Source organism: Marinilabilia salmonicolor JCM 21150, assembly GCF_000259075.1.
GTDB classification, from domain to species: domain Bacteria; phylum Bacteroidota; class Bacteroidia; order Bacteroidales; family Marinilabiliaceae; genus Marinilabilia; species Marinilabilia salmonicolor.
This window is the reverse complement of the sequence record NZ_AJKI01000002.1, coordinates 576714-634384: the sequence shown is the minus strand read 5'-3', so window position 1 is coordinate 634384 and position 57671 is coordinate 576714. Positions and strand designations below refer to the sequence as shown.

At 44.1% G+C, this 57671-nt stretch carries 39 protein-coding genes (2 of these 39 cut by a window edge); 21 read left to right on the top strand and 18 right to left on the bottom strand.

Annotated features, from left to right (window positions below; all coding sequences use genetic code 11):
* Both W7W_RS0103395 and trpS read left to right on the top strand, forming a co-directional pair.
* Nucleotides 1-76, top strand: the end of a protein-coding gene (locus W7W_RS0103395; protein WP_010662440.1) for an adenosine kinase. 905 nt of this gene lie to the left of the window's left edge; 76 of the gene's 981 nt are visible here — the last part of the coding sequence; its start codon lies off the left edge, out of view; the stop codon is at nucleotides 74-76.
* Between the two features lie 71 nt (nucleotides 77-147).
* The gene (gene trpS, locus W7W_RS0103390) at nucleotides 148-1137 is read left to right on the top strand and encodes a tryptophan--tRNA ligase (RefSeq protein ID WP_010662439.1); all 990 of its coding nucleotides are present in this window, start codon (nucleotides 148-150) and stop codon (nucleotides 1135-1137) included.
* Nucleotides 1138-1179: 42 nt separating this feature from the next.
* Here the strand turns inward: trpS and W7W_RS0103385 are convergent, their stop codons facing one another.
* Nucleotides 1180-1932, bottom strand: a complete 753-nt coding sequence (locus W7W_RS0103385) for a LytR/AlgR family response regulator transcription factor (RefSeq protein WP_234408300.1) — start codon at nucleotides 1930-1932, stop codon at nucleotides 1180-1182.
* 88 nt (nucleotides 1933-2020) lie between these two features.
* A complete protein-coding gene (locus tag W7W_RS0103380; RefSeq protein ID WP_010662437.1) occupies nucleotides 2021-4030 on the bottom strand; it encodes a tetratricopeptide repeat protein in 2010 nt (669 codons plus the stop codon).
* Nucleotides 4031-4296: 266 nt separating this feature from the next.
* On the opposite strand from W7W_RS0103380, the gene dusB reads away from it, so the two are divergent.
* Nucleotides 4297-5295, top strand: a complete 999-nt coding sequence (dusB, locus tag W7W_RS0103375) for a tRNA dihydrouridine synthase DusB (RefSeq protein WP_025006637.1) — start codon at nucleotides 4297-4299, stop codon at nucleotides 5293-5295.
* Here the strand turns inward: dusB and W7W_RS0103370 are convergent.
* From W7W_RS0103370 to W7W_RS0103355, 4 genes are all read right to left on the bottom strand, one after another.
* Nucleotides 5271-6509 carry an ABC transporter permease gene (locus W7W_RS0103370; RefSeq protein ID WP_010662435.1) on the bottom strand — a complete coding sequence of 413 codons (1239 nt, stop codon included), beginning with the start codon at nucleotides 6507-6509 and terminating at the stop codon, nucleotides 5271-5273. The two genes, dusB and W7W_RS0103370, sit on opposite strands and share 25 nt — an antisense overlap.
* Before the next feature lie 212 nt (nucleotides 6510-6721).
* Nucleotides 6722-7552, bottom strand: coding sequence for a class I SAM-dependent methyltransferase (locus tag W7W_RS0103365; RefSeq protein ID WP_010662434.1), 831 nt, complete (start codon nucleotides 7550-7552; stop codon nucleotides 6722-6724).
* Nucleotides 7553-7587: 35 nt separating this feature from the next.
* Entirely contained in the window at nucleotides 7588-7926 is a 339-nt protein-coding gene (gene rbfA, locus W7W_RS0103360) for a 30S ribosome-binding factor RbfA (RefSeq protein WP_010662433.1), read from the bottom strand.
* 26 nt (nucleotides 7927-7952) lie between these two features.
* Complete coding sequence (locus W7W_RS0103355) at nucleotides 7953-9002, bottom strand: glycosyltransferase (RefSeq protein ID WP_010662432.1); 1050 nt, start codon at nucleotides 9000-9002, stop codon at nucleotides 7953-7955.
* A gap of 55 nt (nucleotides 9003-9057) precedes the next feature.
* Between W7W_RS0103355 and W7W_RS0103350 the strand changes: the two genes are divergently transcribed.
* Complete coding sequence (locus W7W_RS0103350) at nucleotides 9058-9864, top strand: hypothetical protein (protein WP_025006638.1); 807 nt, start codon at nucleotides 9058-9060, stop codon at nucleotides 9862-9864.
* Between the two features lie 33 nt (nucleotides 9865-9897).
* Here W7W_RS0103350 and W7W_RS0103345 read toward each other — a convergent pair whose 3' ends face one another.
* The 3 genes from W7W_RS0103345 to W7W_RS0103335 form a co-directional block, all read right to left on the bottom strand.
* Nucleotides 9898-10614, bottom strand: coding sequence for a DUF6261 family protein (locus tag W7W_RS0103345; protein WP_010662430.1), 717 nt, complete (start codon nucleotides 10612-10614; stop codon nucleotides 9898-9900).
* 165 nt (nucleotides 10615-10779) lie between these two features.
* A complete protein-coding gene (dgt, locus tag W7W_RS0103340; protein ID WP_010662429.1) occupies nucleotides 10780-12108 on the bottom strand; it encodes a dGTP triphosphohydrolase in 1329 nt (442 codons plus the stop codon).
* Nucleotides 12109-12120: 12 nt separating this feature from the next.
* Nucleotides 12121-12849: a M48 family metallopeptidase gene (locus W7W_RS0103335; RefSeq protein ID WP_010662428.1), complete on the bottom strand. Its 729-nt coding sequence runs from the start codon at nucleotides 12847-12849 to the stop codon at nucleotides 12121-12123.
* A 359-nt stretch (nucleotides 12850-13208) separates the two neighbouring features.
* Here W7W_RS0103335 and W7W_RS0103325 point away from each other — a divergent pair, with 359 nt between their 5' ends.
* From W7W_RS0103325 to W7W_RS0103305, 5 genes are all read left to right on the top strand, one after another.
* The gene (locus W7W_RS0103325) at nucleotides 13209-13940 is read left to right on the top strand and encodes an ABC transporter ATP-binding protein (protein ID WP_010662427.1); all 732 of its coding nucleotides are present in this window, start codon (nucleotides 13209-13211) and stop codon (nucleotides 13938-13940) included.
* A 53-nt stretch (nucleotides 13941-13993) separates the two neighbouring features.
* Nucleotides 13994-15244, top strand: coding sequence for an ABC transporter permease (locus tag W7W_RS0103320; RefSeq protein ID WP_010662426.1), 1251 nt, complete (start codon nucleotides 13994-13996; stop codon nucleotides 15242-15244).
* Between the two features lie 59 nt (nucleotides 15245-15303).
* The gene (locus W7W_RS0103315) at nucleotides 15304-16584 is read left to right on the top strand and encodes an ABC transporter permease (RefSeq protein WP_010662425.1); all 1281 of its coding nucleotides are present in this window, start codon (nucleotides 15304-15306) and stop codon (nucleotides 16582-16584) included.
* 111 nt (nucleotides 16585-16695) lie between these two features.
* Nucleotides 16696-17778 carry an efflux RND transporter periplasmic adaptor subunit gene (locus W7W_RS0103310; RefSeq protein WP_010662424.1) on the top strand — a complete coding sequence of 361 codons (1083 nt, stop codon included), beginning with the start codon at nucleotides 16696-16698 and terminating at the stop codon, nucleotides 17776-17778.
* 223 nt (nucleotides 17779-18001) lie between these two features.
* The gene (locus W7W_RS0103305) at nucleotides 18002-19336 is read left to right on the top strand and encodes a TolC family protein (protein WP_010662423.1); all 1335 of its coding nucleotides are present in this window, start codon (nucleotides 18002-18004) and stop codon (nucleotides 19334-19336) included.
* 308 nt (nucleotides 19337-19644) lie between these two features.
* Here W7W_RS0103305 and W7W_RS0103300 read toward each other — a convergent pair whose 3' ends face one another.
* Both W7W_RS0103300 and kbl read right to left on the bottom strand, forming a co-directional pair.
* On the bottom strand, nucleotides 19645-20217 hold the full coding sequence (locus W7W_RS0103300) for a YceI family protein (RefSeq protein ID WP_010662422.1): 573 nt from the start codon (nucleotides 20215-20217) through the stop codon (nucleotides 19645-19647).
* 225 nt (nucleotides 20218-20442) lie between these two features.
* Complete coding sequence (gene kbl, locus W7W_RS0103295) at nucleotides 20443-21630, bottom strand: glycine C-acetyltransferase (protein ID WP_010662421.1); 1188 nt, start codon at nucleotides 21628-21630, stop codon at nucleotides 20443-20445.
* Nucleotides 21631-22123: 493 nt separating this feature from the next.
* On the opposite strand from kbl, the gene W7W_RS0103290 reads away from it, so the two are divergent.
* From W7W_RS0103290 to W7W_RS0103270, 5 genes are all read left to right on the top strand, one after another.
* Nucleotides 22124-24784, top strand: coding sequence for a PAS domain-containing sensor histidine kinase (locus tag W7W_RS0103290; protein ID WP_010662420.1), 2661 nt, complete (start codon nucleotides 22124-22126; stop codon nucleotides 24782-24784).
* 111 nt (nucleotides 24785-24895) lie between these two features.
* Complete coding sequence (locus W7W_RS0103285; RefSeq protein ID WP_010662419.1) at nucleotides 24896-25702, top strand: metallophosphoesterase family protein; 807 nt, start codon at nucleotides 24896-24898, stop codon at nucleotides 25700-25702.
* A gap of 74 nt (nucleotides 25703-25776) precedes the next feature.
* Complete coding sequence (locus tag W7W_RS0103280; protein ID WP_010662418.1) at nucleotides 25777-26442, top strand: hypothetical protein; 666 nt, start codon at nucleotides 25777-25779, stop codon at nucleotides 26440-26442.
* Between the two features lie 256 nt (nucleotides 26443-26698).
* Nucleotides 26699-27406 carry a tRNA (adenosine(37)-N6)-threonylcarbamoyltransferase complex dimerization subunit type 1 TsaB gene (gene tsaB / locus W7W_RS0103275; RefSeq protein WP_010662417.1) on the top strand — a complete coding sequence of 236 codons (708 nt, stop codon included), beginning with the start codon at nucleotides 26699-26701 and terminating at the stop codon, nucleotides 27404-27406.
* Between the two features lie 55 nt (nucleotides 27407-27461).
* Nucleotides 27462-28178 carry a response regulator transcription factor gene (locus W7W_RS0103270; RefSeq protein ID WP_025006640.1) on the top strand — a complete coding sequence of 239 codons (717 nt, stop codon included), beginning with the start codon at nucleotides 27462-27464 and terminating at the stop codon, nucleotides 28176-28178.
* Between the two features lie 391 nt (nucleotides 28179-28569).
* On the opposite strand, the gene W7W_RS0103265 is transcribed toward W7W_RS0103270, so the two are convergent.
* Nucleotides 28570-29580 carry an aspartate-semialdehyde dehydrogenase gene (locus W7W_RS0103265; protein ID WP_010662415.1) on the bottom strand — a complete coding sequence of 337 codons (1011 nt, stop codon included), beginning with the start codon at nucleotides 29578-29580 and terminating at the stop codon, nucleotides 28570-28572.
* Nucleotides 29581-29742: 162 nt separating this feature from the next.
* Between W7W_RS0103265 and W7W_RS0103260 the strand changes: the two genes are divergently transcribed.
* Entirely contained in the window at nucleotides 29743-32586 is a 2844-nt protein-coding gene (locus W7W_RS0103260) for a lamin tail domain-containing protein (protein WP_010662414.1), read from the top strand.
* On the opposite strand, the gene amrS is transcribed toward W7W_RS0103260, so the two are convergent.
* The 3 genes from amrS to W7W_RS0103240 form a co-directional block, all read right to left on the bottom strand.
* Nucleotides 32583-33593, bottom strand: coding sequence for an AmmeMemoRadiSam system radical SAM enzyme (amrS, locus tag W7W_RS0103255; protein ID WP_010662413.1), 1011 nt, complete (start codon nucleotides 33591-33593; stop codon nucleotides 32583-32585). The genes W7W_RS0103260 and amrS overlap by 4 nt on opposite strands.
* A 341-nt stretch (nucleotides 33594-33934) precedes the next feature.
* Nucleotides 33935-38200 (bottom strand): hypothetical protein, encoded by a 4266-nt coding sequence (locus tag W7W_RS0103245; RefSeq protein ID WP_010662412.1) that lies wholly within the window; start codon nucleotides 38198-38200, stop codon nucleotides 33935-33937.
* Between the two features lie 223 nt (nucleotides 38201-38423).
* Complete coding sequence (locus W7W_RS0103240) at nucleotides 38424-43805, bottom strand: hypothetical protein (RefSeq protein WP_010662411.1); 5382 nt, start codon at nucleotides 43803-43805, stop codon at nucleotides 38424-38426.
* 499 nt (nucleotides 43806-44304) lie between these two features.
* Here W7W_RS0103240 and W7W_RS0103230 point away from each other — a divergent pair, with 499 nt between their 5' ends.
* Complete coding sequence (locus W7W_RS0103230) at nucleotides 44305-45825, top strand: TolB family protein (protein WP_010662410.1); 1521 nt, start codon at nucleotides 44305-44307, stop codon at nucleotides 45823-45825.
* Nucleotides 45826-46063: 238 nt separating this feature from the next.
* Here the strand turns inward: W7W_RS0103230 and ccsB are convergent, their stop codons facing one another.
* Both ccsB and W7W_RS0103220 read right to left on the bottom strand, forming a co-directional pair.
* Nucleotides 46064-49132: a c-type cytochrome biogenesis protein CcsB gene (gene ccsB / locus W7W_RS0103225; RefSeq protein ID WP_010662409.1), complete on the bottom strand. Its 3069-nt coding sequence runs from the start codon at nucleotides 49130-49132 to the stop codon at nucleotides 46064-46066.
* Between the two features lie 301 nt (nucleotides 49133-49433).
* Complete coding sequence (locus W7W_RS0103220) at nucleotides 49434-49802, bottom strand: YccF domain-containing protein (RefSeq protein ID WP_010662408.1); 369 nt, start codon at nucleotides 49800-49802, stop codon at nucleotides 49434-49436.
* Between the two features lie 273 nt (nucleotides 49803-50075).
* Between W7W_RS0103220 and W7W_RS23640 the strand changes: the two genes are divergently transcribed.
* The 5 genes from W7W_RS23640 to W7W_RS23965 all read left to right on the top strand — a co-directional run bounded on the left by W7W_RS23640 (nucleotide 50076) and on the right by W7W_RS23965 (nucleotide 56470).
* Entirely contained in the window at nucleotides 50076-50438 is a 363-nt protein-coding gene (locus tag W7W_RS23640) for a hypothetical protein (protein ID WP_148660789.1), read from the top strand.
* Complete coding sequence (locus tag W7W_RS0103210; protein WP_010662407.1) at nucleotides 50399-51220, top strand: hypothetical protein; 822 nt, start codon at nucleotides 50399-50401, stop codon at nucleotides 51218-51220. Before W7W_RS23640 ends, W7W_RS0103210 begins: the two co-directional genes overlap by 40 nt.
* A gap of 527 nt (nucleotides 51221-51747) precedes the next feature.
* Complete coding sequence (locus tag W7W_RS0103200; protein WP_010662406.1) at nucleotides 51748-53328, top strand: amidohydrolase family protein; 1581 nt, start codon at nucleotides 51748-51750, stop codon at nucleotides 53326-53328.
* Entirely contained in the window at nucleotides 53325-53831 is a 507-nt protein-coding gene (locus W7W_RS0103195; protein ID WP_010662405.1) for a YfiR family protein, read from the top strand. Before W7W_RS0103200 ends, W7W_RS0103195 begins: the two co-directional genes overlap by 4 nt.
* A 224-nt stretch (nucleotides 53832-54055) precedes the next feature.
* The gene (locus W7W_RS23965) at nucleotides 54056-56470 is read left to right on the top strand and encodes a TonB-dependent receptor plug domain-containing protein (protein ID WP_010662404.1); all 2415 of its coding nucleotides are present in this window, start codon (nucleotides 54056-54058) and stop codon (nucleotides 56468-56470) included.
* Between the two features lie 273 nt (nucleotides 56471-56743).
* Here W7W_RS23965 and W7W_RS0103180 read toward each other — a convergent pair whose 3' ends face one another.
* Nucleotides 56744-57671, bottom strand: the 3' portion of a protein-coding gene (locus tag W7W_RS0103180; protein WP_010662403.1) for a WG repeat-containing protein. 560 nt of this gene lie beyond the right edge of the window; the window shows 928 of its 1488 coding nt (coding positions 561-1488); its start codon lies off the right edge, out of view; it ends in the stop codon at nucleotides 56744-56746.

The following is a 57671-nucleotide window of genomic DNA, read 5'->3' as shown; positions in this document are numbered from 1 at the left end:
TGAAGTAATTGGCCCAAAAATGGATGATGCCACCTGGGATATGATTAAAGAAGAAGTTGCAGCGCTGATGAACTAAGCCATACACAAATTATTTTGCTATTTTTGCAGGCGTTGTGCAAATAATCAAACAAAAGAACGATATATATTATGGAAACTGTTGTAAGTGGTATTCGGCCCACGGGAAACCTTCATCTCGGCAATTATTTTGGTGCAGTTAAAAATTTTCTGAAAATGCAGGAAAACTACAACTGCTTCTTCTTCATTGCCGATTACCACTCACTGACCACACACCCACACCCGGCAGATTTGCACGGAAATGTGCGTCAGATTCTTGCAGAATACCTGGCAGCAGGTCTTGATCCTGAAAAAGCAACCATTTATATTCAAAGTGATTTACCTGATGTTGCAGAATTGACGCTGCTGATGAATATGAATGCTTACCTGGGAGAGCTGGAACGCACCACCTCTTTCAAAGACAAAGCCCGGAAGCAGCCTGAAAATGTAAATGCCGGCCTGCTGACATATCCGGTGCTTATGGCCTCAGACATCATTATTCATCAGGCATCAAAAGTGCCGGTGGGAAAAGATCAGGAACAAAACCTGGAGATGACGCGCAAATTTGCCAATCGCTTCAACAGAATTTATGAAACTGATTATTTCACCATTCCGCAACCTTTTAACTTCGGTGAGTCACTTATAAAGATTCCCGGACTGGATGGTTCCGGAAAGATGGGCAAATCCGAAGGCAATGGCATTTTTCTGGCCGAGGAACCTGCTTCCATACGCAAAAAAGTGATGAAAGCTGTGACCGACAGCGGCCCCACAACACCCGACTCGCCCGTCAGTGAGCCCGTACAAAACCTTTTTACCATCATGGAGGTGGTTTCAAAAAAAGAAGTCCTTGATCAATTTAAAGAAGACTACGCAAAATGTACGATTCGCTACGGTGACTTAAAGAAAAAACTGGCAGAAGACATCATTGCTTTCACCAATCCCATCAGGGAAAAAATCAATGCCATTGCTGCCGACGACGCCTACCTGAGAAAGGTTGCTCAAATGGGAAAAGAAAAAGCCCATGCCAGTGCATCAAAAACAGTAAAAGAGGTGAGAGAAATTATTGGTTTCAAACCTTTTTAAAATAAAGTACTGAGGCATCACACAAAAAACAATCAGAAGGTATTACGGAATTATATCGTAATACCTTTTTTTTACAGCTTCATATTTCCTGGCCTCCATGGGAATCTCCATGCCATTATCGAGCCATATCAGGGTGTTTTTTTCATCCAGACTCTCAATTCGCCTGAGATTTACCACATACAACGGATGACAACGTAAAAATCCAAAATTGCTGAAAAGTTGCTCATAGTAACGCAATGGTCTGGAAACAAACAGGGATTTTGAGTCTTCCAGATGCATAAAACAACCTCCGGCTACTGCCTCTCCGAACAGAATGGAAGATAAAGAAACGGCCTTTAAACCCCCATCGGTTGGAAAAACCACCATCTGTGAGGCGGCAGGAAGATTTGCATTGGTCAGGAGCACCTCCAGTTTATAGTGATAATCAACCTCATCAATGGCTTCGCAGGCTTTATCAACTGCCAGAACCAGATCGGATACATCAAACGGCTTTTTTACAAATCCCATCGCTGAAAACTGAATGGCCTCCTCCCGGTAATCTTCATGCCCCGACATGAAAACAACCTTGAAATTGTAAAACTCCACCTTCTGCAAAAGATCAAATGCAGTCCCGTCCGGCAATGCAATATCCATAATCAAAAGATCCGGTGCCTTTTTGTGAATGACCTCAACCGCCTCCGACACCAATGAAACTGCCCCCAAAAGTTCAAACTCCGGAAAATGGTGCATTAGAATCTTTTCCACAATTTTCTGCATCACCCGATCATCCTCAACAATCAAGACCTTCTTCATCATTTTTTAAATTTGTACATCTTGTATCTTTCGGGTACGGGTTTGCTTGTTATTTCTGGTTGGTTAATAATGTTTCTTATTCACAAATTATCTATTGTACCGACACAGACTCTGTCTTTAAAAAATTGTTCTTCTGACGGGAAACAGTTTTCCCGTGTTGATCAATTTCCACGAGAGGAATAACAATCCGGACAATGGTCCCGCGATCAAAGGGATTAATCTGCTTCTTATCTCTGATGGAAAGTTCGGTTCGTCCACCGGAGTCTCTCCGTAACATATCCAGTCGTTCACGGGTGATTTTAATGGCCATGGATTCGTGACTGCGTTCCTTTTCGCTGGCTTCCTTGGATGCGTCAATTCCAATTCCGTTGTCTTCCACTTCAACCACCACACGGTTTTTATCCTTTTTAAAGTGAATCTGAATCTGACCTTCATTGCCAATTGGTTTGATCCCATGTTCGATGGCATTTTCAATAAATGGCTGGGTCAGCATTGGCGGAACCATGGCTTGCTCCATCTTCAGCGATTCATCAATATGCAAACCGTAATCGAATGATTCTGAAAATCGAAGTCGTTGAAGTTCGAGGTAATATTTCAATATTTGAACCTCCTCTTTCAGGGAAATGTAGTCATGGGTCGAACTTCGCAAAACCTGACGCATCAACCGTGCAAAATCAGTTAAAAACCGGGATGATTTTTCAATGTCATGTTCCAGAATATAGACCTGAATGGCGCTTAACGCATTAAATATAAAGTGCGGATTCATTTGAGATCGCAACAATCGTTGCTGGTGGCGCACATTTTTGTACCGGCTCCTCAGCTGCAGCTGCCTTACAATCATGAATATGGCAAACGAAATAGTGACGACAATAATCAATGCAGTAATTAAATAAAACCGCTGTCGGTCGAGCATCGATTTCTGACGGATCGTCTCCTGATTCAGTTGGTTAATTTTCTCCCGCTGTCTCTCCGATTCAAGGATGGCTTCCTGAGTAGCCAAATGGTTAATATTCTTGGTATTGATGATGCTGTCTCTGTAAACTGCTGCAGTTTTAAAGAATTCAAGTGCTTTTCCAAAATCCGCTTTCTTTTCATACAATTCTGATAACAAACGGGAACCCTCCTCAATCTGATACAACACCCCGATGCTTTTTGCAATTTCCAGGCTTTCCTTCAGGTGTTTTTCTGCTTCTTCCATCTGGCCCATACCCAGGTAGGTCTCTCCAATTTTGGAATGACTGATGGCCACCTGCATTAAATCACCAAGTTCCTCATTAAGGTGCAAAGCTTTCTCTAAATATTCGAGTGCCTTATGCGGCCGCTCCAGAACAATGTAAGCCCCTCCCAGACTGTTAAAACAGATGGACTGCCCCACCTTACTGCTGATCTGGTAATTGTAATCAAGAGAGGTAAAGAAATGATAAAGTGCTGAATCCACCTGACCTAACCTGAGTAATGACTCCCCCATATTGTTGTGGTTAATGGCCAGCCCCAACTTATTCTTCTGAGCCTTCGACATGGCCAGTGACCGCTTAAAATATTCAATGGAAGAAAGATACCGTCCCAGATTGAAATTCACATTTCCGATGCTGTTGATGGCTGCACCTATGGTCAGTGAATCAGCAGCTTCTTCGGCGAGCGCCAGTGCCTTCACATGCATCTCAAGCGCCATAGGATTGTCATCAATGCGGCGGTAAACCACCCCGATTTGATTATAGACACTTGCCAAAAGCTCCTTTTTATTGGCAACGGTAGCAAACTCCAGCGCTTTTTGATGAAACTTCATGGCTTCTCCGTAATCGGCCCGGTTTCTGTAACGTTGCCCCAACAGATTATAAATGCGGGCAAGTTGATAGATATTTTCGTTTTTCCGGGCTATCTCTTCCGCCTCGGCAAGATAACGGTCATTAATATCCACATGCACTCCGCCCTGACCATAGTGAGAAAAGGATTTCTCAATCAGCTGTTCGACCACCAGGGAGTCAGTTCCGGGAAGCCTGTCTTCTTCCGACTTAGGCAAAACCTCACCCTGATCCCCAAATTTACTACAGGAGATTGTCAATAGAAAAAAAATAAACACCAGGCCCTGAAGTCTTTGCATAATATTTCAGAATTTTATTCTTTCTGCCATTCAATTAAGATTTCCCGGTGAATCTCATAAAAAATAAAAAAATCGCCCGTTTCTAAAACAATTCACCGCCCGGGGAAACCTGTCTGCCTTTTCCGGCAAGGTCTTAAAGATCAACCCGAAATTTGAGGAATTTTAATCGGATTGTCCACCAAAATACAGTTTTTTTTAGCTAATCGGACAAACCCATTTCTCATTTTTTGATGAAGGGTTATCTTTGCAGGCTAAAATGGATAACAGTGAAGATAGGGAATTTACAACTCAGGGCTGAACCGCTGCTTCTGGCCCCAATGGAAGACGTTACCGACCGGATGTTCAGGGAACTCTGCAAGCGATATGGTGCCGACCTGATGTACACAGAGTTCGTGTCATCGGATGCGTTGGTCCGTGAAGTGGATAAGACGCTAAAAAAAATGGAGTTGAATGACGCAGAACGTCCTGTGGGCATACAGATTTACGGAAAAGAAATTGATGCCATGGCAGAAGCGGCAAAAATCGCCGAGCAGGCCAATCCCGACATCATCGACATCAATTTTGGCTGCCCTGTAAAAAAGATTGCTTCCAAGGGAGCGGGTGCAGGAATGTTGCGCGACATCCCAAAGATGATTGCCATCACCGAAGCCATCGTCAAAGCAGTAAAAACTCCTGTAACAGTTAAGACCCGATTGGGATGGGATGAATCCTCGAAACACATTGTCGAAGTGGCCGAGCGGCTACAGGACACCGGCATACAGGCACTTACCATTCACGGACGGACAAGAGCACAGATGTACACCGGGGAAGCTGACTGGACCCTGATTGGTGAAGTAAAAAACAATCCCAGAATGCACATTCCCATCATTGGAAACGGGGATATCACATCACCGAAAAAGGCACGCAAATACCTGGATAGCTACGGAGTAGATGCTCTGATGGTGGGTCGTCCTTCCATAGGCCGCCCCTGGATTTTTAAAGAAATCAGACATTACCTTGACACCGGTGAGTTGTTGCCGGCTCCTACCATGGCAGAGCATGTGGAGATGATTCGGGAACAGGTGAATATGTCCGTGAAATGGCTGGGTGAAAGACGGGGGATTCTCCATTCAAGACGTCACCTTGCAGTAACATTTAAGGGACTGGAAAACTTTAGACCCCTGAAGATAAAAATGTTGCGGACAGAGAGTATTGAAGAACTCAATGAAATACTGAGTGAGATTTCTCTGAAATGGGCCAATCACTCCTCACCCTGCTCCGAATAGTAACGACGAACAATCACCCTTACTGGATACCAGGCGGCCAAAAATCCTATAGCGGAGACACTTACATAAACCAACACCATATCGGCCCATTGCAGTGCCACAGGATAGGCGTCCACCACAAAGGTGCCACCGCCACCAAAACGCAACAGTCCGTATTGCTGTTGAATCCATACCAGCAAAGCGCCTAAAAGCACCCCTGCGGTGACACCGGCCAACGAAATCAACCAGCCCTCAATCAGAAACACCCGGTTGATTAAGGTTCTCCCGGCCCCCATACTCCTGAGCGTACCGATACTTTCCCGTTTCTCAAAAATAAGCAGTGACAAGGTGCCGATAACATTAAAAAGAGCAATCACCAGGATAAAAAGCAAAATCAGATAGGCCATGAGTTTCTCCACCCGCATCAACTTGTAAAAGGTTGCGTGCTGTTCATGTTGATCCTGAACAACCAACCCAGCTCCGAGAAGTTCTTCCATACGGTGCTTAAAATCATCAGTATCAACGCCAGGATTCAAAGAAATTCCCAGTGACGACACTACCCCGTCACCGTATTCAAACAAGCTGCGAGCCTGATCAATACCGACAACCAGATAACGCGAATCGTAATCGAGCTGTTGAACAGCAAACATTCCTGACGGGTGAATATACTCCTTACGAAAGGACAGATCCGGACGCATCATATTGATCTGTCCGGTACGGCGGGGAACATACATCACCAGTGGCTTCACAAAATTGAGCCGCAAACCCAACTGATCAGCAAGCACATAACCGATGACACCAAAGTTTTGCATTCCCTCCTGCAGCTTGTATTCTCCCTCGATGATAATAGAATCAATGCCCGAGACTTCAGCAAAGTTGTCATCCACACCCATTATAATTGCCGGTACCTGCCGGTTGCCTGAGCGCAGCAAAGCCTGACTTTCCAGCACCTGCGAAACAGCGGCAATCTCTTGCATCCCCAAAATTTTCTGATAAGGAATGGAATCCAGATAAAAAACACGTCCCTGATCGGGCGAGACCTTTAGTTCAGGGTCAAACGAACCATACAATGATCCAATCAGGCCGTGAAGTCCGTTGAATACGGCAAGCACAACAATCAGCGCTAAAGATCCTACCAGAACCCCTGTCACCGAAATCATAGAGATAACATTGATGACATTTTGAGATTTTTTGGCAAACAAATACCTCAGTGCTATATGGAGAGCCAGCTTCATTCGATTAAAAATTACCTGAATTAGTGTTTGTCTATAAAGTCCAACTTCTACGTTGTTGCTCAAAGTCTAAATCCTCAAATACATTAGTATTCTGCAGTTTAGATTTTTCACACGCCTTGAATTTGAACTTTCTAATTCAAACACGTGAAAAACGCTTAGTTTATGGACAGAGACGAATTATTGGTTCCCGGGTCCGCATCATGAACCATATTCTATTTTTGCATCGGTTTGTGTGCCTTAACAATTAAACCGGTTCCCTCTTTATGTTGCATGGAAATGTCCATCCGATTCAAAACTGCAGCCAAAGGCCAGAACACCAAATAATAAAAGGGTAACAACACAAAAAAGAGTTTACTTTTATTGAGCATTGTAATGGGAAACTTCATTGAGAGCAACCAGGAAATATGCCCCGGTTTTCCGTAAGAGTAACGACAATCAACTTCCGAAAAGCCGGCTTCTTCCAACTTCTCCCGAATATCGTCCATGTTGTATCCGTCACGCACATGTTCATCAATAAAGCCGGAGATACCCTCCTCTCCATGCTCATGGGCATCCGAGCCCCCCTTGTCGGACGGCGTGGAAATCAACAACATACCACCCGGTGCCATACTGCTGAAAAAATTATGAAAAACCTTCCGGTCTTCCTCAATGTGCTCCATCACATCAACCGACAAAATCAGGTCGTATGATTCAGGCTCATCAAAAATGGTAAGATCGGCTGTTTTAAAGGTTACCCGATCTCCCTTTCCAAGAGTTTCAAAGAACCAGTTGCAATCGGCCACCTGTTCCTCTTTTACATCCACGCCAAGGATGCGATAACCTGCCCCGAGTCGGGACATGGACCAGCTGTATTGACCAAATCCGGACCCTGCATCAAGAATGCTCGCTTGACTCCCCTGTAGCGAAGCCCATTTTTTCAACTCACGCCGGATATACCACGAACGCAAAAGCAATAAATTCAAGAGTCGGTAAAACAACACCCTGAATCCGGGTGTAGCATTAAAAACACGTCCCAACGAACGTTTTATAGGATCATACTGCATAGCTTCCTTACAAATTAAAGCATCCGTCAATCGGGTTATTCATTCAACAACCTGTCAATATTGTCGATATAGTCAAGACTGTCATCGATAAAGAATTCCAACTCCGGAATAACTCTCAACTGTTTTCCTGCTCTCTTACCCAGGGCAAACCTTATCTGAGAAGTATGCTCCTTAATCTTGTCATAAATTTCCTGCTTTCGTTCCGTCGGGAAGATGCTCAAATAGACCCTGGCGACGCCCAGATCGGGTGTAACCCTTACCACGGTCACCGACACAAGACCACCTGCTGTAACCTCCTTTACTTCTCGTTGAAACATCTCACTCAAATCCTTTTGAATGAGTCTTCCTATCTTCTTTTGACGAGTACTGTCCATGTTTATTTTGATTTTAATGCACGAAGTTAGGCAAAATTATGCAAACACATTTCCAACTCGGCCACCATCCTGTCGGTATCAAAAAGTGACGATACCGTTTCCTTCCCTTTTTGACCACATGCGCGTAGTTCTTTGGGATGCATTGCAATAAGTTCTTTTAGCTTTGCAGCAATAGATTCAACGTCTCTCTCAACCAGAAACCCGTTTTGACCGTTGACAATAAACTCTGCAGCACCGCCCGCGTCAGTGGTAAGCACGGGAACACCGGCTGCCATAGCCTCTGTCAGGGCATTGCTGATCCCTTCATTGGCCGAAAAAAGACAAAACAGAGAGGCTCTTTTCAACCATGGATCAGGACTTGTAAACCCTTCCATCGAAACAATCTTCTGCAACCCAAGTTTCCTAATCTGCGTTTTCAGGGACTCTTCCTCCCTGCCTTTGCCCAACAAATGCACCTGTAAAACTGATTTTATCTCTTCAGGCAATTGAGCCAGGGCATCAATAAGCAAGTGAAATCCCTTGCGGCGGGTTAGCATTCCCGTGGATAGCACCATAAAAGAAACGGTTGATGCAGAAGAAACCGTCATCTCTTTCAATCCCGGCATTCCGTTGTAAATGACTCTCACCGGATGTTCTCTCATCCACGAATAGCGCATAAGTTCCTGCTTTATCCTGTGGGCATTCACAATAATTCCGTCGTTCAGCCGACCATAAACCCACCGATGCCACAAAGGCCACTTCATTTTACGAACGATTCCCAGCCTCAGAAAATGCCTTACTCCCTGCCGCCTTGCTGCAAGCCCGCCAAGTACATACTCCTTCTTTTTGGTGGAAACAATGACCTCTATTTGATTGTCGGTAACTACCTGTTCTATTTTCCGCAGGGAGGATAAATCAAGAACAGAACCAAAAGAAGCCGAATAAAAAGGAATGTCAGAATCAAAACGTCCCCGGAGATGATTATCCTTTCCAATAAAAAAAACATTGTGCCGTTTCTTTAGTCCTGACATGGCATTGGAGACCCATTTCTCATTACCTCCCCACACTTTGGAAGAACAAATAAAAAGTATGTTCATTAATCTATTATTTTTTTATATCTTGCAAATCAAGAACTTAAAAATCCTGGTATCCATGAGAAGAATAACTGCCTTTCTGCTTTCAATTGCCGGAACTACTGTTTCTGCTGTAGCCCGAATGCTTTCAGATTCAGAAAAGAAAGAATCCACATCACAGCCCGGTTCTGATCATTCACCAAAAACGTCAACCACTCCGGAAGCTACTGGCAAAGAACTGTATAAAACAACGGGAATAAAAAAAGCTGAAGTAAAACAGCTCACAAAAAATGCTCCATTCATCATTCCCGGGATCATAACCGGTACAGCCTGTGTACGCCCAGATGAACACGATAAATACAATGTTGACATACTGGATCCCAATGGAAACAACATCGGACACATCGAAAAGAACAGAAGACTATGCAACTCACTGGAAGCATGGCACCAGGGCTCAGTTTTCACCTTTGTAAAGGTAACAGAATCCGGGGAAATTGAAACATCTTCGGGGACTGCTTTTATTCCTGCAGGACTGCCCCGTGAAGAAACCAAAAAACTTAAAGAAGTATTTGACAAACTGGCCAAACGCAATAAAATACTCTCCGAAGAAAACATCTCTTCCAAAGATTATCTGGAAATCCTGAAGGATCACAAACAAATATCAAAAACTCTCGTCGCTTTGAACATTGATGATCTGATTAACATTGCACTCTCCAAAAGACTCATCCCCGCACTCTCCAGACAGATGGAAGACCAGCAGGACTGGCAAGGTCTTTTAAAACTGGAAAAACACAGTGACCTGATTGATGAACTAAGTGAAAGATTTGCAGGAACCACCTACCGGAGAATCAGTAAAGCCAAAAAAAATACCGGGCAGAAAATCTGACCCGGTCTATTCATTTTTGTTCTGACTCTTATTTCAGGATACCATATCACTGAATATTTCCACACAAACATCCCTCTCCACTTTGCTGGTAAGCTTCCGAACCACATTGTTCAGATTGTGAACCACATAACCCAACTCTTCAGAGGGTGCCGACTGATACAACCGGTCGGTTATCCAGTACAATGACCGCAGCGAACTCTCCAGAAGCGGGCGGGTCTCCCGCACCGAAATATCTTTAAAAGCACCAATCTTTTTTTCGTCGCTCAAATCATCAAACTCATTCTGTGCTATCACCAACTCATCAAACCAGTCGGCTGCACCCAGACGCGTTATCATCTCATAATAGTCGTGCTTAAGTTCTTTTATGAGTGCCGGCAACCCGGTGGATTGTCGCTGATAACCATCACTCTTAGTCTGCCAGGCATGCTGTTGCAATACAGAAAGTAACTCTGTACCAAGAATACTGTGTTTTTTTGATGCCCTGTGACAGGATGCTTCCACAAAACGATAGAAAGCAATATAAGCCTCATCCCGTTTACTTGCCTGGAGTGTTTTACGCTCCATCACACAACTGATTACCCTTCTCTGAAAGGTTTGTTCATAACTGACAAGACTCTCTCTGACATCTTCCACAAAAGTCATGAGCTCGCCCTTATTCACAGGACAATGATCATAAATCTGCAGGGTCACTTTGGCAAGATCGTAAAGGTCGAAAGAAAGGAGCTGGGAAAAGTTTAAAGATTTTAGCATAATTATTATAGGGTTTGGGAGTTAAAAAACTCTCTGAAAAACACAAAAAATGACAATCCGGGTTTTCCGGATTGTTATGCTTGTCAGAGTGCTGTATTTATAGATATTTTACGGATTGGGAAGAGCAAAGGTTTCAAAAAACCGGCTGATTAATCATTGAATTGATTAAATGTTTCCGGAAATCCCGGTCCCCTGAATTTTACGGAATAAATCCAACGCATAAACATCCGTCATACCAGAGATAAAATCAATAACAGTTTGCACCCGATGGTGCACCGGTGCGTTTTCAGAAACTTTATATTGCTGTGGAATAAACGGGAGTAACAACCTCGAATAATAATGCTTTGGCTCAAGCACTGCTTTAATAAACTCATCCAGAAGGGTGCCCAAAATCCTGAAGCCGGCAATCTCAATCTCTACCACAGAAGGATGCCGGTAAATACGGCTAATGCCCACCCGGGCACACCCTTTCATGGCTTCATCCATATTGCCCGACAATTTATCGGTAAGGGCCCCGCTAAATGTGCCATCCAGAATGCTGTCGTGATGTTTAATAAAAATTTCGGAACAGGCACCCACCAGCTTTCCGATGACGCCCGCCCTCAGATAAGCGATTTGCTCATTGGTATCGGTCACTTCCCGAAAAACCTCTTTTATTCTTCGAAGATGCTCCTTATCCTCCACCGGATCATAGAAGGCCATCAGCAAATCCATTGTTTCAGGGGTGGATAAAATTCCCAGCTTGTGGGCATCTTCAATATCCATCAACTGATAGCAAATATCATCTGCCGCCTCCACCAGGTAAACAAGCGGATGACGTGCAAAAACCCCCGGAGATGTTTCTTTCAGTCCCAACTCTGAGGCAATGTCCATAAAGATTTCCTTTTCACTTTGAAAAAAGCCATACTTCTTCAAATCTGAATTACCGGAAGCATAGGGATATTTAACAATAGATGCCACGGAGGTATAGGTCATGGCAAACCCGCCGGTTCGCCGCCCGGAAAACTTATGTGTCAACACCCTCAGCGCATTGGCATTTCCTTCAAAATCCACAAAATCGTTCCAGATGGCAGGAGAATTAATCATGGATTCCAGATAACGGCCGTCTCCATACTTAAAAAAATCTGAAATGGCTTTTTCGCCCGAATGACCAAAAGGGGGATTTCCCATATCGTGGGCAAGACAGGCAGCCGCCACCACAGAACCAAGTTCTTGTGCCAATGGAAACTCATCCCCGTAAAGTGACCCTAGAAACCTGGAGACATTGCTACCCAGCGAACGCCCCACACTGGCAACCTCCAGACTATGCGTAAGTCGGTTGTGCACAAAAACACTTCCCGGCAAAGGAAACACCTGCGTTTTATCCTGCATACGCCTGAAAGGTGAAGAGAATATCAGCCTGTCGTAATCACGCTGAAACTGCGTGCGGTCATGCGAGCCGGCCCCCGAAGAGGTGCCCGTGCGTTTGGTGGATAAAAGTTGTTTCCAATCCATAAGTATTCCTGTTCAATATATGGTTGTACGATACTTTTTCATTTCTGCGGCCAGGGAACGAGCCTTTCCGCCTGTAACACGATCCAGTAATTGCCAGAAACCGGGACCGTGGTTCTTTTCTCTGGTGTGACACAATTCATGCAACACCACATAATCTATCAGGTGCTGCGGCAATCGCATCAACTGTAAATTAAGATTGATATTGTTCACGGAAGAGCAACTTCCCCACCTGGATTTCAGGTTTTTTACAAACACTTTGTTCACCTTAAAACCATGCAATCCGGCAAAATGCATGACTCTTCCAGGCAACATTGTCCTGGCCTCTATTCTCAGTCCCTCTTCAATTCCCTGCCGAATGACCGACTGAACCCTATCATCCTCCACTTTCATAAAAGAAGGATAAGCCACCCGAAGAATTCCATCACTCAGCGTCATTCGAAACTGATCACTATGATGATTTTCTATTCGGAGTTCAAAAGTGCGGGACCGAAACTTCGTGTTTTCATTAAATACGGTCTTCATCCGCTCATGCTCAGCCATACTGGATTGATTCTGCTGAATCCATGAACGTTTCTCCTCCACAAACGACAAAGCCTTTCGGATAGAGTATCCGGGAGGGAACAAAACCGAAACCCCTTCAAAAGGCTTGATCCTGATGGAAAGCCGCCTGCATCGTGCATCACTTTTAAAAAGCACCGGTCCGATACCCTCTATTTCTACCAATGAAGTTTTAACCGACATAATACCACAAAGGTAAAGATTTCCCGCTATTGCCAAACCTATTTGCCCGTGTCGTAAATTAGTTTCGTAAAACTACTTCCTTCCTGTAACGAAACAACCCCCGGATACGTCACAATTTGGATTATGTTTTCCAATAAAAAAGAAATTTAATCGGGTAAACTGTTACCTAAAATGACATTTTAGCTTCATTTTATTACAGATATGCCCGTTTTCGAACACTTAGTGTTCCAAAATCAGACAGTTTTAATTTCACCAAAAAAGAAGAAAAAACAACCTTATGCCCTGGCTAACAAACACTTACTTTTTTTGGCAGGACAATTGAAACAAAAAGCAGCGAAAAACACACAAAACCAGATACCATGAGCAACAGTATTATCAAAGTAAGCAGCCTTCACAAATCGTACCGGATGGGAAACAATGCACTGCATGTCCTCAAAGGTATTGATCTGGACATTAAGGCAGGTGAGATGGTTAGTATCATGGGCTCCTCAGGCTCGGGTAAATCAACCTTATTAAATATTCTTGGAATTCTTGACAATCATGACCGGGGTGATTATTACCTGAACAATGTGAAAATTGAGAAGATGAATGAAACCAAAGCTGCAAAATTCCGCAACAATTATCTGGGCTTTATATTCCAGTCATTCAACCTCATCTCATTCAAGAATGCCATGGAAAACGTGGCTCTTCCACTTTACTATCAGAATGTCAGTCGCAAAAAAAGAAATATCAAGGCACTGGAATATCTGGAAAGACTGGGCCTTAAGGACTGGGCCGGACATCTTCCTTCAGAGTTATCAGGAGGCCAGAAACAACGTATAGCTATTGCCCGGGCACTTATCTCCGAGCCCAAAGTAATACTGGCCGATGAACCAACAGGTGCATTGGACTCCCAGACATCTTATGAAGTAATGGACATCCTGCAGGAAGTCAACCAGATGGGAATTACCGTTATTATCGTAACCCATGAGGACGACATAGCTCACCGTACACAACGAATCATCAGACTCAAAGATGGTTTGATAGAACACAACGAGTTGAACGGAAAATATGAACCCGTTACCACCAGTGATATATTCACTTCCAACTAACCCCTGCATTTATCACAAATAAAACAGGCTAAACCTTTCAACAACCAAACACTATGTTTAATTCACTGCAGGAAATATTCTCAACACTCAAACAAAACAAACTGAGAGCCATCATGACCGGCTTCAGTGTGGCCTGGGGTATCTTCATGCTCATCCTTTTGCTGGGGTCAGGAAACGGACTACAAAATGGCATGGAAAACAACTTCAGAGGTACCGCAAAAAATGCATTGTGGATCTGGAGCAGGCAAACCCAGGTCTCATATGACGGACTTCAGGCCGGCCGGCGCATACAGTTCACCGATGAAGATTACGACATGCTGGTTAACCATTTCAAAGATGACATCTCCGACATTTCGGGTCGTTTCAGGCTTTGGGGCAGCGGAACAGTGACCTACAAAAATGAGTACGGTGACTATAGTCTGGAGGGTGTGATGCCAGAGTTCAAAAACATTCAAATTGTGGATCTGGAACATGGCCGTTACATCAACAAGCTTGACATACAACAGTTCAGGAAGGTAGCCATCATCTCGGTACCGGTCAAAAAAGCTTTATTTAAAGAAGAAGATCCCATTGGGAAATACATCCACATCGACAAAGTTCCCTTTAAAGTAGTAGGTACATTTATCAACCCAGAACGACGGGACGATGAACAAATCTATATTCCGGTAAAGACTGCCCAACGCGTTTTCAACGGAAGCAACAAACTTAATGAACTGGCAGTGGCCACCAATGCACTTACCGTGGCTGAAAACAAACGAGTTGAAGAGGCCATCAGAACTACCCTCATGAAAAAACACCGGATTGCCCCTGACGACAAGCAGGCGCTCGGTATCTGGAACACCCTGGAGCACTTCAAGCAGGCACAGGGTGTGTTTACCGGAATCCGGATATTCGTCTGGGTTATTGGCATCATGACCATCATCGCTGGTATTGTTGGCGTTAGTAACATCATGATTATTCTGGTTAAAGAACGCACAAAGGAACTTGGTATCCGGAAAGCCATTGGTGCCACCCCGTGGTCGGTCATCCGGCTGGTTCTCTCCGAGTCTGTGTTCATTACCACCCTGTCCGGCTTTTTCGGACTGGTGGCCGGAATGGGTCTGATGGCAGCCATCTCTATGGTATTGCAAAGTGCAGCCCAGAGCAATCCCAGCATCGAAAGCACTTTTTACAATCCGTCGGCAAATCTCTCAGTCGCTGTATCAGCCCTGGTGGTACTTATTGTTGCCGGGTTAATAGCCGGATACGTACCGGCGCGCAGAGCTTCTGCTATTAAGCCAATAGAAGCACTGCACGACGAATAAAAAAACAATAAACGCTGTTAACAAAAGCCACATATTTTAGAAATTAAAACCATAGTACCGTGTTTGACTTAGACCGCTGGCAGGAAATATTTAATGCCATAAAACAAAACAAGTTTCGCAGCATACTTACCGCATTTGGGGTATTCTGGGCCATTTTTATGCTGGTTGTAATGACCGGAGCAGGCAACGGGCTGATAAACGGCGTAACCAGTGGCTTCCAGGACTTTGCCACCAACAGCGCTTTTATGTGGTCAAACCGCACAACCATCGCCTACCAGGGATACGACCGCGGACGCTGGTGGAGCATCAACAATGATGACATTGAAGCCATCAGAAATGAAATTGAAGGAGTAGATGTAATATCCCCCAGATTGCAGGGCTGGAATCTTCGTGAAGGTCAGAATGTGGTACGTGACGAAAAAGCTGCAGCTTTCAATGTGATGGGTGATTATCCCCAATACCGGAAAATAGACCCGTGTACCATGCCATGGGGAAGATATATCAACGAAGAAGACATCAAGCTCAAAAGAAAAGTCTGCATCATCGGAGAAAATGTGTATGATGTAATGTTTGAAGAGGACGAAGATCCCGTGGGTCAGTATTTACGCGTAAACGGAGTCTATTTTATGGTAGTAGGTGTTTTTAAATCCAACAACCCGAACATCAACATCGGGAGCAATAAAAAAGAGACCATTTACCTGCCTTTTACCACCATGCAACAAACATTCAACTACGGGGACGAAGTACATTTCTTTGGTTTTACAGCAAAACCAGGAGTGAATGTTCAGGGCATCGTGGATGAAATAGAGCCGCTGGTGAAAAAGCATCACAAAATTGCTCCGGATGATGACGAAGCCATCGGTGGATTCAACGTTCAGAGTGAATTACAAACCATGGAATACACATTTCTGGGTGTCAATATCCTGATATGGGTGGTAGGCATCGGCACCCTGATTGCCGGAGCAGTGGGCGTTAGCAACATCATGCTGGTAATTGTCAAAGAGCGCACCCGCGAGATCGGAGTACAACGCGCCATCGGAGCCAGACCAGCAGTAGTAATTGGCCAGATTCTCACCGAATCGGTATTTCTGACTACTGTGGCAGGATTCCTGGGACTTGCTTTCGGAACGTTGATTCTGCATCTCACCAACATTGCTCTGACAGCTTCAGCAGCTAACGCTCCGGAAGATGAAATGACCTTCTTTGCAAACCCTGAAGTGGGTTTACCTTTGGCCATTTCTGCCTTGGCAATGCTCATTCTGGTAGGCCTGTTCGCAGGATTGATTCCGGCTATGAAGGCTGTAAGAATAAAACCCATTGATGCGCTCAGACATGAATAGCCGATATGGCCACTGTGGTATTTGTTTTAACCACAAAGAACACGGAGGAATAAAATAAAAACAATAATAATTAAAAATACGGGCACCAATGCCTATTAAAACCTGAACAAAATGAAGAAGTTTTTTAAAATTCTGATGGTAGTCGTTTTGATAGCCCTTGTAGGATGGGTCGTTTACTACCTTTACAACCAGACCAAAAAATCGCCCGTGGTTTTTGAAACCCAAAAACCCGAAGTCACCAATATCATTAAGAAAACGGTGGCCACAGGTTCCATTGTCCCACGAAAGGAGATTCAGATTAAGCCCCAGGAATCGGGTATTATCACGGAAATTTATGTCCAGCCGGGCGATGTGGTAACGCAGGGCGACCTCATGGCAAAGATTCAGATTATTCCTGAAATGCTTCAGGTCAATGAGGCCGAGAACCGCCTGGCCAAAGCTCGTCTGGCTTTCGAAAATGCCAAAATCGAATTTGAACGGTCACAGGAGCTCTATGACAACAAAGTAATTCCCGAATCACAGTTTCTTGAAGACAAACTAAGCTTTCAGACTTACCAAAAAGACCAGGAGTCGGCCCAGAACAATCTGGAACTGATTAAAGAAGGGGTTATCAAAAAGGCAGGCGCCCAAACCAATACACTCATACGGGCAACCACCTCAGGCATGGTACTGGATGTTCCCATCGAAATCGGGAATTCTGTAATCAAAAGCAATACGTTCAACGATGGAACAACCATTGCACTGGTTGCCGACATGGGAGAAATGGTATTCGAAGGAATGGTGGACGAAACCGAAGTGGGAAAGATAAAAGAAGGAATGCAGTTACTGCTCACCATCGGTGCCCTTGATGAAGAGGAATTCAAAGCCAACCTGGAATTTATTTCGCCCAAAGGTGTCGAAGAAAACGGAGCTATTCAGTTTGAGATCAAAGCTGCGGTGGAGCTGCAGGAGGGGAGTTTTGTAAGAGCAGGTTACAGTGCCACTGCAGACATCGTACTGGATCGTCGAGACAGTGTACTTACCCTGCAGGAAAAAATGATCACTTTTAAAGATGATTCAACCTTTGTGGAGATTATGACCAGCCCTCAGATCTTTGAAAAACGTTTCGTTAAAACAGGTCTGTCCGATGGTATCAACATTGAAATTGTAGAAGGTCTCTCTGATGAGGACGAAGTTAAAGTGCCCAAATCGTAAAGATTTAGGAAATTAGTCAGTAGTTTATAGTCAGTAGTGGGGACTTCCAAAAACTGATATACTCAGAAACCTGTCGAACCATGTTGGTAGATGGAAAAGTTGAAAGACAAAGGGGCAACCCACTAACATTAGCTGACAGAATATTCATTTAATTGCACCCTTTGACAACAAACTCAAACCCCAGATGATTGAACCCGCAAATTAAAACCGAAATAATCAAATCATGAGAAACATAGCAGCCATACTGATGCTTCCGATGCTCCTGGCCTTTACGGAGGCTCACGCTCAACAGCCTGAGAAATGGAGTCTGAAAGATTGCATTGAATATGCTAAGGACAATAACCTGTCCATAAAACAGCAGAGCCTGAATACAGAATATCAACAAAATGTCTATGAGCAAAAAAAGCTCGACCGTATTCCTTCCGTCAATGGTAGCGTGGGATACCAACTAAGCTTTGGCAGGGTATTGGACGACACCTCCTTCGAGATAACCGACCAAACTACTCAGTTCGGCCGTTTTTCACTTGGAGCATCGGTCCCTCTGTTCCAGGGTTTCTCCCTGCACAATCAGATTAACAGGGATAAAGCCAACTGGCAGGCATCCCGAAAAGAATTGGAAGCAGCAAAAAACGACCTGGCATTAAACATCACTTCATTGTACCTGCAGGTTCTTTTTGACAAAGAACTGCTGCAGGTGGCTGAGGAACAATACAAAGTAGCAAAGGAGCAGGTGGAAAACACCAAAAAGCTAGTGGATGCAGGACGGGTAGCAGAAGGTAATTTACTGGAAATAAAATCACAGGCAGCACGTGAAGCACTCACGGTTACACAAATGGCAAACAACCTTACGATGTCTTTGCTGAACCTTGCCCAAGCGCTCGATCTCGAAGAGACAGGCAACTTCGATGTGGTGATTCCGGAAATCCCCGAATTGCAACAAAATACCCTGACCCCTCCTTCCGATCTCTTTGTTCAGGCCGTTGATTTAATGCCGGAAATTGAAGCTTCAGAGTTCAACCTGGAAAGTGAACGCTATGCTTTAAAGGCAGCACAAGGTCAACTTTACCCCTCCATAAACATGGACGCCGGCTGGAACACTTCAGTAACTAAAAAAGAAAGCACCGTTGAATTTGACTTCGGAAAGCATTTCAATGATAACGCAACCCAGTATGTGGGTCTGACATTAAGAATCCCTGTTTTCAATGGTCTTGCGGCCCGCAATAACGTCAAAAACACCCAACTGAGTATCCGCAGCGCCCAACACGATCTGGAAAAAGAAAAACAAACCCTCAGAAAAGAGATCCAGCAGGCATATGCCGATGCACAGGCAGCTTATTTGAAATACAATTCAGCTCAAACAGCAGTGGATTCTTATGAAGAATCATTGCGCTACACCGAAAAAAAGTATGCCGTAGGTCTGGTAAGCCCGGTGGATTACAGTGTTGCAAGAACTGATTATTTGAAGGCACAGTCCGACTTCCTTCAATCGAAGTACGAATATGTGCTGCGGACCAAAGTGCTGGACTTTTACACAGGGGCTCCGCTTTCTCTCGATTAAGCACACCTCAAACTGTCAATACGCAAAAAGGCGCTGCAGGAATTTCCCACAGCGCCTTTTCTACCCTGCCTAATACATACGACGGGTAAGGTGTAACCAGGCTGAAAGCCTGTTGAAGAATAGTTTTAAGAGGGAAAAACATTGCCCCCGGAAAAATTCAGCCAATAAAAAACGCAAAACATTATGTATTTCTTAAAAAGGAAAAGCCTCACTTGTTGCGCGCACAATAATCAAACAAAGACGATTTTACGATAACACAACCTTGTTTTTAGGCTACTTCCCCAAAAAGATAGCAATCAGGTTCAGAATTATTTAAAAGTTACTTCAAAATCCAGTTCAAAATCATCATAAATCAGGTTGTCGCCCAGATTGTCGAAAAAAGAACCGGATCCGTAACGCACATTGTAATTGGCGCGATCTACCACCAGTACTCCGGAGAATGTTTTACCTGTCACCTCTGCTTCAAAAGAAACGGGGTTGGTCTGCCCTTTTATGGTCATGGTGCCGGTAAACTTGTATTTTCCCGACTCCACCTTCTCACCATTTTTAATTTCAAGGGTTGCCGTGGGATATTCATCCACACTAAAGAAATCATCAGATTTCAGATGACCTACCAATTGAGCTTTTGAATCCTCATCATCTATGTCATAGTTACTGATGGAAGTCATGTCGACCACAAATTTTCCGGAAACAAAGTTGTCTCCTGATTTTTCAAGATATCCCGACAACAGCTGAATGGCTCCGTTCTGGGACCCACCAACCTTCTTACCAGTCCAGACAATCTTACTGTCTTCTACTTTCAATTCACTTTTCTGTCCGTATGCTGCCGGGGTCATTACCAGAAATCCCAGCGCCAATATCAAAGCTGACAATTTTTTCATATGATTCTCCTTTTTATTTATATTCGTTTTAGATAAAACAACTTGGGGAAAAAAAAGTTCTTATCTCCAAAAAGGGATCATCTGTTTTTTTGAAATGAAAAGCCGGCTCAAAGCCGGCTCTGATAACCTTAATATCGGAACATCCACCCCGGCTGAAGCCGGGGGCTAATCTCATGGGGCCATAGCTGCAGATAGGTATAAATAGATGATGATTTCCTGCAAACCTTAAATTACTTCTAATTCTTTCCCAATCTTTATGAAAGCAGCAATTGCTTTATCAAGATGTTCTTTCTCATGCGCAGCAGAAAGTTGAATTCGTATTCTCGCCTGCCCCTTGGGCACCACCGGGTAATAGAATCCGGTAACGTAAATACCCTCTTCAAGCAGCCGTGCAGCAAAAGTCTGAGACAAACGCGCATCATATAGCATCAATGCCACAATGGCCGAATTAGTAGGTTTAATATCAAACCCGGCCTCAGAAATCTTTTGCTTAAAATAATCGGCATTGTTCATGAGTTTATCGCGAAGAGCCGTAGATTCGCTCATCATATCAAACACTTCGGTGGCCGCCCCGACGATGGACGGAGCCAGGGAGTTGCTGAACAAATAAGGTCTTGAGCGTTGGCGCAACAGGTCAATAATCTCCTTTTTCCCGGTGGTGAACCCGCCTAAAGCACCTCCAAGAGCTTTTCCCAAGGTGCTGGTAATGATATCCACGCGGTTCATCACATTATGGTATTCATGGGTTCCACGCCCCGTTTTTCCGATAAAACCGGATGCATGGCTGTCATCCACCATCACCAACGCATTGTATTGTTCGGCCAGATCGCAGATCTTATTTAATGGTGCAATATCTCCATCCATAGAGAACACCCCGTCGGTTACAATAATTCTGAAACGCTGTTTTTGGGCTTCCTGAAGTTGTTTTTCCAAATCATCCATATCGGCATGTTTGTACCGATATCTTGCGGCTTTACAGAGTCGCACTCCATCAATGATGCTGGCATGATTCAATTCGTCGGAGATGATGGCATCTTCGCCGGTAAAAAGCGGTTCAAACACCCCTCCGTTGGCATCGAAACAGGCAGCATACAAAATGGTATCCTCCATGCCGAAAAAAGCAGCAATCTTTTCCTCCAGGTTTTTATGAATATCCTGAGTTCCACATATAAACCTCACTGACGACATTCCGTAACCATGAGAATCCAGTGCTTTATGGGCAGCCTCAATAACTCTGGGATGAGCAGAAAGACCAAGGTAATTGTTGGCACAAAAGTTCAAAACCTTTTCTCCTGAATTCAGTGTTATTTCTGCCTGCTGAGGCGAAGTAATGATTCGCTCGGTTTTATACAAACCTGATTGTTTTATATCCTCAATTTCTTTTTGCAGATGATCTTTGTATTTACCGTACATAGCTACATTATTTTGATGACTTCAGACAAAGTTAAAGATAGTGTTCAAACAAAAATATGACAAAAGATCTTTTGTCATTCCTAACCTGTAAAAATATGGATTCCTAAAGCGACCACTAAACTTTTATTCGCATAAAATCATTGGTGTCGGTTAAAAAATTGAGATTGCTTCACTACGCTCTCAATGACTGGCCTTTGAATATTATTAAAAGGTGATCTGGCAGAACTCACATGTGAGGGATTTAAACATTGTCTTATGTGACAATCGATCTCATGCTCGTTTCATGGTAAAAAGTCACCAAATAAACAATGATTAGCTGACTAATTCCGTACCTGTCAAAGTGTTTTCAAAAATTGTTTGTATTACACTAACGATTGTTTACCAAAATAAAACCGGTTTTACTCAAATATAGGCTTTCAGGGTTAACGCATCGCCTCTCTTTTCACTAATTTTAAAAAATATTTAATACCTATTTTCCCAAAAGTTAAAATGTATGCATAACGTAAAAGGGTTCCCCCCAACAGCATCGGATACCCTTGGTATGTTAGCCGCTTTCACAGCTTCTGTCGTGGTGCTCACGGTGGAAACAGAAGGAGATATTTCCTACATCCATGCCGGAACCGGCAATGCCCAGGAGGAAAAATCCCTGCTTGACAAAGCCGTTAACAAAACCGCCGGTTTTGGCCATGGAATAGGCGGATGGTTCGAGCTGAACGATCCCGTGTTGGTGCGCCCTTATAAATCAGGTCGGTTTTTCAATTTAACCTCAAAGTCTCTTAACGGAAATAATCGTCTCTGCCTGTTTACCCACAATCCGGAAGGCTGGAATAAATCGCAGCTTCTTTTAATGGATCAGACGCGTAAAAGCATCGAACAACAATTTGAAAACTACTTTTACGAACCAAACAACATTGACGAAACAGACAATGACAGGTTTCGGTTGCTTTTTGATTTTTCTCCGGTCGGGGTATTCTTCTATACCACATCACTCAAAATCTCCGCTTTCAACGACCGTTTTGTTTCCATCCTTGGTGCCCCGGCATCAAAATTACTCCATTTAGACCTGAATACCATCTCTGATCGTTCAATACTTCCGGCTATTCTGAGGCCTCTTTCGGGAGGAGAAGGGGATTATGAAGGCTCATACACATCCACCCTCAGTGGCAAAAAAATCAACATCAGTCTGAAAACTGCTCCCATTCTGAATCGCACAGGAGAAATAACCGGGATTATAGGTGTTGTACATGACAACACAGACAGAATCAAAACCCTTGAGGAACTTAAAGAGAGTAAAGACCGGTTAAAAGTACTGATCAATGCCACTCCTGATATTATCTGCTTCAAAAATGAAGAAGGCCAATGGATGGAAGCCAACGAATCCATTCAGGAATTATACAGACTCAAAGGCAAAGACTTTCTTTTTAAAGACGAAGAACATCTCAGAAAGCTAGTGCCCGAACTTTCAGCGGTTTTCAGACAATGCAGCATCTCCGACCAAATGGCATGGACACAAAAGGAGCCGGTCGTGGTGGAAGAAATAATCCCCCTTCCCAACGGAGATGAACGAAGAATTGATGTCATCAAAACACCTGTTTTCAACGCCAACGGAACAAAAAAAGGAATTGTAATTCTGGGACGTGACATCACTGCACGAAAGAAAGCAGAAGAGATGCTCCTGGAGAGCGAAGAACGATTCCGGCTTGTGGCAACACACGCCAACGACATTATTTTTGAATGGCACCCGGGAACAGACAAAATGAGCTGGTTCGGAAATTCGGGATACATCGGCTCATCCGAGGCTCCGCCCCGAACATTCGATGAATTTGTAAAACTTATTCATCCCGAGGACCGCGAGAGGGTAGAGCATTTCTGGACCCATCGTTTTCCCCTGAAAGAGGAGTGGCATGATGAATTCCGGGTTCAACTGAAAAACGGAAACACCAAACACTATCGCGCAGCCGGCATCATGATTTTTAAAGAGGGGATACCTGAGAAAGTAATTGGCACCTTCACCAACATCACCCAGGAGAAAGAACTGATATTCAGCCTCAAAGAAGCCGTCGAAGAAGCCCAACACAATCAGTCCCGCATCACGGGATTGCTGGCAGTGATTCCTGACCTCATATTTGTTTTTGACCGGGATGGGGTCATTAAGGATTATCATGCCGACAGTTCTGATAATTTATATGTGGCTCCGGAAGTATTTCTGGATAAACAAATTGATGAATTTATGCCGGAAGAAATCGCCCGGCTTACCCATGAAAAAATAGCATCAGTTATCAGACACAAAGGCATTGAGACCTATGAATATGAAATGACAGAAGAGGGTAAAACAGGCACCTTTGAATCACGGATGGTTTTTGTGGATGAAAACAGGATAATGACCATTGTAAGGAATGTTACCCATGCACGACAAATAGAAAAAGACCTGATTGCAGCCAAAGAACAAGCCGAAAAAAGTGACCACCTGAAATCTGCTTTTCTGGCCAATATGAGTCATGAAATCCGAACTCCGATGAATGGCATCCTGGGCTTTTCGGAGCTTCTGCGAAACGAATACCTCAGCCCTGAAGAGCGGCAAAAGAGTATAGACGTTATTGTAAAGAGCGGCCAACAACTCCTGGCCATCATCAACGATGTACTTCAGGTTTCTCAGCTGGAAACGGGCCAGGTAAACCTGATGCCAGGCGAAGTAAACCTCAACCGTCTGGTTATAGACCTGGCAAGGTTCTTTGAAATCAATGCACAGGAAAATTCGGTTGAGTTGATCACCCAAATCCCGGAAGAACAAATACTGGCAACGGTTGATGGTGGAAAAATCACCCAGATATTCAACAACCTCATCAGCAACGCATTCAAATTCACCTCTCCCGGCGGTCACATCGCCTTTGGATTCGAAGAAGATGGCAACGACCACATTCGCTTTTTTGTCCATGACGATGGGGTTGGCATTGCGGCAAAGCATCATAAAATCATCTTCGAGCGATTTGGACAGGTATTAAAAGTTGGCGCTGTGAATAAGGGCGGAACTGGCCTGGGACTCTCCATCTCCAAAAGTCTGGTAGAACTAATGGGCGGTGAAATGTGGGTGGAATCCGAGGCAGGCCACGGAGCCAGCTTCTTCTTCAGATTGTCCCGTTCAATGACGCTGTAACGTTTTATTCCCCCGTTTACCCTCTTCATCCTTCTTTTTCGGCTTTACAGCGAGTTTCGTTTGAATACGCAAGGAAAACACTGTTTTTTTGCTCAAAACCTACAAAATTCCATGAGCAGAAACAGACATCTATATATTTGGAGCCTGATTTTTATTCTATCAGCCGGCTGCGACAACCTTTTCGAATACAGTCCATATCAAACTGGTTCGGCCAATTTACCGGAGAAACTGAATGAAAAAGCGATATCCGGGATCAGTAATAAAAGTTCGGACTCTTTTGAACCATTTAGGATTGCCATCATAGGTGACAACCACACCTACTATGACGATTTCAACGATCAGATAAAAGCATTAAACAGCATTGACAGCATCGACTTCGTCATCCACAACGGCGACATTACCCTGAGTGGTATTTACCGCGAATTCATGTGGTTTCATGACATAACGTCCTCATTAAATCATCCAATGATTACCATAGTGGGCAACCATGACTTCCTGTCCAACGGAGACCTGGTTTACCAGGAAATGTTTGGTCCGTTGAGTTTTTCTTTTGATTACAACAATTGTCGTTTTGTCTTTTTCGATGACATTATCTGGGAAAGAAATGTGAAAGACCCCGATTTTGAATGGCTTTACGATGCCCTTGAAGCAGATGACTCTATTGCCCATGTATTTTTAATATCGCATATCCCACCATGGAGTGCACCCTTTAGTGTTGGAAACAGCTATCTTTTTTATCGCATGCTGGAAGAACAACAGGTCTCCTTATCGATTCACGGACATACACATAGTTTTTTCCATGGCATTCGCGATGAGTGCGAAGTTCCATTTCTGATCTCGGGTGATGCCACCGACCGGGAAATCATAATCATGGATGTGCAGTCCGACACCATCCTGGTAACCAGAGAATTATTTTAAAAAAGGGGTTAAGTTTATAGTTGCGTATGTATGATTAGAGATTGCTTTAAACTTAGCCTAAAAAAGCTGATGATATGCGTTTAGTATTTCCGATAATTCTGTTTCTCACAATATTTTCCAACTCAGCATCACAGGCTCAGTTTTATTCTGAAGGCAACTATCCAAGGGCCAATTTTTATAATCGGATGTACCAGCCCCGGCAAACGGTGATTTCAGGGGACACGGTTACTTATCGTCCCCGATGGTTTTTCCCAAAACACGCCAAAATACAATATGCAGGAAATGTAGGTTTCCTATCTGTTGGGGTGGGGTATCACTTTTGGGATATTTACGAGGCAACCTTTTCCTACGGATTGTTAAATGAATTTCTGGGAGGCAGTCATGTGACGGTACACACCCTGTCGCTGAAAAACAGCTTTTTCCTCACACAGAAACCATGGTTCAATCATTTTTGGCCAAAGGCAGGAATAATGATCAACCGGGGAAATACCAACAATACGTTCCGCAAATTGCCGCCACACTATCCCGAGAGCTATTATTTCCAGAACAAGGTACATGCAGCACCTTTTTGGGGAGGAGAATGGTATCAGCCACTAAAAGACAAACACCTTACGGGATGGGGACTCTATTTTGAGTTTTCGGCACTGGACGCCTACCTTCTGGAAGCCATACGTACAGAATATGTGACCATGCTGGATGTCTGGAGCCTCGCTTTTGGAATTACTTTCTATTTTCATTGAACCATATCAGGCAGCAAAGAAAATGCAGACAGGATGGGGAGTTGACTGTTAGCTCGTGGCTCGTGGCTGTTAGCTACAAGCAGGCAATACAACCAACGCATTTTTTAATCGATTACGCCCTCCTTAAAGGAAAAGTATTCGGTCTCCAGCCAGAAGCCAGAAACACAAATTCCCGACATAAGAAAAAACGAAACAGAATCCTCTTTTCTTTTTATGGTATAGATGGTTTCGCTACTTTTGCGGAAAAATTATCCCGATGGCGTATATTCTTTGCATTGAGACTTCCACCACTGTTTGCTCAGTAGCACTCACCCGTGATGGAGAAGTAGTTGCGGCGCGGCAGGAGAATGAGGGCAATTCTCACGCCAACCGATTGACTATTTTAACAGAAGAACTATTCAGAGACTCTTCGGTTCCGATAGAAATGAGTGATATTGACGCAGTTGCAGTAAGCAGCGGCCCGGGGTCCTACACAGGACTGCGAATTGGCGTATCCACCACCAAAGGCATCTGCTTCGCACTGGGAAAACCATTGATTGCCATTCCCTCATTATCAGTTCTGGCTCTGCCCGTTGTTCAAAACCTCAGCACTCTGGATGAAAACAGAGATGCATGGTTCTGTCCTATGATTGATGCCCGCCGTATGGAAGTATATGCGGCAATGTTCGACAGCAAAATGGAGCAACAAAAAGAAACCTCCGCTGATATCATTGACAACGAAAGTTATGCCGATATCCTTAAAGAAAGAAAAGTCTTCTTCTTTGGCAACGGAGCAGCCAAATGCCGGGAAACCCTTACCCACCCCAACGCGCTCTTCCCGGAGGACGATGGTCCGCTGGCCCGCAATATGGCGCAGCCGGCCTATGATGCGTGGAATAAAAAACAATTTGAAGATGTAGCCTATTTCGAACCATTTTATCTGAAAGATTTTATTGCAACCATTCCCAAAAAGAAGATTCTTTGATTAAACGGGCATCGTGTATTAAACCCTGCCCCTGCCTCAGTTGTTTAAGTTATTGATGGACTTTCATTTACTTAACATACTCCTGGTCGAAGACGACCTCACGTTTGGAGAAGAGCTGACCTCCTTTCTGAAATCCTTTGGTTACGATGTAGTACATTGTGGCGACGGAGATGAAGCATTTGAAGCTTTCTGCAACGGAAGATTCAATTTCTGTATTTTTGATCTTATGTTGCCGGGAATTGACGGATTCACACTTACCGAAAGGGTCCGCAGACGTGACAGTCATATTCCTGTTGTCATAATCAGTAAGAGAAATCACAAAGACGACAAACAAAAAGCCTTTGACCTGGGGGTGGACGATTACCTTGTAAAACCATTCGATCCGGATGAACTCCTTTGGAGGATTAAAGCGGTAGCACGGCGAATGCATGCAGCTTTGCCTCCAAACAATGTTGCAGCTCCCCTGTCCATCGGAAGATTCACTTTCGACCTGAACCGCCAGATGCTGATAAACGGCACAACCATCCTGCGTCTCACCCGTCGGGAAAGTGAAGTTTTACGACTCCTTTGTAACCGCAAAAACCAACTGATCAAAAGGGAAGAGATTCTTATGCAACTTTGGGGCGATGTGGATTATTTCCACGGACGCAGCCTGGATGTATTTATCAGCAAAATAAGAAAATATCTGAGGGAGGATGGCAACATCAGAATTGACAATATTCCTACCGTAGGATACATCCTGAGAGAAGAAGATACAAGCGTTGAATCCTGAAAACAGAATCGGGCTGTTCCCTGAGAAGCAACCCGATTTGTATGAGAATAACAGCCGAAATCATCGGCTGTTTCTACCATCTTTTATTTAGTGTTTGTCTATAAAGATCAACGTCTGCGTTCTTGCTCAAAATATAAACCCTCAAATACATTAGTATTCTGCAGTTTAGATTTTTCACACGCCTTGAATTTGAATTTTCTAGTTCAAACACCTTAAAAACGCTTAGTTTATGGACAGAGACTATTTAGTGTCCGTCTATAAACTAAGCAAAATTTTGTCTAGAAAATGCCAGTTACAAGGCATGCGAAGCCCGAAAATACGCAGTTTACTTGAGTAAATGAGGAATTTTCGGGCAAGCGTAACGCAGTAAATGGTACTTTATGGACAAACATTATTTAATCAATCCTTCCTTAATCATATATTCAGCAATCTGAACCGCATTGAGTGCAGCTCCTTTGCGAATCTGATCAGCCACAGCCCAAAAAGTCAATCCGTTGGGATTGGCCAGGTCGGCACGAATACGTCCTACAAATACCTCATCTCTTCCGGAGAGGAACAAAGGCATGGGATACTCGTTGTTGTCGGGATTGTCAATCACTTCAACTCCTTCTGCTTTTTCAAAGGCCTCACGAGCTTCCTGAACGCTTACCGGGCGCTCTGTTTCCACCCAGATGCTTTCGGAGTGCGCGCGCAAAATAGGAATCCGCACACAGGTAGCACTAACCTGCACATCAGAATGCATGATTTTGCGGGTCTCGTTAAACATCTTCATCTCCTCTTTGGTGTATCCGTTTTCGGTAAACACATCTACATGAGGAATAACATTCATTGCCAGCTGATGCGCAAATTTCTCCACGGTGGGTTGCTCTCCCTTCACGATCTGCTCAAACTGCTTCTCCAATTCGTCCATTCCTGATGCCCCGGCTCCACTGGCAGCCTGATAGCTTGAAACATGAACTTTACGAATGTGAGAAATATTCTCAATAGCTTTGAGCGCCACCACCATCTGAATGGTTGTACAGTTGGGGTTGGCAATAACCTTGCGCGGAGCGTTGGCACAATCGGCTGCATTTACTTCGGGCACCACCAAAGGTACATCCTCATCCATCCGGAAAGCACTTGAGTTGTCAATCATAATGGTTCCGTGCTTTGTGATGGTTTTCTCGAACTCTTTGGATGTTCCGCCACCGGCACTGGTCAGTGCAATATCGATGTCTTTAAAATCGTCGTTGTGTTGAAGTTCTTTTACGACCAGCTCTTTTCCCCTGAATGTGTATTTCTTGCCTGCACTGCGTGCGGACCCGAAAAGTACTAATTCATCAATCGGGAAATCCCTTGTTTCAAGAATACTCAAAAACTCTTGTCCTACAGCACCGCTGGCACCTACAATAGCTAACTTCATGTGATAATATTTGGTTTTACATTGTTGAATAAATTCCCTAAATTGCATTTGGCCGGGTTTGTTACGCGCCGGAAAGATTCAACTTCATTCCGGCAGATTTTTCATGGCCGAACAACACAATCGTCACAAAATTAATACATTTAAGTAATAAACCCTAATCCCATGAAGCCGATTTTTTTTCATTTACTCACCATCACCCTGCTGTTTCTCACAAATCAGCTCATTTCTGCCACTTCATTTCAAGACTTCCCTTTCTCTTGGACCGGAGATACCGAATGGTTCATTTACCATCCGGAGGAGAATACAGTTCAGCTAAACGCTCCTGAAACCTCAGAAAAAGCACTGCTTCTGCACCCATCCACCGCTTTTGAAGATGCAGTCTGGACAACAGGTTTCAGAATGGAATTTAATCCCTCATCCTCCAATTACCTGACAATAATTCTGGTGGCTGATGATGTGGATAATTTCCATAACGGCTTTTTCCTGATGGCCGGGACAACAAACGACAACATATCCCTTTGGGAAAGAAAAAACGGGACAGACAACCTGTTGATCAAAGGGATTGAAGACCGGCTGAACAGCAGTCCGGCCATTGCACGGGCAAGAGTAAGCCGCAGAAAAGGCGGGCACTGGACGCTGGAAAGTGATACGGGCAACGGCTGGCAAACAGAAGGCTCCATTACCTACAAACGGGGAATGCCCTCTTCCTATGCAGGATTCAGTTGTCACTACACACAAACCAGACGTGATAAATTCTTTCTCGAACCATTGGAAATATCGGGCACTGCCTATCGGGACACAGTGCCTCCATGCATAGAATCCATAGAGATAAAGAACGGATTTAACGTATTGCTCGCATTTTCGGAACCGGTAAGTGAGCAAATGTCTTCCGGAAATATAACAATTCCGGGGACGGAAGAAAATATCCACCATAAAACACTGTTTGATGAGTCTGCTACCAACGCCACCATTCAGCTGAGACATAAAATTCCTGATGCACAAGATGCACCTATTGTTTTATCGGGATGGTGCGATGGAGATGGGAATATCCTGGAAGACACCACTCTTCGCTACACGTATATTGCGCCGGATGTGGAATTGGTTCACCTGGTAAATTACACAACCATCGAAATTAATTTCAACCAACCGTTACCCCCGGAAGCAATCTGCCCGGAACTTTTTGAGGCCAATGAAATTCCTGACGGTTTCACCAAAGTGGAACCTCTTTCTGAAGATATCTACCACCTGATACTCAAACGCCCAATTCCGGATGCTCTGGAAGCGAACCTTTTCATTACTAACCTCATTTTACCCGGGGGAGACACTATCCCGAAGGGCCCTTATACTCTTTTCTATCATGAGGCAGCCTTTACTGACCTGATCTTTTCTGAAATCATGCACGACCCTTCCCCGCCGGCACTTCTGGCAGAAGCAGAATACATAGAATTGTTTAACCGGTCTAACCTGCCGGTGAATCTAAAAAACATGACCCTGCAGATCAACGACAAGGTTCTGGAATTGCCGGAATATCATCTGTTCCCCGACAATTATGTCGCCTTAACCGCAGAAGAGACAAACCTCCCGGGTACCTTAACACCGGAAAGGTGGATAGCACTTACCAACAGCGGTGGCCAAATTGTTTTACGAAATCCATCCGGGCAAACCACCACAGCATTCCGGTATCCCGGCCTTCTATCCGGGCCTCCTTTCAAACAGGAGGGCGGATGGTCCATGGAGTGCACTGATGCCAACAATCTGTCGGGGGCGTTGAGCAACTGGGCCTACTGCAGCAATGACCGGGGAGGAACCCCGGGCATGGAAAACTCGGTAAGATCGCTTAATACAGATACTCAAAGCCCAACCGTTGAAGATGCATGGCTGGAGGGAGACTCGATACTGAAACTTGATTTTGGAGAGCCTATCGAGCCTTCATCAATAAAAAAAGATGATTTTAAATTATCTGTTTCGGACATAACCATCAAAAAAATTACGCAACACGAGAGTTTCAGAGATGTCTTAACCCTTTTATTTACCCCCCCTTTAACTCAGAATCAGGTAATCACCCTATCCTGGTCCTCTGGTTTATCCGATCTTGCGGGAAATATCTATACCGGAACTCCCCAATTGCTCTTTGGGCTCCCCGGCATTACCGACAGTTTGGATGCTGTCATTAATGAGTTGCTGTTTGATCCTCCGGCAGAAGGTTGTGACTACGTGGAACTATACAACCGGTCAGATAAAATTCTGGCGTTAGACAGCCTCTGCCTGGCCCGAGGCGGAGACAACGACATAGCTGAGTCGCTGGTACTTCTCTCCGACAAGTGCCGATGGTTTCTTCCGGGAACCTGGCTTTGCTTTGCCACCGATCCCGACTGGGTGAAAAAACAATTTAACCAACCCGATGCTGACAACATTCTGGCTTTAAAGGGGCTTCCCAACTTCGTAAATGAAGGCGGAAGCGTAATTCTGGCCTTGAGAAACGGGGCCGTCATCGATCATATGGATTATAGCCCTTCGCTTCATTACGCTTTGCTTTCAAATACCAAAGGCGTTGCACTGGAAAGAACCAGCTTCGGGGGAGCAACAGACAATCCGATGACCTGGCACTCAGCTGCATCGACGGCAGGTTACGGAACGCCGGGCTATACCAATTCGCAAACGATAAATACAGAAATAAAACAACCGGAAAAACTCTTCTCTGTGTCGCCGGACATCTTCACTCCGAATATGGATGGAAACAATGACCAACTAAAAATCTCCTATCAGTTCAAAAAACCCGGAAAGAAAGGCACATTTACCATCTATAATGCAGATGGTTTTCAGGTAAAAAAGCTGGTCAATAACCAAAGTCTCGGTACATCAGGAATCATCACCTGGGACGGCACCAACGACGACCGTGCTGCCGCTCCTCCGGGCATTTACATCATTGGCGCACGGATATTCGACGAAGAAGGCAAGGTGGAAAATGCCAAAGAATCATGTGTTTTAGGAGTTCGACGGCACTAACTTCTTCCTGCCATTTCATACCCGCACCGGGCACATTGTCCATGTTCTATATTGTTGTACAAAACATTATAGCCCACCCTTTCAATCAGAACAGCCCCACACCGTGGACATACAGTGTTCTGATCGCCCGATGTCGGAACATTTCCCACATAAATGTAATTCAGCCCCGCCTCTTTTCCTGCCTCCACAGCTCTGTGCAAGATCTCCATAGGGGTTGGCGGAACATCCATCATTTTATAACCCGGAAAAAACCGGCTGATATGCCAGGGCACATCTACTCCAAGCTCATTGGCAATAAAATGAGCCATTTGATGCAATTCCCCCGCACTGTCATTAATTCCGGGAATGATCAGACTGGTTACTTCGAGCCAGATTCCTTTGCAAACAAGGTGCTTCATGTTTTCCAAAACCGGAGTCAGCCTCCCACCCATAAGTTTTCGATAAGTCTCCTCCTTAAAAGCCTTTAAGTCAATATTGACAGCATCAAGCCAGAGTGCTGCAAGATCCAGCATCTCGCTTGTCATAAAACCGTTGGAAACAAATACATTCCTGAGGCCGGCCCGACGAGCCAGCAAACCAATATCGTTGCAATACTCAAAAAAAATGGTTGGCTCGGTATAAGTATAGGCAATGCTTTTACAACCTGCATCCAGGGCCTCCTGCACTATTTCATCCGGAGAGGCAGCACTTCCCATTTCAAGTATCCCCGGAGAAGTAACCTGAGATATTTCACAATTCTGACAAAAATCACAGTGGAAATTACAGCCCGGCGTCCCAATGGAAAAAGCTTTACTGCCCGGAAAGAAGTGATACAAAGGCTTCTTTTCAATTGGGTCAATATGACGAGCAATTGTCCGCCCGTAAACATGCGTATAGAGCGTACCATCAATATTTTCGCGCACCTTGCATATTCCGAATTTTCCGGGTGCTATTTTACAGTGATGGGCACACAGATTGCATTTTACTTTCTGATTATCAAGTTTTTCGTAAAGCAGGGCTTCTTTCATCCGTACAAAATTTGTTTATTAAGGTCGGATGGGACTCGCATGCAAGAACTTATACATGTTCTCTAGTGACAACCGTTGGCATGCTCGTTTCATTCGTTTAAAATTTATCCAGATTATTGCTTTGATAAAACCCGCAATCTTCTTCCCGAAATTACAGGATGCTTTTTCGCCTCTCATAAACCATCAAATACTTTGCCGTCGGCTCGCGGCTATAGCTTCAGCGACACGCGTTTTGGAGCATCTTTGCGAAATCAAAATCCAATACATACCATCCAAAACCGGTTGCTTACAAAAGGTTATATATACTTAATATTACAGAGATGCCTCCAAAAGACAAATGATTATTTTTCCTCTTTATTTACATTAAATTCATCGGCAAAAACCAACTTCCGCCGACCTATTTTGTCAGGTTTTTCATACTCAAGAACCACTACATCGAAGGGCACTTTTCTCAACCCGGAGGTAATTCTGAAATTTCCCGTAGCGACAAAACTATTGTTATCCGGAAAAGTAATATTGGTGATTAAAGTTTCTTCATTGATTGAATCACGCCTGGGCTCTGAAGCACTGATAACTCCTGAGATGGGTTGAGGAATATTACTACTCATAATTTTTATCTCAAAAGAATTATCAAAACCGGCATACCTCTTACCCGATATCTCCACATTAATTTGAGTGGCAATATTTCCTCTTCTTTCGACCGACAGCTTAACCTTGCGTTCGGGAACCAGTTGAATAAAATCGGACTCCACAACCGGTGAAAGACAAACATCCGTATTGCTGATTCGCAAAGAATGCTCCTGGTAACGAGCCAGCATCAGCTTAACAAACGGGAAATAGCGAGTCAGTGGATCTATTGATAAATCGGCATACCAAAGTTTGCGTTCTGCATCGAATTGTGGCGCAAAAGCAACGACATCTGCCTTTGAATCATTGATGCCAGGATAAACAATGCCTCTGTCCACCTTGCTGTGCCACTTAAAATGACCGCTCTCAAGATGAAAACCGGTATCACCCGGGAAAGGAAAAACAGGGTCCGCTCCCCACTGCGAATAGGTAACAGGTAATTCGGGAAGATTTTCTGCCGTTCCCTGAGGAGCCAATACCACCCCTAACAGTTCACCCTCCCCGGAACTGAACCAGGGCCGTTTCAGATACACCCTCAATCCTCCACCCGAGCGAACATGGGTTATCTGGTTTTCTCCGCCCGACTTGTGCCAGTTGAAAGTAGGGATAATATATTCCACCTCCGGGGGCAAAGGGCGATCAGAGCTTAAAATATTGACACGAACGGGCTCACCTTCCTGCGTGTAGTCCAGCCCCTGAATGGGCTTAAGAGTCCCTTCCGCATCAGGTTGCCTGAAGTACTCGGGATAACGGGTAGTGGCAATTGGTTTGTAATCCACGAACCGGTGTCTGGTGTCGTCAAAGTTATGCATCAAACCAAAGGCTTTTAAAACATATGCCTTTGTGAAGACAGGGAGCAACTTGAGTGTAAGAGCATTATCCCCTTGCATCTTCTCAACAGGTGCTTTCCTTTGAGACTGCCCGAATTGCTGCACCCCGGGTTTTAGTTTAAGCTTCCGGATGTTTTCAACACGGGAAACCGGGGCTAACGTATTGGTGACCTTAAATTCAGGATTTTTGGGAGGGAAATAGCCCACATGATGAACCTGCTCATTGTATTTGATTTTTACAGGATCCAGCAATTTCCGGTTGCTTACTTCAAGTGGCAGAGGTTTAAGCGGATTATCATCCCATTCTTTCCAGATAGCGTGCAATACAACCTTACCTGTGCTTTGTCCGTGAATTTTAATCCGGGTCTTTATCCACGCCGGAGTATCCATATAGCCCCGGTCTGCAGCCGAATCATTCAAAACAGGAGGTCTGAGGGGCTGCTGAAGGGCATGCACAAGCTCCATTTCCCGTGCGGGACTAACCATCCAGTGGCGCCCCTCACGCAGATAACCACGCACCTGATGAAATCCGCTTTTAGTGGACAGTTGTTCCCAAATCCCCGAAAGAGTCTGCAGGTCTTCATTCTTCCAGAAACAGGTATATTTGATTCTTGCCCGGTGTCCTTTGGGTAAAGAGAAGGTAAGTATGCGGCTGGTTTCATTCCATTCGGATCCGGTATCACCCTCCACCAATTCAATAGTAACAGGCTTTACCTTCAGCCAGTTGCCATTCTCAAACATACCGGTTGGAATAAATGCAACCCGATGAGGTGAAAATTTCTGTGTATGTGTATCCTCGTAATCTTCTGCCAGGAAAACAGCGACTCCGGCTGCAGCAGGATCAGGCAGATAAGTTAGTTTAAATGAATCTGCCATATACACTTTATCTTCAGGATCGTTCACCCCCGGCGGAGCTTCATGGCTGGTAATTAGATCGTAAATAAGTTTGGCTTCCTGCATGTTGCCTGAGAATGCCTTGTCAAATTTACCGTGGCGTTCGGCAGTCAACTGGCTGTTAGAAGGTGGTATAAGAAGTCGGCGCGCCTCACGGTCGAATGGATCGACCCCCGGTTCGGAATAGTCTTGTACAGGAGTATCCACATTACTTTTGATGACCAGCCGCTCCACATCCTCTCCGATTTTATATTTATTTCCGGCCAAAACCACGGGAGAAGCAATGGGTTCATACCGGCGATAAGTAATGTTTTGAACAATAGCCTCCGTCGGATTATCAGGAGTTGCCTCCAAAGGCACACTGTTTCCTGCCACATCCACGTAACGCATACGCAGGTGGTAACTTTTCCCGTAACGCAAAGAGGGCAGCGTCCCGGAGACAATACGCGACCGGACGTTCATCCGGACATTGGCTTCGGGATGGTAGCCGTATTTCTTTTCTTCTTCAGCCACGTCATTGTTAATATAATCCTTAGCCTCTTCTCCTGAACCTTCAGCTTCATTAATTGCAAATCCGGGCCTTTCAACCGCAAGACTCCAGCCTGTCCAACGGGCCACAACACCTGTTACAAATACGTCATCACTTTCTTCGTCTTCAGTCAGGGCCAGTTGGTTAAAACCTTCATCAGGAACGATATTATCCACTGGCCAGGCATTTTTATTCTCATCGTAAACCGTTATCTCATCCTGCTTCAACTGAAGCGAATACCAATTGTCGGCTTGGTTGGCATAAGCAACGTCCATGCGATATCCCATCACCAGATCGTTGGCATACATAACCTCCGTGTCGGGAATTTGAATTTTCATGGCCGTTATTTGCGGGCTTACCTCCAGCATTTGACTGTTCAGACTGAGTTGTGCCGTTGGCAAAGCAGGTGGTGCAGCCAATTTAACATCCAGCTGGCGTGCCTTAATAAACCGGGCATTAAGATAGAATTCTACATTGTTTTTAATGATAGCGATCCCGGCTGACTTGATGGTGGGCAGCCCTTCTTCGCCAGCTATTTCTTCATTTCTCTCGTCATCTTCATCTTCCACAGATTCTTCATCTGGAGTCATTCTTTTAACCCGTAATTGCACTTCAGAAACCTTCTCCACCACATTTTTCACCTGATTATCTACTTTATTGATGGTTTGAATTGCCGTTCCATCTGTATCAATTTGTGCAACTGAAAAGTCAGATGTGTTAAGTTTGACAAATCCATTCCTCAACTCGCTTCCGGATTTTTCTCTAGCAAAAAATCCTTTCGACGTAATTCGATAGGCTGTAGCCGTTACGGAGACTTCCGTTTGGTCATTAAATTCCAATCCGGTCGGGAATGCAGAGACCCTTCCTTCATCGGGGAGAGAAGAATCGAAAGGAACCATCAGGTCGATAACCAGCCCCAGCTTTCTAAGCATTTGCGGATAGTCGCTCATCTGAGCCATAATGTCATGAAACTCAAATTCGGGCACTTGAACTGGCTGGACAGACAGGATGGGTCTAGCCACGTCTATCCGGTGAAAATCGCGGAAACGGGCAAACTGAAATGCAGGCTCTTTATCTTTGCTTCGTATTTGAGCATACTTCCCCGATTGAAGAATCTGACGATAATCCATAACCGGCTGTTGCTGAACCATCGGTTTAACCATGGCTGACCTATCGAGGTTCAACCCCTTAATATCCTGCCTGACCTCTGCTTTGGCTACCGACTTGTCTTCAATTTTCTGATAAGCTTTAATTACCTCAGGCTCAATAGATTTTCGTCCGATCCGGCGGATATTTTCATTTTGCAAAAATTGGCCCGGCTTTAAAAGTTTAACAGGACTATTAATCCCAAAATCACGATAAACATTCAGCAAAGATTCGCTGATTTCATAAGCCGGATAGGCGTGAATCTTAAGTCTGGACTTGTCTTCAACGATGAATGCTGAAACTTTAACCCCGGAATGAATGAGGGTCTCCCAGACCTCAGTATCAATTACAGAGGTATTCCCTGTTGCCGCAACTACTTCGCTGCCGTTCCAGCGAACTTTGAACCCCGGAACATTTTTAATCTTTTGTGCCCATTGCAGAATCTCCGGAAATGTGTCCAATGTAGTGGCTGAAGTATGAGAAAGCCTGAGTCCGCAATGCAATGAAATCCGAAGATATTGCTGACCGTCAACAGTAACTTTGCCGTTGGGCAAGGTGGTGTATATGAATGTTTGCTTCATCAGATAAAATTTTAATTTTCAGAAATCCGGACTCAAGGTTTGATTAGCCCGGGCGTTAAAGAAATTCCGGTTAATTCCAATTCACTATAGTTCGTTATCCCGAAGTTTCGGGATAGGATTCATTTTGAATCTTATATCTAAAAATCTAACGATCTATTAAATTCAGGATGTATTTAAAAACATCTAGCATAAATGACTGATTGTAATCAACCCCCAATTGCTGTCAGGATGCAAACGCTGAACAGTAACTCTGCCAATGATCCAGTGTAAAAGAATCCTTAAACTTAGGATCAGCATCATTCCCGGCAAAGGTGCGACTCACAGTAACCTTCACTGTTTTGCTGAAGAACAAAATCTCCACTTTCACTGAGAGTGTGGCACGACCTTTCAGCTGACTGCCTCCGGCAATCACCAGTCCATCCGCGGTGGTTTTGGAGCCAATAGCCTCGTAAACCATTTCCAGATAAAACTCCAGAGTTACTTTAATAAGTCCGATAATGGACAACCGCCCCGTCATTCTCAGATAAGCAGCCATCGATTGTTTATTGATATCATCCTCCATGATAAGGGTATAGTAAAAACCACCCATCACTTCCACTGACCCGCTGGCGACCCCGACATTGAGCGAAACTCCGGCTCCAAACTCAAAAGCAGCATCAAGTCGGGTAAGCCCCTGCATGGTGGTTTCCATCATAAAAAAACCACCACCACCAAAACAGGAAACCATCAGTTTGAAAGGATTTTCCGGAGAACAGAAATTGAAGCCCAGTTTCAGGGGATCTTTGTTAAAAGGCAAGATAAGTTTTGTGCCCAACATCATGTTTGAAATAGCCATAATACCCACCTCGATGTTGGGAAGCGGGAAATTATACCCCGCCACAATCCCACTTTCAGTAATATTAATGTAGGGCCCTCCGGAAAATTGATCCGATTTAATTACACTTTGCAGGCTGTTGACAAACGAGAGTGACCCGATGAGCCGGACAGGCACCGGTTTAAATTTGACATCCACATCCGCACTGGAACTGGTCCCGGATTTAAAAGCAATTTTCTGAAAGTTTAATTGCAGTGTATCAGCTACCACAATAGAAAATTCATTTATTGAGGCATTAACATCAAAATCGGGAGGTTCCTTAAGGTCAAGAGTCTTTGTCAGAATGCTGTCAAGTGATATTTCAATCTGGTCTTTCTCATTACTCAGATTTTTAATGGTAAAAAGACTTCCGGCACTATAAGACCCTTTAGTCTTTGGTTTCCAGTGATACTCCACCACAATCTTGTCACCTTTCACCTGAAATTTAACATTAGGGATTTCAGGAATAGCGTCTATCACCGTGTCGGCAACCTGCGATGCCAGGTCTTTGATTAGTGCCTGTACGTCAGACAACTGAGAAGCCATGGCCAATCCCTGTATGACAGCTGTAATTTCGGAACCATCCAGGCCTTTATCCTTAAGTCCTGAAACAAGGTTGAGCATATCATCCACGGCCTGACTCATCTCCGGGTTTATTTCCACACCGGCATCTTCAAGCTTGCTCTTCAATGCTTGGGAATTGCCGATGAATCCCGTGATATCATCAAACTGAACCTCCTTATTCGCGATTTCTTTGCCCACTTTAATGGCCTGCTGAAGTTTCTGTTGCATATTTCCTGTAACGGAAACGCCATAAGACTCAAAGGCATTGGCCAGCTCATCAAGATCCTGCAAAACAGCGACAATATCTTTATTGTCAAGCAAATCACCCACTATTTCAAGCAATACATTCAGCTTCTTCAATTCAGTATCGATGCGGGCCAGAATCATCATTATCCGGCTTTGAAGCTCTTCAATCTGATCCCTTATTTGTTCAATGCTGCTTTTAACCGCATTAATGGCACCTGATAAATCCACATCGGGTAATAAAAGATCCACAAAACTGATAATGCCAAAAATCTTTGGCATATACTTTTCGGCAAGATTAAAGATCTCATTAACCTGAACAACCAGTTTTTCCAGATCTTCTATCTTATTGCCACTGATACCTGTCAATTTGGAAAATCCTGAAACCGCCATATTAGGAGTCAGAAAACCACCACTCTTTTCAGTATCGCCGAAAACCAAAGAAGGCTTTTCATCCTCTATCACCTTGGCAAATACCATAGAGAGGTTGTTGTCATCCACCAAACTTATTCTTACCGGGTTCCGGTCACCGGTCAGTTCTTCAATCTGCCGCACAAAAACAGAAGCTTCCTTTAATTCAGGATAGAAATCAATAAGATTGACCATTTGGCCTTTTTCTGCTCCAAAAATGATGCTTTGAGTCTCAAAGGAGGTATCTCCCGGAACCAGACTCCGGGCATAAGAGATGGAACGCGATGCAGACGACGAACTGAAATAGTCCCAACCAGCATCGTTGTAATGATCCACCACCAAATGTTGGCTGCTCAGTGAACCATCGATGAAAACAAGCGGTACTTCCAGCGAAACCTGTTTCCCGGAGGCATCATCCACTAAAATTTTGAAGGGATCAGGTGCAGAATGATTTCGTGGTTGATATAATTCAAATACCTCTTTGGAATTTATCGGTCTGACCGGATGAATCTTTTTAAACCTGTCCTTAATTTCAACACGTTGAAACGGAAAAGGAACAAACGTCGCATTGCTTCCCTGACTGAAGTACAGTTCAGGTTGAGTAACTTTTATATATTCCCTCTTTACAAGGAGGGCAGCAACGATCCCGTTGACCTTCCTTAATTCCCGGGTAACAGTGGTTATTTTAACAGCTTTGTGCCCAAAAGGAAAAAGGAATCCACGACGTACCACTTTTATAAAATGATCACGTCCCATGGTCGCCCGCTGATCCCAGCCTATCAGACCAGTATCCTGAACAGGAGTGTCCATTTTAAAGGCATAGTTAAACCATGCTCCCATCCCGGAAAGCATAAGCTGGTCTGCTTTTACCGGCTCAGGCAATACCTTACGACTGGATCCGGCGACTTTTAAGTTTGTGTAATTTGAAGTGAGGTGCACCAATTCGTGGAAGTCAATGGGCCGTGGAATATTATTGAGTCCGTCATTTCCGGGAACAGGACCATCCCCAACCTTTTCATTTGCCCATTTGCTCCAGATTACTCTTACTGTTTTTAGGGCGTTAAGCGCATCTTCATCCACCTCTCCCGAAGCCAGACGAACCCCCATCCGTGTGTGCCACAACTCAAAAAGCTGCCCTGCTTTAGGTGCCAGAATCCGGGGAATATTCAGGATCAGAGGAGATACCAGGTTTTTATAAGTTCGTTTAATGGGCTTTACCTGAAGAGACCCGGTTTGAGGTTTCCCCTGAATGAGTGTTTTCTGGTTGGGCTCTCGTCGTAAGGGTTGTACAGTTACACGGGAGCGTTTAACAGGCCGTGAGGGATCAATCCGCAAATCTTCGGAAGGCCTTACAGGCGCCAGCCCTCCTTCCTGAGAAACATCCAGGCTATGAACTGAGCCTTCATTGTACTCTTCAAACTCATCTTTAAGCAGGATGGAGTGATTAAAACCGGCAAACTGATTAGGAGAAATCTCTGCATAGACAGGAGCTTCAATCGATGTTTCAAGATGCGAAGGGGGCTTCATCTCAAGAAGATTTCGCATAGCCCCGCTTAAGGTGTCGGGGATACTAAGTTCAATTTCAGGAGTGGCAAGTGCCGGGGTCAATTGCTGATCATCCAGAGACATGACTGAAGCACCGCGGGGTGTGGAAGCCATCGCAACTTTCAGCTCCATGGCAGACATAGGCTGGCTGATAGTTTTGGATGGCTGAGTCCCGGTAGTAATGGTTCTGACTTTACGTGATATAACAGGAACCACACCGGGTCTGATTTTAACCGATGACAAATCGCGCCGGCGTCCTAAAGGAACCGACAAATCACGAATTCTGGCTTTTATCAGGCTTACTGCGGCGCTGGTGTTAAACCATCGTGCCCGGTAATTAACCTGAAGCTCAAATTTTGACCAGTCAAGCAGGTCACTCATAACCAGTCGAATCGGCGGATAATCTGATGGGACTTTAAAAACCAGACGACTGTTGCCGGCTCTTAAAAACTGAACAGGTACATTATAGGTTCCAAACTCTTCAAAGGCCTGTTCCCGAAGGTGCTGAGAAGGGAAATTTACAATAAAGAAAGCCGGATCTTTGGTGTTGTCAATCTCAAGGATGTTATTCTCCAGCTTAAAATTTGCAAACTCAAATTGCAGGTTAAGGAAATCTTCCGGACGTACCAGATTGAATTTTATTGGTTCGAAAATTCTTAACCTGAGCTTCAGAGACTGCTTGTTGACGTATAACCAGCTGGTTCTGTCCTGTTGCTGTGTAAATTCAAATATGCCAAAGTTTTGTGCTTTTCCTGACTCCACTTTTTGGAGGCGCTGGATAACCGGATCCTGAGGTTGAACATCCACTTCAACTGGTTGGATGTAAGACACCGGTAATGAACGGGCGCCCTGTACGGATATAACTGATTCTGTAATCCGTGCTTTACAATTGATGTCGTAAACTTTAGTCCCCTCTCCAAAGAGCCTGAAACAGGCTGTTGCAGAACCTGCTAACCCAAAGGCAGCATGGGAATGTCCATACCACTGGGGATTATCTCCCAAATCGGCCACCAATCCAAAATATTCATTATCATCGCTGTATTCCTTCACAAACCGACTTCGGAAAAGCGACAGCGCAGTGCCATCAACATTCATAGATTGATAGATCAAATTACTTTGATCCTGAGTTTCATTGCTTGCCCAGAAAAATCCTTCCCGCCGTCTTTCTGAAAGCACCAGTCCGGTGTATCGAAACGGATATTCCAGAGTCTGAAAAAATCCACGCTCTCCTGAGTCCAGTTTCGTTAAACCCTTAAATTTATCTTTAGGGCCTTCAAACATTATCCAGCTGTGAGCCTCTGGCTTTCTGAGCTTTACCCAATAAGCAGAAAGAGGCGGAGCCAACTGAACCTTCAAGCCGTCAAAGCGCTCAAGGCTCCCCAGAATGTTTACCGTAACCAATTCATCAGGTTGAAGCCTTAACTGCCAGTTTTTATCCAACCTTAATTTACCAGCAGGAATAAAAAGCCAATCGGCATTACCAAGCAAAATTTGTTTGGTGCGACGATGAAATCCTTCAAGCTGAACGTGTCCCTTGAGCCAGGGAATAAAAGCCACTTGTTTATTTATGTCAAGATGCGGAAAACGAATATGCATTTGCCATTCACCGGTTTTATTACTGATGGCAGCTTTAAAATCGGCCCGAATACCACTCCCCGGATAGACCGCATTCTTTAGGAGAACAAAAAAACCACGGTCAGATTCGCGGTACTTCAAAACAGCGTTTTCCCCAAATTCTGTCGGGTTTACAGCCCAGGCTATTTCTCCGCCATAAATAAACCGGATAGTTTTCCCTTTTTTACTGACCTGAAATGGAGTAGAAAGAGCTTTCCCAAGCATTCGGGTAACGGGAGAGAAACCGATTAAAATGAGGAACATTTTTTTTAATACCATTCGTCGGGAAGGAGAGATTGGCCCCGGGTTGGTCTTCAAGTCACGGTTTAAAAACCTTTTGGTTTCCAGGAGGTTGAATTTTTTCCTTGAATGCATAAGAGTATGTTAAGGATAAATGGAATATGCAACTTCGTCTTTCCACTGTTACACACAGATGACACACATAAAAATGATGAGTGCTGCCGGTTAGGCGGGGACTATTCAAGACCAACCCCTGCTTAAAATAATGCAGGTTAAGAAGAACTATTATGAAAGGGTCGATTTTCCAATCAGAAATAAAATTAACCGCAATAATTTACAATGTCAACTTAACCAACTATGCAATTGAACTTTCGTGAAGAAACAGGATCCTTAATTGTGTTTTCAGGAGAATGTAAAGGACTTTTTCAGCCTATGGCTTTATCCCCGCAGTTCCTTATCTTTGGAAAAACAACTTATAAAACCATGAAACGAACATGATATTTTTTAAGCATAAATATCACAATAGAATTTGTTTAAAAAATATTATGTGAGAGCGAAGCGGTTCTTCCGATTTCTCGGAATTCTCAATTTTTTTATTTGGTTTATTATCAGGTAATTACAAAATTTCAAACGGATGAAACAATTACACACAACTAGAAACGGAGCCATCCTCCTGATTGGCTCATTAATCATGAGCTTTATGACTAATGCACAGACGCCCGACACAGGCATTTTTACCGAACAAAACGATATCGGAAAAACAGGCATTACAGGAAATGCCTTGTATAATCCGGAAAACCAAACTTATACCATCAGCGGAAGCGGAGAAAACATCTGGTTCGATGAAGATGCCTTTCATTACGCATGGCGTGAAGTATCAGGAGATTTTATTCTGAGAGCCCGGATGAAGTTTGAAGGAGAAGGACATCATTCGCACCGTAAGATGGGTTGGATGTTGCGCAAAAATAAGACAACTGGTTCGCCGCATTACAGTGTCGTAGTGCACGGCGACGGACTCACGTCTCTTCAGTACAGGGCAACAGAGAAAGGTGAAACACTGGAAATGTCATCGGAGATTCAGGCGCCGGATGTTGTGCAATTGGAACGAAGGGGCAAGACACTGATAATGTCAGTGGCCAAATACGGAGAGCCATTCACTTCTATCACCTTTGAAGCAGATAGCATAGATGACAATCTGATGGCGGGGCTATTTGTCTGTTCCCACGACAGCACCACGCTTGAGAAGGCAGTTTTTGAGAATGTACGGTTCGTTAAGCCGGCTCCGGCAGAGCTGGTTCCCTATCAGGATTATCTGGGAAGTCATCTGGAAGTGATGGAACTTGCCACAGGCCTTCGAAAAAGCATCTTTACCTCCCCCATCTCCATTCAGGCCCCCAACTGGACGCCGGACAACAAGCATTTGATCTACAACAGTGAAGGATTACTTTTTAGCATTCCTCCAACCGGTGGAATCCCCCAACAAATCAATACCGGATTTGCCACCAGCAACAACAACGACCATGTGCTCACTTTTGACGGAAAAACCATCGGCATCAGTCATCATTCCAGCGATGACAAAGGAAACTCGGTAGTTTACAGTCTCCCGGTGGAGGGCGGAACACCAATGCGAATTACCGATAAAAGCCCTTCCTATCTCCATGGCTGGTCTCCCGACAATCAATTCGTGATTTATACAGCCGAACGCAACGGACAATATGATATTTACAAAATCCCCGTGGACGGAGGTGAAGAGATTCAACTGACCAACCAAAAAGCACTGGATGACGGATCGGAATACTCACCCGACGGGAAATACATCTATTTCAACTCCGCCCGTACAGGAACTATGCAGCTTTGGCGCATGCTTCCCGATGGAACGGAACAGGAACAGCTCACTTTTGATAGTTACAACGATTGGTTTCCCCACGTTTCTCCAGATGGCAAAGAAATTGTTTTCATCTCTTACGGGCCGGAAATAGATGCGGGCGATCACCCGTTCTACAAACATGTTTATCTGCGAAGGATGCCTACAGATGGCGGGCAACCCGAAATTATTGCATATTTGTACGGCGGTCAGGGAAGTATTAATGTACCCAGCTGGTCACCTTGCGGGAAATATATCTCTTTTGTGAGTAACAGCGGAGTTTGGTGGTAAGCCCCACCAACCTCCCCCAAGGGGAGGCTAAAAAAATCCCGAAGAAGTTTTCATCTAAGCGAAAGACTCTAATTCATCCGTATAAAATTAATTTTTCAAGGTCGGATGGAACTCGCATGCAAGAATTTATACATTTTCTTTTGAGGCAATCGTTGCCATGCTCGTTTCATTTGTAACGCAAATCCTTAAAAGTCCCCCTTGGGGGGATTTAGGGGGCCCTTTCACTAATGGCTAACGACTAATTCACTTTTATCTTCCTATCTTTCCAGTAGGCATATCCAATAAGCACCGATACTATCACCACTGAATAATAAACCGCGGACGGGATGGGTACGGGATCACCTCCGGCATAAGAGTGCATCCCTGTGAGGTAATAATTCACTCCCAGGTAAGTCATTATTACAGAAGCAAAGGCCAGAATTGATGCCGTATTAAAAGCCATCCGGCCGCGCAGTCCGGGAATCATCCGCATATGAACCACAAAAGCATAGATCAAAATGGTAATGAGCGACCAGGTTTCTTTGGGGTCCCAGCCCCAGTAGCGTCCCCACGATTCGTTGGCCCATACACCGCCCAGGAACGATCCAATCGTCATCAGATACAATCCCACAATCAGTGCCATTTCATTGATAGCGGTCAATTCATCAATGGCAAGGCTCATTCTGGATTTATTTTCTTTGGTTTTCAATGTGGTGAGCAAAAGATTCATAAAGCCCAGCAATGCTCCCAGGGTCATGAATCCGTATCCACCAATAATAACAGCTACATGTAAAGTCAGCCAATACGATTTCAGCACCGGAACCAGGTTGGTAATCTCAGGATTCATCCAACTAAGGTGTGAAACCATCAGCACCACTCCGGCAAAAAGAGCCGTCACCGACAGCACCAATGGTGAGCGACGGCTAAACAAAAGTCCTGCAAGCAACAGTGCCCAGGCAATAAAAATCATCGACTCATAACCGTTGGACCACGGGGCGTGCCCCGAAACATACCAGCGCAATGCCATACCAAAAGAATGGTAGAGAAATGCAATGCCAATTATCCATAGTGCTGCCGTATTGATCCATTTTTTGGACACGGGCGGATAAACCAGTCCCAGAATATTGTATAGCACCAGAACAATGCCCAAAACAAAAAAGAAAGTAGCCAGCCACATGAAGATATTCAGACGGTTGTAGAGAATTTCTGCATTGCGAATGGCATCAGATGGCAGCAGTTTACCTCCATGCGCATCCTGGAAATCGGAAATATCACCCAACACATCCAATGCCCTGCCCGAATTATTTTCACGTACCGCGACGATAAACGCCGGCATGGCGGATGCAACGAACAAACTATCTGTTGCGGAAAGTCCTTCCGGTGCTCTGGATGGGATAAGCCAGGGCTCTTCCCGGTTGTTGTTAACAGGGAACATTCGGTGGAGTTCGCCCGATTGAGCCATATAAAACACATTGACCTGTTCATCAACCTTAATCAGTTCCTGCTCAAGCTTGTCGCGATTGGCCGGATTTTTCCGGTACGCCGCATCAACCATCTCTTTAATCTTGTAACTGCGGTCAGCCAGAAAGAAGTCACTAAAAGCGGCCTTTTTACCGGAAACCCCCAACAACTCCTTTAAATGAGGATGCTTCACCGTAATCAGGGGCACCCGCTGCCATTCGGCCGGGTGAGTAAACATGCCCAAAAGCATCTGGTCGGGATTAAACCCTTTAAAACTGTTGTGCTTAACCAGCTTCACCATGATTTCCTGATGCAAACTGTTGAGCGGCTTTATTCTTCCTCCTTTATCCTGAACCCACAACTGTCCCAACTTTTCGGCAATATCCTCATCAGCCCGGGGGGGCATTTCCTGAGCAAAAGAAGTGGCAGAAAGCATTAACAACAAAAGAAGTCCAAGACTTTTACGCTTTTGATAAATGGTATTGGTTTTTTGCAACAACTGGCGAAACCTTGTTTTGGGGGCAAAAAGCGACCAAAACATACTGACACTCATCAGAAAATACCCAAGATAAGTAATGATTGTCCCCAGGAAATCACGATTAACAGAAAGAATAGTCCCTTTTTCGTCCCGATCGTAAGACGATTGGTAGAACCGATACCCATCGTAGTTCAGAATATTGTTCATAAAAATACGGTAATCCATTTTAAGATCTTTACGCTGATCAATTAGCGTGACCTCACTGGCATAAGACGAAGGACTTTCCGAACCGGGATATCTCTCCAGTTGAAAATCATTTAACCGGATGGCAAAAGGAAGCTGAAGCGGCAGTGAACCATAGCGAATCGAAATTCTACCATCTGGCAGGGTTAAAGTATTAGGCTCATCAAAAACTCCTTTTTTCCCCGTTACATGAAGATCATAACTCCTGTCATCCGTCGAAATCCTAAAAGAAACCACATCAGAAAGCCCGGAGCCTCCCTGTCCCGGCACAGAAACCGGACCCAATTCAGCCTCCGGCCAGAAGCGGGACAAGGCAAATTTCACATTATCTGACGAAAACAAAGTTCCCGGCTGCATCTCAACGATGGTAGCAGGAGCAATTGATTCCTGAGTCCCTGAAGTCATTGAGGATTTTTGTAAAGTTTTTCTGCTTTGCAGTACAATACCTTCCCTGTCCTTACGACGAATGATATAATCCACGCCTGCGGGATCTTGCGGCTCAAAAGCAAAGGTTACACCCTGCCGGTTTATCCGCTCTCCCGGTGCCAAAAACTGCTCCTCTCTGCCAACAGAAGATGAAAACAATATGCCGGCCAACGGTTGTCCCCCAGGCTTTTCCACTGGACGAACAGCTGCATTCTGTACGTACGAGACACTCTCGATCTCATAAGTTTGAGTGTTAATTTCCACTCTCGCAGAGAACTCCCGGGGCGTACGGGCCGAAAGAAAAACCTGCTCATGAACCACATCTGTACCTCCCTGATCTTCAACCTCAACGGTCACATATCCCTCAGAAGAATAATAAGTATCCGATATTTCACCTTCACGAATGGGCATGCTTCCCTCAAACCCCACATATCGGGTTATTGCAGCCCCTACAATGATGATGAAAAACGACAGGTGAAAGAGCAAAACAGGAAACTTGGACCACCGCCAGAGATTGAAAGCAAACAAATTTCCAAACATATTTATGGCAAGCAACAGAAATATCAGTTCGAACCACCAGGTGTTGTAAACCAATGCCCGTGCAGCATTGTAACCAAAATCATTTTCCAGGAAAGTTGCAATCGATAGAACAACAGCCAGCAAAATAAAAAGAGCACCCATCAACTGACGGGAGGTAAGAAAATTAATCACACGATCCATAAAGCATTATATTTACATAGTTGGATTTAATTTGCTAAAATAGGGATTTAATTAGTGTTTGTCTAAAAAGTCCAACTTCTGCGTTGTTGCTCAAAATATAAATACTCAAATACACTGGTATTCTGCGGTTTATATTTTTCACACACCTTGAATTTGAACTTTCTACCTCAAACACGTGAAAAACGCTTCGTTTATGGACAGACACTTAGTCTTTGCAACAAGCCCTTAGTTCTCCTGCCGGCGCCAATTAAAAACCATATGCCCCAGACCAATTCAGATAAATTCCACAAAACAATAATCCCTATTCCACCCGATAGCCAAATGGTGTAAGGGCCAATCCGGCAAGTTTAAAATGTTGCTTAGCAAAAGGTATCCCGATAATGGTGATGGCCAGCAACACTCCAAAGATCAAATGAGTGGCAGCTATCCAGATTCCTCCAATCAGAATCCAGATGATATTCATAATTGTACTCAGACAACCTCCATTGGATGAACTTGGCACAACTCTCTGACTAAACGGCCATAATGCCAGCAAGCCAAGCTTAAGTGTTTGCAAACCAAAAGGAATACCGATAATGGTAATCATCAGTAAAATACTGGCAACAAAATATTCGATGGCAGTGATTAAACCGCCAAAAATGAGCCAAATAAGATTTCCAAGAAGTGACATAATACGGGTTTTAGTTGAAAAATTATTGTAAACAGGACAGGCCCGACTAACCTGAACTATTCATAAATTATCTGTTACAATGTTCAACTACCGGCTAAATACAGGCGTCCTCAATAAAATTGATTTGAAAATAAATTATTATTCCCTTCATCAACCTTCTTTGCGGTTGCCCGTATTTATTGGTATTTGAACATCTCATGACAAAAACTTATGAAACGAAGTTCGACGAAGTCAATAGGCCAGGCTAAAAGAACTTTACCAAACAAAATGTTAATGAGTAAAAATAAAGAAATTATTTACACATTCGGGTTTTTACCCCAATGCGAATCAGAATTCAACATTGTAATAAAGATTGAGAATCTTCTCTACTGCCATGGAGGCTCTCCCGAAAGGTTACCCAATGCAGAGAAAACCTATCCAACCAGGAGATTTGCACCGGTTTGCAGGCATATTTCACTCCAGTGCAGGAAGAACACTGAGTTGAAACCACTCTCTGTCACCAAAACAGGCACAACACTAATATACTCACAGATAATTACGGGCATATATATTGTTTTATTATATTTATCCCACCAATCTGATCCAAATCCTAAATTATGCAAATTCTTATTTTCATTTTATCTGCCATCCTCCTGATTTTGATAATAGCACTTGTTTTCAAGAAAGATTTCAGGGCAGACGTCATCCGCTCCACCGACAACAGCGGAGAGATTAAACATTTCAAATTTAAAGGCACTCTTTTTTGGGTTGTTTACGCTTTTACAGCAGCCGGCACAATATATCTGGCTCTTCAGCACGACAAACACAGCCAGAGCGTTTGTTCGCCATTTCTCGCTTCAGAAAGCGATAGTTGGGTTGCAATTGACCTCAACAAAGCTGCACCTGTAGATATTTTTTATGGCTGCGATACGCTTAAGGAAAGAAAAATATTCTCGACCATCCCGAAACTAAATATGGATTTGACCCTGGATGAGGACCTCCGGGTAAGAGGCATTGAATCAAGTTTTCAGTTTGGAGAAATCAGCGAAAAGTCCATCAGTAAACTATTGAATTGCAACAGAATGAGCATGGAACAATACATCGAAATCTATTTCAGTTTCGACATGAACACGCTGCTGGTGGATACAATCAAGAACCAACCTACTCTATACGACTGGTATGAATACAAAAAACTCCCCTTTCGGATTCAACCAAAGATCCTTGGAGAAGGAATGGTAGAAGTTTCAATTATAGGAAAAAAACCTCAACTTGATTCACTTGAAATCGGGCCATTGTCCCTTGGGAATAAATGGAGCAAAACCATTCTTCACGATAACAGTGCTTACATCATCCGGCTGAGGTCAAGAGATATATACACCAACAACGATTACTCAGAACATGCCAATTTCCAGATTATTAAACTCAGCTTAAAACAGTAATTAGATGAAAGTTTATTAGTCAGTAGTGGGAATCTCTCATACTGACATAACCAAAGAACTAACGAAACCGTATAGATAGCACATTTTTAAAAGTTTATAATTTGAGTTAGATGAAAGAATAACGGATACCTCAGGAATTCTTGACCTATTATCCCTAATCTTCCGGAGGTGGATGAAGACCCCAAAACATACAATAAATTTCATTATTGTCCAGAAAAACTAATCTCCTGAAAAAAGATTGCTTCGTTTTGCTCGCAATGTCCCCGTTCTACGGATTGTAATGCAGGATTGAGGAGTTGGTTTTCAAGTTCAACCCTCCACATTTTTTAGCCTGCCAATTCAGGGACAGGAGAAACACAGTTTCCGTCCACTTCTGGTAAACAACCTATATGTTTTGATAAATAGACAATTTTTTATGATAAAAATCACATCCTTTTGGAAAGTGAACCGTATAAGACCAAGCACAAACACTGAAACCCCAATGTTTCTGCGTAGAAATAAAAAATAAACAGAAAACCTAACCCAACATGAACAAACCCTATTTTGATTTTCATGTACACCCATTGATCAAACCTTTTGGTCATGCATGTAAACGCTTACTGAAATACAATAAACACCTTGACCCTCAATATTTTTCCCGCGAATGGCTGGAAGCCAATCATCCTTCAATCCTAAAGGATTTCTTGAATCCCCGATCGAAAGCCTCCCTCTGGAACGATAAGCGCCCATGTCGAATTTTAAACAAACTCTTTGGAGAACTGGCATTTGCCAAGTTTTCACAGAGCAATCTGACGGCTGCCAGGGCAGGCAATAGTCGTGTAGTGTCGCTCTCCCTTTATCCCATCGAAAAAGAGTTTCTCTCCCAATCTTTTGATCAGAAACTTACCGGACTCCCCCTGTTCAAAAACATTGTAACGGGCGTCAGTGATGCACGCATCAAATATATCCAGGGGTCGGATTACCGGTATTTCGATGACACCGTCGCACAATATGAATATCTTAAAACATCAGCCGAATTATCAAGAGGAACAAAACAGGAATTCTTTCTTGCCTCCACTTATTCCGAAATAGAAGATCTTCTACAAGAACATCCCTCAGCCATCATTGGATTTATTTCCATTGAAGGGGCCAATGTTTTCTATCCCACCAAAGAAGTCAGAAAAGCAGACATCCCCCATGTTCTGGAGAATATAGAAATCGTCAAAAAATGGGAATACCCCCCACTGATGGTATCGCTTGCCCACCATTTCTACAACGGCTTTGTTTCTCATGAAGAAAGCCTGGTGAAAATGGTCAGGAATTTGGGCAACATTGATCAGTCAAAAGGATGCAATGAAGAACTGTCGCTCATCCCGGGATTTCACTATTACACGGCCGAAGGTATCAGTGTAATCGAAAAATTGCTGGATAATTCATGCGGTCGTCGCATTCTTATTGATCTGAAACATATCGATTATCGCGGTCGCAAGGAATATTACCAACACATAAAAAAGAATTACAACAATGAAGTGCCTGTAGTATTTTCACATGCCGCAGTTGGCGCTGAAACAGAAGAGGGCTGGTTTAACAACTGGACCATCAACCTGAACAACGATGACATAAAAGCAGTCTGGGAAACCCGCGGACTCATAGGCCTTGAATTAGATCAAAGATTACTGGGGTTTAATGAATACCTCAAATATTGTAAAGATCAAGACATAAAAATCCATCGTCAGTCGCCTGAATTCAACGCAGCATTAATATGGAATGCAGCCAAATACATTGCCAATGAATGTGCAGGAATTCTGCATAATACCCCCGGCGAAAACCGAACCAACGCATGGTGCTGCATCTCTGTTGGAAGTGACTTTGACGGTCTCATCAATCCAGTAAACGGATATCCCACCCTGCGTTATTTTAAACGACTAGAGGATGAGCTGACAAAATATGCCAAAGATTTTCTGAACGAGCCTTCCAGACTACTTCATAAATATTCCCCTGCCTCTGCCACAGAACTGGTGGAGGGTTTGATGACCACAAACGGATTACAATTTTTAAAAACCAATTTTCGAAAAACCGAGCACCCTGCCTATAATTCTTATTTAACATCAAAACCTGTTTTATCATGAAGAAGATTGTTTTTCTTTTGTTATTGAGTCTTATGGTGACATCACCGGCCAGTAGCCAGATGTCACAATTCAAAGCCTTGTTTCTTTTCAACTTTGCCAAAAATGTCGATTGGTCTGATTATGGTGGCACATCGGATTTTGTAATCACCGTTATCGGGAATGATGAACTGGCAAAAGAATTAAAAGGTCTGGCAAAAATCCGGAAAATCAACAACAGTAACCTGGTCATCAAAGAAGTCAGAAATGCCGAGGAAGTTGGTGATTCGCACATCATTTACCTCTCCGCAACCCAGAGTAGTCTGATGCCGATTATTGCATCCTACCAAAAAGACAATCCGGTATTAATTGTCGCTGACAAGCAAGGACTCTGTGCGCAAGGTGCTGCTATCAGTTTTTTCACCGCTAACGGAAAGCTCAAATTCGAAATTTGTCCCAGAAACGTGGAATCGCACGGAATAAAAATATCGCAAAGGCTGCTTGCATTGGGAAGTGTCGTTCAATAAACAGCATCGTCAACAATTAAAAAAACCATTCCCAAACAGTTAATTGACGATTTTTTCTTCAAAATGAGTTCAATTATCCGAAAATAATTCCTTTTTCTCTTAACACAAATTTCACCCTGATGTAACGAGGACGCAGCTTTGATTTCTCAAATCTGCCAAAACAAGATTTGGATAAAAGAATTTCCAGTTCCATCAGACCAATAACTTAGATAAATTATTTACTGATGAAAAAATTTATATTTCTATTCATTCTAACCTTTGCTTGTGTTGCCGGATTCTCTCAGGATCCGCAAAACAAGGAAATGACACGCGAACAGGTACTCACCATGTCAGTTGATGAACTTTCTCAACTGCCTTTGGAAGATTTGATGGCCGCCATGGATCTCATGGGTGTTTCGAGCATGGAAGAACTCACCAACCTGCTCATCAATAAAGGTGTCAGCTCTGCATCCAAACGTGTGGAAAATGCTTTCGACTCACCATTAGCCTCTACGACCCTGACAAAAGAGGAGATCGAAATGTCCGGTGCCACCACCATTGAAGAAGCACTTCGACTGGTTCCAGGAGTCATTGTACGGGAAAAAACCAACGGCAATTTCGATGTCCACATCAGAGGGTTAGACAATCTGCCACAAAAAAACATGCTGATCTACTCAGAAAACACCAACACGCTGCTAATGATTGACGGCCGACCGGTATTTAATTACGTTCACGGAGGTATTGTGTGGGAAACCCTTCCAGTGGGGTTTGCCGACATTGACCGCATTGAGGTAGTTCGCGGACCTGCCAGTGCATTGTATGGCCCCAACGCTGTCAACGGCGTCATCAACATTCTCACGGAAAAAACGAATGCTTCTTCTTCACTGGTATCCGGATCGGGTCAAATGGGCACACAAAACACTTACACCGGAGATATAGCTATTCGCAAAGACTGGGGTAACGGAATTACCACTTCAGTAACTTCCAACTACCAACACCGGGAACGCGATACAAAAGAAATTTATGTGTTTGGAAAAGAAGGAATGTCTCTGCCGGACAATTCAGGAGGAAGGACTGTTTTTGACGGAGGTCGTTTTTTTCAAATAGATCAATATTCCCGTTTGGTGGATGCCAACGGATTGTCAATATCCGATCCTTTTGATGACATCGATGAACTTTTTGATGACCCGGGGCTCGCACGTGAAAACTATGGGATCAATGGCTATGTGGGATACAACCCGGAAGGGATTGCCAGTTTTGATCTAAGTGGCGGCTACCAGAATTCCTATGTTAATTCCTCAACCCTTGGTGATCCTCCAACATCTTTTGGGGGGCGAAAATCGAACACCTGGTATGGAAACCTACAGGCTGCCATCGGTCGCTTAAAACTACAAACCAATTATACCGGAGGAACACAAAACTTTGCCACCGGCGATCAGGGGTTCAAAATTGACATGGGGCAGTTCAACGCTTCTGCAGAGTTTGACTGGCAGATAAAGTCCTTAAACCTGCACCCGGGCGTAAGTTTTCAAAATGCTTCGTACGATGACTCACCGTATCTGAAAGACGGTGAGAGCGGCTACCTCAACGGAAAAAAAGAGCTGAACACACTGTCCGCTAGTTTACGTGCAGATTACCTTGCCTTCGGGAAACTCAGACTGGTAGCCGCTCTCCGGGCCGAGAAATACAATTACCCGGATAAGTTGTATGGATCATGGCAGTTTGCCGGAACGTTACCAATCGGAGAAAGACAACGAATCAGGGCCGTTTACAGCAGGGCCAACCGCTCTTCATTCATTGTCAACTCTCACTCCAACTATACCTGGGATCGCGAAGGACGCATGCCCCCCAGATTCATTCATTTTGCCGGAAACGAAGATTATGATTTGATGACCATCGATATGATAGAACTGGGTTACCGCATCAGACCCGCCAGTAACATTGTACTGGAAGCCGAAGTATTCGGTTCTGACAGCAGGAATTACGGAGCACTCATGCCTGCATCAACCACACTGAATCTGAGCCCGGAAATCTTCCAATATGCCGACAACCCGATAATGATGTTGATGGCTACACAGCCACGCACCAGCATCGTATATCAGAACATGGAACTGGATGCCCGCCAAATTGGAGCTTCAATAAGCATGGACTGGGTTCTTTCATCCAGGCTAATCGCTAAAATGCATGCCACCTGGCAAAAAACAACTCTGCAGGATTTCAGCAGCTACACCCGTGATGAAATCATTGAAATGCAAATGATGTCACTGGCCCAACAAATTGAACCCAATGCCATGGAAATCATGACCGGGCAATTGACCGAATTAAGCACATCGGCTAAACCTGAAGATTTACAGGACGATTTGGAGCACGAAAGCACTCCATCGCTTTGGGGAATGGTAAGCCTGACCTACAAACCGATCGAAAAAGTGGAAATCTCAAGTTACGGCTACTATTTGTCCGAACAAACTTTTGCCAATCAGTACGCCTCTCAAACCATTGACCCAAAATTCATTCTCAATGCAAAAGCCACTTATAAGTTGAACAATTTCGCCAAAGTATTTATCAATGCACGAAATATCCTGAATGACAATTCCAATGAATTCGCATTTATGGACAACGTGGGTGGTATTTACCTGGTCGGATTAAGATTTAATTATTAGGACTATATAGCAAAAGAACAGGACGAGGCTGTCTCAAAAGTCCAAATTTGATGTCATTCTGAGCTTGTCGAAGAATCTTTTCCTTTGAAAGACAGATGTTTCGACTACGCTCAACATGACACATCTTTAGAGTATTATACTTTTGAGACAACCTCGATTTTTTATTTCTTTAAACCAGGTAATTCCCTGATAAACCCGGTTTAAAACTATGAACGAATGAAACCTCATCGGCTCCGCACTACAGGAGTTTATAAATGTTCGATTGAGGCATTATCAATCAAAATGAAACATGACACCTACCGAAAACGGATATATTTCCGGACCTTCTCCCGATTTAAACATTGGTTCAGGATAGTAGGTGGCATACAAAGAAAAATCACCGTAACCTGCTTTTGCCATAAATCCGTAACGGAATGTGGGCAGTCCCATATCGCCACGTTTTTTCTTTTTCTCCTCTCCGTTTCCGTCATCAAAAACCAATTTGGTGTGCGTTTGCAAACGAACTCCTCCTACCACTCCTCCTGAAATATACAATGAATTGTGCCGGTTCCGGTTCGAAAACTGGAGTTCAGCCATAAGGGGCACATTCACGTGCATCATCATCAACTTACTTTTAGAAATGGATGCTTCACTTCCCACCTCAGGAAACCATTCCCGTCCGGGTTCATCCACCTCCGAAATATTGTCCAGGTTGAAGCGGTAATTATTATATTGCAGTCCAATACCTGTCGTGAGACCGAACCAATTCCCCAAAAGCCGTATGTTTTCCGAAACAGGATAGATACTTACCTCCACCGACTTGGTCTGATTTAAAGACATAAACTCATACCCTTCAGGCAATTCTTCCTGCAAATCTGCATCCAGATATCCGTTCAATGCAAGTCCAACACCTGCCAGATGTCCCTCAAAATACCTGCGACGCTTATTATTTCCAGAAACAACGACTCCTTTTCCCTGATGGCGAATATCGATGTAATCTTTTTCTATTTTAACACGATATTGCTGAGGCTCCTCCTCTTCAGCTTCGGATGCTGCAGAGTTTTCTTTCCCCGGTTTATGAGTCACACCAATCATTCGTCCCTCTCTGTCGATCACCAGATACTCGTTGTCCGAAGTTACGATGGTTGTATCCCCTTCAAAGGGCATCACTTCATCATATATGGGTGGAATAACCTCGTTTCCCTGTTCATCAATAAAGCCC

What these genes read in the sequence shown, in the direction of transcription:
- W7W_RS0103365 (WP_010662434.1), bottom strand. Translation starts at nt 7,552, where the DNA reads ATGCAGTATGATCCTATAAAACGTTCGTTGGGACGTGTTTTTAATGCT.
- W7W_RS0103285 (WP_010662419.1), top strand. Translation starts at nt 24,896, where the DNA reads ATGAGCAGAAACAGACATCTATATATTTGGAGCCTGATTTTTATTCTA.
- W7W_RS0103200 (WP_010662406.1), top strand. Translation starts at nt 51,748, where the DNA reads ATGAACAAACCCTATTTTGATTTTCATGTACACCCATTGATCAAACCT.
- W7W_RS0103335 (WP_010662428.1), bottom strand. Translation starts at nt 12,849, where the DNA reads ATGTCGGTTAAAACTTCATTGGTAGAAATAGAGGGTATCGGACCGGTG.
- W7W_RS0103350 (WP_025006638.1), top strand. Translation starts at nt 9,058, where the DNA reads ATGAGAAGAATAACTGCCTTTCTGCTTTCAATTGCCGGAACTACTGTT.
- W7W_RS0103270 (WP_025006640.1), top strand. Translation starts at nt 27,462, where the DNA reads ATGGACTTTCATTTACTTAACATACTCCTGGTCGAAGACGACCTCACG.
- W7W_RS0103220 (WP_010662408.1), bottom strand. Translation starts at nt 49,802, where the DNA reads ATGTCACTTCTTGGAAATCTTATTTGGCTCATTTTTGGCGGTTTAATC.
- W7W_RS0103325 (WP_010662427.1), top strand. Translation starts at nt 13,209, where the DNA reads ATGAGCAACAGTATTATCAAAGTAAGCAGCCTTCACAAATCGTACCGG.
- W7W_RS23965 (WP_010662404.1), top strand. Translation starts at nt 54,056, where the DNA reads ATGAAAAAATTTATATTTCTATTCATTCTAACCTTTGCTTGTGTTGCC.
- W7W_RS0103240 (WP_010662411.1), bottom strand. Translation starts at nt 43,805, where the DNA reads ATGCATTCAAGGAAAAAATTCAACCTCCTGGAAACCAAAAGGTTTTTA.
- W7W_RS0103245 (WP_010662412.1), bottom strand. Translation starts at nt 38,200, where the DNA reads ATGAAGCAAACATTCATATACACCACCTTGCCCAACGGCAAAGTTACT.
- W7W_RS0103280 (WP_010662418.1), top strand. Translation starts at nt 25,777, where the DNA reads ATGCGTTTAGTATTTCCGATAATTCTGTTTCTCACAATATTTTCCAAC.
- W7W_RS23640 (WP_148660789.1), top strand. Translation starts at nt 50,076, where the DNA reads ATGAGTAAAAATAAAGAAATTATTTACACATTCGGGTTTTTACCCCAA.
- W7W_RS0103305 (WP_010662423.1), top strand. Translation starts at nt 18,002, where the DNA reads ATGAGAAACATAGCAGCCATACTGATGCTTCCGATGCTCCTGGCCTTT.
- W7W_RS0103385 (WP_234408300.1), bottom strand. Translation starts at nt 1,932, where the DNA reads ATGATGAAGAAGGTCTTGATTGTTGAGGATGATCGGGTGATGCAGAAA.
- kbl (WP_010662421.1), bottom strand. Translation starts at nt 21,630, where the DNA reads ATGTACGGTAAATACAAAGATCATCTGCAAAAAGAAATTGAGGATATA.
- W7W_RS0103320 (WP_010662426.1), top strand. Translation starts at nt 13,994, where the DNA reads ATGTTTAATTCACTGCAGGAAATATTCTCAACACTCAAACAAAACAAA.
- tsaB (WP_010662417.1), top strand. Translation starts at nt 26,699, where the DNA reads ATGGCGTATATTCTTTGCATTGAGACTTCCACCACTGTTTGCTCAGTA.
- rbfA (WP_010662433.1), bottom strand. Translation starts at nt 7,926, where the DNA reads ATGGACAGTACTCGTCAAAAGAAGATAGGAAGACTCATTCAAAAGGAT.
- W7W_RS0103265 (WP_010662415.1), bottom strand. Translation starts at nt 29,580, where the DNA reads ATGAAGTTAGCTATTGTAGGTGCCAGCGGTGCTGTAGGACAAGAGTTT.
- W7W_RS0103260 (WP_010662414.1), top strand. Translation starts at nt 29,743, where the DNA reads ATGAAGCCGATTTTTTTTCATTTACTCACCATCACCCTGCTGTTTCTC.
- W7W_RS0103300 (WP_010662422.1), bottom strand. Translation starts at nt 20,217, where the DNA reads ATGAAAAAATTGTCAGCTTTGATATTGGCGCTGGGATTTCTGGTAATG.
- W7W_RS0103310 (WP_010662424.1), top strand. Translation starts at nt 16,696, where the DNA reads ATGAAGAAGTTTTTTAAAATTCTGATGGTAGTCGTTTTGATAGCCCTT.
- W7W_RS0103290 (WP_010662420.1), top strand. Translation starts at nt 22,124, where the DNA reads ATGCATAACGTAAAAGGGTTCCCCCCAACAGCATCGGATACCCTTGGT.
- W7W_RS0103195 (WP_010662405.1), top strand. Translation starts at nt 53,325, where the DNA reads ATGAAGAAGATTGTTTTTCTTTTGTTATTGAGTCTTATGGTGACATCA.
- amrS (WP_010662413.1), bottom strand. Translation starts at nt 33,593, where the DNA reads ATGAAAGAAGCCCTGCTTTACGAAAAACTTGATAATCAGAAAGTAAAA.
- W7W_RS0103345 (WP_010662430.1), bottom strand. Translation starts at nt 10,614, where the DNA reads ATGCTAAAATCTTTAAACTTTTCCCAGCTCCTTTCTTTCGACCTTTAC.
- W7W_RS0103380 (WP_010662437.1), bottom strand. Translation starts at nt 4,030, where the DNA reads ATGCAAAGACTTCAGGGCCTGGTGTTTATTTTTTTTCTATTGACAATC.
- dgt (WP_010662429.1), bottom strand. Translation starts at nt 12,108, where the DNA reads ATGGATTGGAAACAACTTTTATCCACCAAACGCACGGGCACCTCTTCG.
- W7W_RS0103230 (WP_010662410.1), top strand. Translation starts at nt 44,305, where the DNA reads ATGAAACAATTACACACAACTAGAAACGGAGCCATCCTCCTGATTGGC.
- ccsB (WP_010662409.1), bottom strand. Translation starts at nt 49,132, where the DNA reads ATGGATCGTGTGATTAATTTTCTTACCTCCCGTCAGTTGATGGGTGCT.
- W7W_RS0103355 (WP_010662432.1), bottom strand. Translation starts at nt 9,002, where the DNA reads ATGAACATACTTTTTATTTGTTCTTCCAAAGTGTGGGGAGGTAATGAG.
- trpS (WP_010662439.1), top strand. Translation starts at nt 148, where the DNA reads ATGGAAACTGTTGTAAGTGGTATTCGGCCCACGGGAAACCTTCATCTC.
- W7W_RS0103370 (WP_010662435.1), bottom strand. Translation starts at nt 6,509, where the DNA reads ATGAAGCTGGCTCTCCATATAGCACTGAGGTATTTGTTTGCCAAAAAA.
- W7W_RS0103210 (WP_010662407.1), top strand. Translation starts at nt 50,399, where the DNA reads ATGCAAATTCTTATTTTCATTTTATCTGCCATCCTCCTGATTTTGATA.